57 protein-coding genes (2 of these 57 cut by a window edge) are annotated in these 55519 nt (G+C 72.4%); 37 read left to right on the forward strand and 20 right to left on the reverse strand.

The features are described 5' to 3' along the window. Positions 1–820, reverse strand: partial view of an aldo/keto reductase gene (locus ACY3FI_RS07485; RefSeq protein ID WP_462550157.1) — the 5' portion only. 152 nt of this gene lie to the left of the window's left edge; 820 of the gene's 972 nt are visible here — the first part of the coding sequence; its start codon is at positions 818–820; its stop codon lies beyond the left edge, outside the window. Between the two features lie 109 nt (positions 821–929). Here ACY3FI_RS07485 and ACY3FI_RS07490 point away from each other — a divergent pair, with 109 nt between their 5' ends. Further along, the gene (locus tag ACY3FI_RS07490; protein WP_462550158.1) at positions 930–1328 is read left to right on the forward strand and encodes a ChaB family protein; all 399 of its coding nucleotides are present in this window, start codon (positions 930–932) and stop codon (positions 1326–1328) included. An 81-nt stretch (positions 1329–1409) separates the two neighbouring features. After that, on the forward strand, positions 1410–2378 hold the full coding sequence (locus ACY3FI_RS07495; RefSeq protein ID WP_462550159.1) for a beta-ketoacyl-ACP synthase 3: 969 nt from the start codon (positions 1410–1412) through the stop codon (positions 2376–2378). Between the two features lie 159 nt (positions 2379–2537). On the opposite strand, the gene ACY3FI_RS07500 is transcribed toward ACY3FI_RS07495, so the two are convergent. Then, positions 2538–3482, reverse strand: coding sequence for a hypothetical protein (locus ACY3FI_RS07500; protein WP_462550160.1), 945 nt, complete (start codon positions 3480–3482; stop codon positions 2538–2540). A 39-nt stretch (positions 3483–3521) separates the two neighbouring features. Here ACY3FI_RS07500 and ACY3FI_RS07505 point away from each other — a divergent pair, with 39 nt between their 5' ends. Continuing rightward, a complete protein-coding gene (locus tag ACY3FI_RS07505) occupies positions 3522–4196 on the forward strand; it encodes a hypothetical protein (RefSeq protein ID WP_462550161.1) in 675 nt (224 codons plus the stop codon). 7 nt (positions 4197–4203) lie between these two features. Here the strand turns inward: ACY3FI_RS07505 and ACY3FI_RS07510 are convergent, their stop codons facing one another. The 5 genes from ACY3FI_RS07510 to ACY3FI_RS07530 are packed head-to-tail and all read right to left on the reverse strand — an operon-like array spanning position 4204 to position 7627. Further along, positions 4204–4374, reverse strand: a complete 171-nt coding sequence (locus tag ACY3FI_RS07510) for a hypothetical protein (protein WP_462550162.1) — start codon at positions 4372–4374, stop codon at positions 4204–4206. 59 nt (positions 4375–4433) lie between these two features. Further along, the gene (gene fliW / locus ACY3FI_RS07515) at positions 4434–4808 is read right to left on the reverse strand and encodes a flagellar assembly protein FliW (RefSeq protein ID WP_462550163.1); all 375 of its coding nucleotides are present in this window, start codon (positions 4806–4808) and stop codon (positions 4434–4436) included. Then, positions 4805–5686: a flagellar hook-associated protein FlgL gene (gene flgL / locus ACY3FI_RS07520; RefSeq protein WP_462550164.1), complete on the reverse strand. Its 882-nt coding sequence runs from the start codon at positions 5684–5686 to the stop codon at positions 4805–4807. The genes fliW and flgL overlap by 4 nt, the downstream gene beginning before the upstream one ends. Before the next feature lie 2 nt (positions 5687–5688). Next, on the reverse strand, positions 5689–7107 hold the full coding sequence (gene flgK / locus ACY3FI_RS07525) for a flagellar hook-associated protein FlgK (RefSeq protein WP_462550165.1): 1419 nt from the start codon (positions 7105–7107) through the stop codon (positions 5689–5691). A gap of 4 nt (positions 7108–7111) precedes the next feature. After that, positions 7112–7627, reverse strand: coding sequence for a flagellar protein FlgN (locus ACY3FI_RS07530; RefSeq protein ID WP_462550166.1), 516 nt, complete (start codon positions 7625–7627; stop codon positions 7112–7114). Between the two features lie 366 nt (positions 7628–7993). On the opposite strand from ACY3FI_RS07530, the gene ACY3FI_RS07535 reads away from it, so the two are divergent. The 17 genes from ACY3FI_RS07535 (at position 7994) to ACY3FI_RS07615 (ending at position 22732) form a co-directional block, all read left to right on the forward strand. Then, entirely contained in the window at positions 7994–8812 is an 819-nt protein-coding gene (locus ACY3FI_RS07535; protein WP_462550167.1) for a sigma-70 family RNA polymerase sigma factor, read from the forward strand. Positions 8813–8943: 131 nt separating this feature from the next. Then, a complete protein-coding gene (locus tag ACY3FI_RS07540) occupies positions 8944–9783 on the forward strand; it encodes a flagellin N-terminal helical domain-containing protein (RefSeq protein ID WP_462550168.1) in 840 nt (279 codons plus the stop codon). A 103-nt stretch (positions 9784–9886) separates the two neighbouring features. Then, positions 9887–11290: a flagellar filament capping protein FliD gene (gene fliD, locus ACY3FI_RS07545; protein WP_462550169.1), complete on the forward strand. Its 1404-nt coding sequence runs from the start codon at positions 9887–9889 to the stop codon at positions 11288–11290. A gap of 11 nt (positions 11291–11301) precedes the next feature. Next, positions 11302–11778 (forward strand): flagellar export chaperone FliS, encoded by a 477-nt coding sequence (gene fliS, locus ACY3FI_RS07550; RefSeq protein WP_462550170.1) that lies wholly within the window; start codon positions 11302–11304, stop codon positions 11776–11778. Further along, on the forward strand, positions 11768–12049 hold the full coding sequence (locus ACY3FI_RS07555) for a hypothetical protein (RefSeq protein ID WP_462550171.1): 282 nt from the start codon (positions 11768–11770) through the stop codon (positions 12047–12049). Before fliS ends, ACY3FI_RS07555 begins: the two co-directional genes overlap by 11 nt. Positions 12050–12343: 294 nt before the next feature. Continuing rightward, positions 12344–12688, forward strand: coding sequence for a flagellar basal body rod protein FlgB (locus ACY3FI_RS07560; protein WP_462550172.1), 345 nt, complete (start codon positions 12344–12346; stop codon positions 12686–12688). Beyond that, positions 12685–13080 carry a flagellar basal body rod protein FlgC gene (locus tag ACY3FI_RS07565; protein ID WP_096899330.1) on the forward strand — a complete coding sequence of 132 codons (396 nt, stop codon included), beginning with the start codon at positions 12685–12687 and terminating at the stop codon, positions 13078–13080. The genes ACY3FI_RS07560 and ACY3FI_RS07565 overlap by 4 nt, the downstream gene beginning before the upstream one ends. After that, positions 13080–13451, forward strand: coding sequence for a flagellar hook-basal body complex protein FliE (gene fliE / locus ACY3FI_RS07570; protein ID WP_462550173.1), 372 nt, complete (start codon positions 13080–13082; stop codon positions 13449–13451). Before ACY3FI_RS07565 ends, fliE begins: the two co-directional genes overlap by 1 nt. Further along, positions 13451–15121 (forward strand): flagellar basal-body MS-ring/collar protein FliF, encoded by a 1671-nt coding sequence (fliF, locus tag ACY3FI_RS07575; protein WP_462550174.1) that lies wholly within the window; start codon positions 13451–13453, stop codon positions 15119–15121. Before fliE ends, fliF begins: the two co-directional genes overlap by 1 nt. Beyond that, positions 15118–16176: a flagellar motor switch protein FliG gene (fliG, locus tag ACY3FI_RS07580; protein ID WP_462550175.1), complete on the forward strand. Its 1059-nt coding sequence runs from the start codon at positions 15118–15120 to the stop codon at positions 16174–16176. The genes fliF and fliG overlap by 4 nt, the downstream gene beginning before the upstream one ends. After that, entirely contained in the window at positions 16169–16816 is a 648-nt protein-coding gene (locus ACY3FI_RS07585; protein WP_462550176.1) for a FliH/SctL family protein, read from the forward strand. Before fliG ends, ACY3FI_RS07585 begins: the two co-directional genes overlap by 8 nt. Beyond that, positions 16813–18150: a FliI/YscN family ATPase gene (locus tag ACY3FI_RS07590; protein WP_462550177.1), complete on the forward strand. Its 1338-nt coding sequence runs from the start codon at positions 16813–16815 to the stop codon at positions 18148–18150. Before ACY3FI_RS07585 ends, ACY3FI_RS07590 begins: the two co-directional genes overlap by 4 nt. Further along, the gene (locus ACY3FI_RS07595; RefSeq protein WP_462550178.1) at positions 18150–18581 is read left to right on the forward strand and encodes a flagellar FliJ family protein; all 432 of its coding nucleotides are present in this window, start codon (positions 18150–18152) and stop codon (positions 18579–18581) included. The genes ACY3FI_RS07590 and ACY3FI_RS07595 overlap by 1 nt, the downstream gene beginning before the upstream one ends. Continuing rightward, a complete protein-coding gene (locus ACY3FI_RS07600; protein ID WP_462550179.1) occupies positions 18578–19321 on the forward strand; it encodes a C40 family peptidase in 744 nt (247 codons plus the stop codon). The genes ACY3FI_RS07595 and ACY3FI_RS07600 overlap by 4 nt, the downstream gene beginning before the upstream one ends. After that, positions 19318–21039 (forward strand): flagellar hook-length control protein FliK, encoded by a 1722-nt coding sequence (locus tag ACY3FI_RS07605; protein WP_462550180.1) that lies wholly within the window; start codon positions 19318–19320, stop codon positions 21037–21039. The genes ACY3FI_RS07600 and ACY3FI_RS07605 overlap by 4 nt, the downstream gene beginning before the upstream one ends. A gap of 27 nt (positions 21040–21066) precedes the next feature. Next, on the forward strand, positions 21067–21507 hold the full coding sequence (locus tag ACY3FI_RS07610) for a flagellar hook assembly protein FlgD (RefSeq protein ID WP_462550181.1): 441 nt from the start codon (positions 21067–21069) through the stop codon (positions 21505–21507). A 49-nt stretch (positions 21508–21556) separates the two neighbouring features. Continuing rightward, complete coding sequence (locus ACY3FI_RS07615; RefSeq protein WP_462550182.1) at positions 21557–22732, forward strand: flagellar hook protein FlgE; 1176 nt, start codon at positions 21557–21559, stop codon at positions 22730–22732. A gap of 72 nt (positions 22733–22804) precedes the next feature. On the opposite strand, the gene ACY3FI_RS07620 is transcribed toward ACY3FI_RS07615, so the two are convergent. Both ACY3FI_RS07620 and ACY3FI_RS07625 read right to left on the reverse strand, forming a co-directional pair. Beyond that, positions 22805–22942: a hypothetical protein gene (locus ACY3FI_RS07620; RefSeq protein WP_462550183.1), complete on the reverse strand. Its 138-nt coding sequence runs from the start codon at positions 22940–22942 to the stop codon at positions 22805–22807. A gap of 67 nt (positions 22943–23009) precedes the next feature. After that, complete coding sequence (locus tag ACY3FI_RS07625) at positions 23010–24038, reverse strand: helix-turn-helix transcriptional regulator (protein WP_462550184.1); 1029 nt, start codon at positions 24036–24038, stop codon at positions 23010–23012. A 147-nt stretch (positions 24039–24185) separates the two neighbouring features. On the opposite strand from ACY3FI_RS07625, the gene ACY3FI_RS07630 reads away from it, so the two are divergent. Continuing rightward, positions 24186–24920, forward strand: coding sequence for a GAF and ANTAR domain-containing protein (locus ACY3FI_RS07630; protein WP_462550185.1), 735 nt, complete (start codon positions 24186–24188; stop codon positions 24918–24920). Between the two features lie 60 nt (positions 24921–24980). Here the strand turns inward: ACY3FI_RS07630 and ACY3FI_RS07635 are convergent, their stop codons facing one another. The 3 genes from ACY3FI_RS07635 to ACY3FI_RS07645 are packed head-to-tail and all read right to left on the reverse strand — an operon-like array spanning position 24981 to position 28264. Further along, a complete protein-coding gene (locus ACY3FI_RS07635) occupies positions 24981–25925 on the reverse strand; it encodes an acetamidase/formamidase family protein (protein WP_462550186.1) in 945 nt (314 codons plus the stop codon). Then, positions 25922–27313: an APC family permease gene (locus tag ACY3FI_RS07640; RefSeq protein WP_462550187.1), complete on the reverse strand. Its 1392-nt coding sequence runs from the start codon at positions 27311–27313 to the stop codon at positions 25922–25924. Before ACY3FI_RS07640 ends, ACY3FI_RS07635 begins: the two co-directional genes overlap by 4 nt. A 48-nt stretch (positions 27314–27361) precedes the next feature. Beyond that, positions 27362–28264 carry a proline iminopeptidase-family hydrolase gene (locus ACY3FI_RS07645; RefSeq protein WP_462550188.1) on the reverse strand — a complete coding sequence of 301 codons (903 nt, stop codon included), beginning with the start codon at positions 28262–28264 and terminating at the stop codon, positions 27362–27364. A gap of 82 nt (positions 28265–28346) precedes the next feature. On the opposite strand from ACY3FI_RS07645, the gene ACY3FI_RS07650 reads away from it, so the two are divergent. Together ACY3FI_RS07650 and ACY3FI_RS07655 are read left to right on the forward strand one after the other, a co-directional pair. Further along, the gene (locus ACY3FI_RS07650; protein WP_462550189.1) at positions 28347–29081 is read left to right on the forward strand and encodes a FadR/GntR family transcriptional regulator; all 735 of its coding nucleotides are present in this window, start codon (positions 28347–28349) and stop codon (positions 29079–29081) included. Between the two features lie 10 nt (positions 29082–29091). Further along, complete coding sequence (locus tag ACY3FI_RS07655) at positions 29092–30474, forward strand: hypothetical protein (RefSeq protein WP_462550190.1); 1383 nt, start codon at positions 29092–29094, stop codon at positions 30472–30474. A gap of 51 nt (positions 30475–30525) precedes the next feature. Here ACY3FI_RS07655 and ACY3FI_RS07660 read toward each other — a convergent pair whose 3' ends face one another. The 3 genes from ACY3FI_RS07660 to ACY3FI_RS07670 all read right to left on the reverse strand — a co-directional run bounded on the left by ACY3FI_RS07660 (position 30526) and on the right by ACY3FI_RS07670 (position 34840). After that, a complete protein-coding gene (locus tag ACY3FI_RS07660; RefSeq protein WP_462550191.1) occupies positions 30526–32106 on the reverse strand; it encodes a Na+/H+ antiporter in 1581 nt (526 codons plus the stop codon). A 68-nt stretch (positions 32107–32174) separates the two neighbouring features. Then, positions 32175–33746, reverse strand: a complete 1572-nt coding sequence (locus ACY3FI_RS07665) for a helix-turn-helix domain-containing protein (RefSeq protein WP_462550192.1) — start codon at positions 33744–33746, stop codon at positions 32175–32177. A gap of 92 nt (positions 33747–33838) precedes the next feature. Beyond that, positions 33839–34840: a hypothetical protein gene (locus tag ACY3FI_RS07670; protein WP_462550193.1), complete on the reverse strand. Its 1002-nt coding sequence runs from the start codon at positions 34838–34840 to the stop codon at positions 33839–33841. 137 nt (positions 34841–34977) lie between these two features. Here ACY3FI_RS07670 and ACY3FI_RS07675 point away from each other — a divergent pair, with 137 nt between their 5' ends. From ACY3FI_RS07675 to csrA, 13 genes are all read left to right on the forward strand, one after another. Continuing rightward, entirely contained in the window at positions 34978–35274 is a 297-nt protein-coding gene (locus tag ACY3FI_RS07675; protein WP_462550194.1) for a flagellar FlbD family protein, read from the forward strand. Position 35275: 1 nt separating this feature from the next. After that, the gene (locus tag ACY3FI_RS07680) at positions 35276–36088 is read left to right on the forward strand and encodes a motility protein A (RefSeq protein ID WP_462550195.1); all 813 of its coding nucleotides are present in this window, start codon (positions 35276–35278) and stop codon (positions 36086–36088) included. A gap of 2 nt (positions 36089–36090) precedes the next feature. Beyond that, on the forward strand, positions 36091–37050 hold the full coding sequence (locus tag ACY3FI_RS07685) for an OmpA/MotB family protein (protein ID WP_462550196.1): 960 nt from the start codon (positions 36091–36093) through the stop codon (positions 37048–37050). A gap of 77 nt (positions 37051–37127) precedes the next feature. Further along, a complete protein-coding gene (locus tag ACY3FI_RS07690) occupies positions 37128–38006 on the forward strand; it encodes a flagellar motor switch protein FliM (RefSeq protein WP_462550197.1) in 879 nt (292 codons plus the stop codon). After that, entirely contained in the window at positions 38003–38713 is a 711-nt protein-coding gene (gene fliN / locus ACY3FI_RS07695; RefSeq protein WP_462550198.1) for a flagellar motor switch protein FliN, read from the forward strand. Before ACY3FI_RS07690 ends, fliN begins: the two co-directional genes overlap by 4 nt. An 8-nt stretch (positions 38714–38721) precedes the next feature. Then, complete coding sequence (locus ACY3FI_RS07700; RefSeq protein ID WP_462550199.1) at positions 38722–39279, forward strand: FliO/MopB family protein; 558 nt, start codon at positions 38722–38724, stop codon at positions 39277–39279. Continuing rightward, complete coding sequence (gene fliP / locus ACY3FI_RS07705) at positions 39276–40094, forward strand: flagellar type III secretion system pore protein FliP (RefSeq protein WP_462550200.1); 819 nt, start codon at positions 39276–39278, stop codon at positions 40092–40094. The genes ACY3FI_RS07700 and fliP overlap by 4 nt, the downstream gene beginning before the upstream one ends. A 15-nt stretch (positions 40095–40109) precedes the next feature. After that, positions 40110–40385 (forward strand): flagellar biosynthesis protein FliQ, encoded by a 276-nt coding sequence (gene fliQ, locus ACY3FI_RS07710; RefSeq protein ID WP_462550201.1) that lies wholly within the window; start codon positions 40110–40112, stop codon positions 40383–40385. Next, positions 40385–41161 carry a flagellar biosynthetic protein FliR gene (locus ACY3FI_RS07715; RefSeq protein WP_462550202.1) on the forward strand — a complete coding sequence of 259 codons (777 nt, stop codon included), beginning with the start codon at positions 40385–40387 and terminating at the stop codon, positions 41159–41161. Before fliQ ends, ACY3FI_RS07715 begins: the two co-directional genes overlap by 1 nt. Before the next feature lie 5 nt (positions 41162–41166). Next, positions 41167–42348, forward strand: coding sequence for an EscU/YscU/HrcU family type III secretion system export apparatus switch protein (locus tag ACY3FI_RS07720; RefSeq protein ID WP_462550203.1), 1182 nt, complete (start codon positions 41167–41169; stop codon positions 42346–42348). After that, a complete protein-coding gene (locus ACY3FI_RS07725; RefSeq protein ID WP_462550204.1) occupies positions 42345–44399 on the forward strand; it encodes a flagellar biosynthesis protein FlhA in 2055 nt (684 codons plus the stop codon). Before ACY3FI_RS07720 ends, ACY3FI_RS07725 begins: the two co-directional genes overlap by 4 nt. Then, positions 44374–45363, forward strand: coding sequence for a hypothetical protein (locus ACY3FI_RS07730; RefSeq protein ID WP_462550205.1), 990 nt, complete (start codon positions 44374–44376; stop codon positions 45361–45363). Before ACY3FI_RS07725 ends, ACY3FI_RS07730 begins: the two co-directional genes overlap by 26 nt. Positions 45364–45367: 4 nt before the next feature. Continuing rightward, positions 45368–45640 carry a carbon storage regulator CsrA gene (gene csrA, locus ACY3FI_RS07735; RefSeq protein ID WP_462550206.1) on the forward strand — a complete coding sequence of 91 codons (273 nt, stop codon included), beginning with the start codon at positions 45368–45370 and terminating at the stop codon, positions 45638–45640. Positions 45641–45851: 211 nt separating this feature from the next. Here the strand turns inward: csrA and ACY3FI_RS07740 are convergent, their stop codons facing one another. Continuing rightward, entirely contained in the window at positions 45852–47942 is a 2091-nt protein-coding gene (locus tag ACY3FI_RS07740) for an acyl-CoA dehydrogenase family protein (RefSeq protein WP_462550207.1), read from the reverse strand. Between the two features lie 215 nt (positions 47943–48157). Between ACY3FI_RS07740 and ACY3FI_RS07745 the strand changes: the two genes are divergently transcribed. Further along, positions 48158–49612 (forward strand): peptide MFS transporter, encoded by a 1455-nt coding sequence (locus tag ACY3FI_RS07745; RefSeq protein WP_462550208.1) that lies wholly within the window; start codon positions 48158–48160, stop codon positions 49610–49612. Positions 49613–49725: 113 nt separating this feature from the next. Here the strand turns inward: ACY3FI_RS07745 and ACY3FI_RS07750 are convergent, their stop codons facing one another. The 4 genes from ACY3FI_RS07750 to ACY3FI_RS07765 form a co-directional block, all read right to left on the reverse strand. Further along, positions 49726–50028: a hypothetical protein gene (locus tag ACY3FI_RS07750; RefSeq protein WP_462550209.1), complete on the reverse strand. Its 303-nt coding sequence runs from the start codon at positions 50026–50028 to the stop codon at positions 49726–49728. A gap of 168 nt (positions 50029–50196) precedes the next feature. Beyond that, positions 50197–53562 carry an ATP-binding protein gene (locus ACY3FI_RS07755; RefSeq protein ID WP_462550210.1) on the reverse strand — a complete coding sequence of 1122 codons (3366 nt, stop codon included), beginning with the start codon at positions 53560–53562 and terminating at the stop codon, positions 50197–50199. Beyond that, positions 53559–54395 carry a DUF4194 domain-containing protein gene (locus tag ACY3FI_RS07760; protein WP_462550211.1) on the reverse strand — a complete coding sequence of 279 codons (837 nt, stop codon included), beginning with the start codon at positions 54393–54395 and terminating at the stop codon, positions 53559–53561. Before ACY3FI_RS07760 ends, ACY3FI_RS07755 begins: the two co-directional genes overlap by 4 nt. Next, a protein-coding gene (locus ACY3FI_RS07765) for a DUF3375 domain-containing protein (protein ID WP_462550212.1) crosses the window boundary here: on the reverse strand, positions 54392–55519 show its 3' portion. 408 nt of this gene lie beyond the right edge of the window; only the last 1128 of its 1536 coding nucleotides appear in the window; the start codon falls outside the window, past its right edge; its stop codon occupies positions 54392–54394. The genes ACY3FI_RS07760 and ACY3FI_RS07765 overlap by 4 nt, the downstream gene beginning before the upstream one ends.

Below are 55519 nucleotides of genomic sequence, written 5' to 3' on the forward strand. Positions count from 1 at the left end.
CGGGCTGGTGCAGCAGCCATGCGAGGGCGAGCTCGCCCGGGGTGTGGCCGAGCTCCTTCGCGAACGACTCGTAGGCGGTGAGCTGGTCGCGGTGGTCCTCGACGTACTCGGCGCTCCGACCGGAGAGGCGGCGGGAGCCGTTCTCGGTCTTCTCGATCACGCCGCCGAGCAGCCCACCCTGCAACGGCGACCACGGGATGACGCCAAGGCCGTACTCGCGGGCGGCGGGCAGGACCTCGCGCTCGACGTCGCGCACCACCAGGTTGTAGATCGACTGCTCGCTGACCAGGCCGAGCGTGTTCCGGCGCGCAGCGGCCTCCTGCGCCTGGGCGATGTGCCAGCCGGCGAAGTTCGACGAGCCGACGTAGAGCACCTTGCCCTGCTGCACGGCGACGTCGATCGCCTGCCAGATCTCGTCCCACGGGGTCGCGCGGTCGATGTGGTGGAACTGGTACAGGTCGATGTGGTCCGTCTGCAGACGACGGAGGCTGGCGTCGAGCGACTGCCGGATGTTCAGCGCGCTGAGCTTGCCGCCGTTCGGCCAGTCGATCATCTCGCCGTAGACCTTCGTCGCGAGGACCGTCTTCTCGCGCCGCCCGCCGCCCTGCGCGAACCAGCGGCCGATGATCTCCTCGGTGGCGCCCTTGCCCACCGAACCGCCGTAGCCGTTCGCGGTGTCGAAGAAGTTCACGCCGAGCTCGTGGGCCCGGTCCATGATCGCGTGCGAGTCGTCCTCGCTGGTCTCCGGTCCGAAGTTCATGGTGCCGAGCACCGCTCGCGACACCGACAGCCCTGTCCGTCCGAGATGTGTGTAGTCCATGGGACCGGTCTACGCGGGAGGGGGTGTGCGAACCAGGCCCTGCGGGTACCGGTCATGGTGCTGGCGTAGAACGGGTCCGACGACGAACCCCCGACGGAAGGAATGCCTCATGCCCGCGAAGGACGAGATCCCGAGCACGCTGCAGCGGTCGCCGCAGCACGCGCAGGACGTGTACGCGGCGGCGCTCGACTCGGCGAACGAGACGTACGGGCCCGGGGAACGGGCGCACCGGACGGCGTTCGCGGCGGTCAAGCACGAGTACGAGAAGGTCGGGGACCACTGGGAGGAGAAGGAGTCCTCCGGACCGTCCGACTCCGGCGCCGCGGGGTCTCGTGGGTCGGGGAAGACCGAGGGTGGGGTCGATGCGAACGCCACGAAGGAGCACCTGCTCGAGGTCGCGCGGCGGCTCGACGTGCACGGCCGGTCGACGATGACGAAGGACGAACTCGTCGAGGCGATCCAGAAGGCCAACGACCGGGCGACCGCGGCGGCGCGGAAGTCCTCGTAGCCGAAGGGTGGCCGTGGCCGTGGCCGTCGCCGATGCCGTGGGCGGCATGTGTCGTCCACGTCCAGGAGTAGCGTGCCGTCCGTGAAGACCCCAGCACTGCGTGGCAGCCGGATCCTCGGGTTCGGCCACCACCAACCCGAACGCATCCTGACGAACGACGAGCTGTCGACGATGGTCGACACCGACGACGAGTGGATCCGCACCCGCACCGGCATCCAGACGCGCCGCATCGCCGGCCCCGAGGACTCCGTCGTGTCCATGGCCGTCGAGGCCGGACGGAACGCCATCGCCGACGCCGGCGTCGACCCCTCCGAGATCGGCCTGGTCATCGTCGCGTCCACCACGCACGTCGAACGCGCGCCGCACAGCGCCGGACGCGTCGTCGCTGCGCTCGGCCTCGGACCCGGCACGGCACCCATCGACATCAACACCGCGTGCAGCGGGTTCGAGTACGCGATGGCCCTCGCCGACCAGTCCGTCCGGACCGGCGCCGCTGACAAGGCGCTCGTGATCGGCTCGGAGGTGCTCTCGGGCATCGCCGACTGGACCGACCGGTCGACCTGCGTGCTCGTCGGCGACGGAGCCGGTGCCGCCGTCGTCGGCGCGTCCGACACGACCGAGATCGGTCCGGTGTCGTGGGGGAGCGTGCCGCACCTGCAGGAGGCGGTCCTGGTCACCCACGACCCGGAGACCTTCACGCAGCAGGGACGGTCGATCTACCGGTGGGCGATCACCGAAGCGGCGGACCACGCGCGAGCGGTCGTCGAGGCCGCGGGACTGTCGCTCGACGAGATCCAGGTCTTCGCGTTCCACCAGGCGAACCTGCGCATCATCGAGCCGCTCGTGACGGCGCTCGGCGGCGAGGAGAAGGTCGTCATCCGCGACGTCGTCGAATCGGGGAACACATCGGCCGCGAGTGTGCCGCTCGGGTTGTCGAAGGCGTGGCACCGGGGCGAGTTGCCCGAGGGGGTGCCGGCGCTGCTGTTCGGGTTCGGCGGCGGGTTCGCGCACGCGGGGCAGGTGGTGACGACGCCGGTGCGGGCACGGTGATCCGCGGGTCCGCGGGGTGCGTCGTTCCGTGGGTCGTGGGCACGGTGTCGTTCCGCGGGTCGTGGGCGCGGTGTGGGCCCGTGGACAGTGCTCAGGCCGTCGGCGTGGCGGACTGCTGGAGCGCGGACGGCCGTCGCAGCGCGAGGCCCCCCGCGTGGGTCAGGCCAGGCGGCCCGGCCCGTCCGTGCCCGCATCCGGGTCGTGCGGCGGGGTGTCGCTCCAGAGGTCCTCGTCGCGATCGGACTTCCGCCCCCACGGCAGGGCGCCGCGCTTCGCCGGAGCGGTCACCCGATCCGACTGCTTCGTCCGCTTCGACCGGCTCCCGCGGGAGCTCTTCACCGGCTCGAGCACGAGCGGGAAGTGCGTCGGCGGCAGCCCGAACCCGGTCCGGGACGCCTGGATGACCTTCCGCCCGAGGGCGTGATTCCCGAGGCCACCGACCGCGGCACCGATGCCGAACGGCAGGGCCCGGCCCATGATCGTCGTGCCCTGCCGTGCGGCGAAGCGCTTGATGAACTGGTCGCGGACCTGGCCGCCGAGGCCGCTGACGACCTGCTTCGGCAGCGAGGACGTCACCATCTCGCCCCAGAACGCCGACCGGACCTGTCCGCCGGCGAACTGCCCGGCGAGCTGGTTGATGAGCTGGGTGCCCGGGGTACCCAAGATCATCGCCATCACGAGCGTCCGAGCGCGCTCCGGGTCGTCGAGGGCGATGCCGTGCACCTCGGTCACGGACTGCGCGAACAGCGCCGTGGTCTCGAGGAAGCCCACCGTCTCGGCACCGCTGAGCCCGAGGGCCGCAGCCATGCCGACGCCGGGGATGACCGCACTCGCGCCGACGGCTGCACCGCCTGTCGTGACTGCGGTGAGGTACTGGCGCTCGAGGATCTGGATGATCTCGGCCGGGGAGGCCTTCGGGTGTCGGCGTCGGAGCGACTTGACGTGGGCGACGACGACCGGACGTTGGACCGCGATGACCCGGTCCAGCATCTTCACCCACCCAGGGGACTTCTCCGGCGTCTTCAGGTCCGCTCCGTCGAGTCGCACGGTGGTGGGGGCGGTCGGCAGCGGCACGATCGCCTGCTCCTTCTGCTGTCGGGCCATGCCGGAGAACCTACGCCCGGCGCATGGGAGCCTTGCTGGATGCATCCCGCACGCGCACTGGACGACGCCCGACGATCGGCCGGTTTCCGGACGGTCGACGAGGTGGCAGGCCTGCTGCCCGAGGTCCTGGTGTTCGATCCGACGTCAGTCCTGCTCGGCGACGGCGTGACGATCGAGGCGGGGGCGGTGCTGTTCCCCGGCACCACGCTCGAGACGCGCGACGGTGGGACGATCACCGTGCGTGCCGGAGCACGACTGGGGCCCGGCGCGGTGACGGTCGTCGCGGTCGCCGGACACGTCGAGGTCGGGAGGGACGCGACGCTCGGACCCGGCGCCGTCACCGTCGTCGCGACGGAGGCGGCGGTCACGATCGGCCGCACCGAGGTCGGACCGGGCCCGGTGACCGTCCTCGCCACGGGTGCGCCGGTCACGCTCGGCGACGACGCGCGGTTGTCGGGCGGCTGCTCGGTCGAGGGCCCGGCGGTGATCGGCGCCGGCGCGCAGGTGCTCGGGACCGTCACGGTCCGCGACGTCGTGCTCGCGGCGGGCGGTGGCCACGGCGAGCCCGACCCGGACCGACGGGGCGCGGTCGTCAAGGGCGCCGGCCGCGTGCACGGTGTCCGGCTCGGGGTCGGCGAGGTCCTCGTGGCGCGGACGGAAGTCTCGGCGCCGGAGCGGCAGCGCGCGCACCACCCGGACGCGCCGCAGACCTGACCCGCGTTCATCGGCACGGCACCCCCGCTCGGACGAGCTCCGCGCGGAGCCGATCGAGGTCCACGAGGTCCGCCCACGTCAACCGGACCACGGTCCGGACCTCGGGGAAGGAGCGGACGAAGTCCTCCCGCTGCTCCTCGCGCCAGTGCGCCTCGGCGGTGGTCAGCCCGTCGAGCATCGTCGGGTCCTCGGACGCCAGCGCGACCGGACCCGCCGGGCGGGCCGCCCGCGCTCTGGCTAGCGGCCGGCGGCGGCGAGCTCGGCGCGCAGCGGCAGGTCCTGGTCCTCGAGGATGAGCTGCGCCCCCGCGCCCGTGCGGGCGTTCACGACGATCGGCGCGAGCAGGTTCACGGTCGTGCCCGCGTCCCCGGGGTTCGCGACGACGAGCAGCATCGCGTCCGCGGCGGACACGAGGCCGAGCGCAGCGGCCTGCTCGTCGGTGAGCTCGGGCGCGTACGACGGCAGGTGCACGGCGGCGTCGAGCACGAACAGCCGGGCGTCGCCGCCGACGAGCGTGAACAGGCCGGTCGCGCCGTCGACGGGCGTCAGCGTGAAGACGGGGGCCGGGGCGAGGCCGAACGGCGGGAGGGCGAAGGTCAGGTCGATGCTCATCGGAGGTAGTCCATCAGGGTCGGCTGCAGGACCTTCGCGGTGACGGCGAGGGCTGCCTGGTACGAGGTCTGCTGCACCTGGAGGTCGAGCACGGCCTGCGCGAGGTCCTTGTCCTCGATGCCGGAGCGCCGGTTCTCGAGCGAGACGGTGGCGCTCTTCAGCGAGTTCTGGGCGGCGAGGGCGGCAGCGTGGCGGACGCCGACGTCCGCTTGCGCGCCCCGGACGGTGCTGAGCGCCGCGTCCACGTCGTTGATGCGGGGGTTCACGTTCGTCCCGTTCTGCAGGTCGCTGACGATGCTGTCGATCATGCCGAACACCGACGTCGCGCCGGAGCCGAAGACCTGGGTCCCCGCGGTGTCGACGCGGAGGGTCTCGCCGTCGCCGATCCGTCGCGTGACGGCGGTGCCGGCGGCCGCCCACCCGGTGGCCGGGTCGTGGGCGGCCGAGGCGGTCGAGGATCCCGCGAAGACCGAGCGCGTGCCGTAGGTGGTGTTCGCGCGGGCTTCGAGGTCGGTCTTCAGCGCCTGGAACTGCGTGACGAAGGCGTCGCGGTCAGTGTCGCTCATGGTGCCGGAGTTCGCGGCCTGCACGGTGAGGTCACGCACGCTGTTCAGCACCGAGTAGACGCTCGACAGCGCGCTGTCGGTCTGAGCGAGCCAGCCGACGGCGTCGTCCGCGTTGCGGGTGTACTGCGCGGTCGCGGCCTGCTCCTTGCGGACCTGCATGCTCGACGCGGTCCCGACCGGGTCGTCCGACGGGCGCTGGATCGCGGTGAGCGACGTCGCCTGCTCGGTGAGCTGGGCGACCTTCGCGGCCCCGGCCTGCAGCCGGGCCGAGGCGGCCGCCATCGACATCTGGGTGGTCACACGGGTGATCACGGTCAGCCCCTCCCGACGAGTCCGACGCGGTTGATGATGGTGTCGAGCATCTCGTCGACGGCGGTCAGGACGCGAGCGGCGCCCTGGTAGGCGTGCTGGTAGCTCAGCAGCGAGACGTTCTCCTCGTCGAGGTCGACGCCGGCGCCGGACTGCTGCTGCGTGCGCGCGTTGGTGAGCGCGAGTCCGGTCAGCGTCGCCTCCGACGTCGCCGTCCTGGAGGCGCTGCCCACCCCCGTCACGAACGTCGCCCAGGTGCGGTCGGGGCCGTCCACGGCCGCGCCGATCCGCGAGAGCGCGTCGGCGAACGAGTCGTCGAGCTGCCCCGCCGCGTTCCGCGTCGCCAGGCCGGTGCCGTCCGTCGGCACGACCGAGAGACCCTGTGCCGCCGGCACGCCGGCGGCGACCGTGAAGAAGGGTGCACCGGTCGCGCCGGTCGGCGTCGTGCCCTTCGCGTGCTCGGTGTTGACGACGGACGCCAGGCTGGTCGCGACGCGGTCGTAGGCCGCCGAGGCCTCGGCGAGGGCACCGCCCGTGCCGTTCGCCGTCGCGGGGGAGAGCAGGGAGAGCGCCCCGCCGATCGAACCGGAGAGGGAGATCGGGGTGGGGTCGCCGGAGGTCCAGGACACCGTGACCGCGGCGCCGTCGGCCAGGCGTGCACCGCCACCGAGCGCGACCGAACGCGCCTCGGTGCCCTGCACGAGCGGGTTCCCGCCGAGGAGCACGTCGACCGTGCCGTCGGCGTTCGCCCGGACCGTGCCGCCGGTGAGCGAGGCGATCTGCTCGGTGAGCTGGTCGCGCTGGTCGACGAGCTCGTTCGCGCCGCCGCCCGAAGCGATCGCGGTGCGGATGCGACCGTTCAGGTCGGCGACCCGGCTCGCGGCGTCGTTGAGCTGCGTGACCTGGGCCTCGGCCGTGCCGCGCGTCGCGGTCCACTGGGCGTCGACGGCCTGGGAGCCGCTGGCGAGGGTGCTGGCGACGGTGCCCGCGGCGGCGATGACGGAGCTGGCCGCACCCGGGTCGTCGGGGTGCGCAGCGAGCTGGCCCCACGCCGACCAGAACCCGTCGAGCTTCGTGGCGAGGCCGTTCGCCCCGGGTTCGTGCAGGCCGTCCTCCAGGGCACCGAGCGCGCTCGCGCGGGTGCCGGCGTAGGCCGAGGAGCCGGATGCGACCCGGACGCCGGCGTCGAGGGTGAGCGAGCCGAGCCGGGCGATGGCGTCGACCGAGACGCCCTGACCGGCGAGGGCGGCCGTGCCGCGCACGAAGCCGGCCTGCGCAGCCGGGACGGAGGACTGCGTGACGCGCTGGCGGGTGTACCCGGTGGTGTTCGCGTTCGCGATGTTCTGGCCGGTGACGTCGATGCCCGCGCGCGCGGCGGCGAGCCCGGAGTAGGCGGTGGCGAGGGAGCCGAAGGTGCTGACCACGGTGCTACAGGTTCCCCTCGAACAGGCGGGCGCCGTCGGTGCCCGCACCGGACGAGCCGGACGCGTCGTACGTCGAGGCGCCCGTGACGGTGCCGGCGAGGGTCTCCTCGGTCGCCTGCGCGGCGGTGCGGAGGAAGCGGTCGTTCTCGTCGCGCAGGGCGGCGATCCCGGTCGTCAGCTCGATCATCGCGGTCAGGTGGGCGGCGAGGATCTCGCCCCACGGACCGGAGGGGGCGGCGGCGACGACGTCACGCAGTGGTGCATCGGCGGAGACCCCCCACTCCTCGGCGACCTCGGCGCTCGACGCGGCCCGCTCGAGGCCGGTGCTGCGGAGGCGTTCGAGGACCTGCTCGACCTCGCGACTGGCGTGCGAGACCCAGCGGGAGCGCCCGGCGGCGAGCAGCAGCTGCTCCTCCTCGAGCTTGAAGGTGAGCAGCTCGAGCAGTTCGCGTTCGCGCCAGAGCACGGCAGACAGGTCGTTCACGCTCATCAGCTCCTCCCGGGTCGGTGTGTCGGTCATCCTGCGGACAGCCAGGTCTATCGGCGTTGGATCGCCGGACGTAAGCACGCGACGGGCCGGGCTGGCGAGGCGGCGGTGCGCCGCGCCTCCCGGCAGTCCCAGAGCGGGGGACAAGAACGACCGTTCCCAATCTCGTGTCCCCCCAAATGCCGACCGCTGGAACCCCGCCACACCCCCGCACTGGGGACGATCGGGGGAGTGTTCAGGACTCTGTCAGCCGATAGGTTCGATCTGCACCACGGGGGACACCCAGGTGCCCGCCCGGACGGATCCGGGTGGTTCTTCGGCGTACACACCGGCCAACCGAGGCCGGCGTCAGCCGTGCCCACGGACGGGTCAGGAACGTCAGATGACCAGGGGAACGACATGGACCGCAACGCACGCAACGCGATGATCGTGGAGCACCTGCCGCTCGTCGGCTACATCGTCGCGGACGTCCGGGCACGCGCCACGCACCTCGACCGGGACGAGCTGGCGGCCGTCGGCTCGCTCGCACTCGTGGCCGCCGCCGACGCGTTCGACCCCGACCTCGGCGTGCCGTTCGGTGCCTACGCCCGCACCCGGATCGCCGGTGCCCTCGCCGACGACATGCGCTCCGCCGACTGGGCGTCCCGCGGCACCCGGAAGCGCATCCGCGAGACCCTCGCCACGCAGGAGGCCCTCTCCGCGCGTCTCGGCCGGAGCGTCGGCGTGCAGGAGGTCGCGGACGCGATGGGCGTCGACCGCCAGACCGCCTCCGACGCGATGGCCGACGCGGCCCGCTCCGTCACCCCGATCGACGAGACCGTCCACGACGTGCTCGCCGCCGACGCCCCGCTGCCCGGCGAGGAGCTGTTGGAGGCCGAGAAGCGTCGGTACCTCCGCGCCGCCGTGGAGGCGCTGCCCGAGCGGATGCGACTCATCGTCGAGCAGGTCTACTTCGGTGACCGCACCGTCACCGACGTCGCCGTGGAGCTCGGCATCACGCACTCCGCCGTCTCGCAGCAGCGCTCCGAGGCGATGCGGCTGCTCCGCGACGGCCTCGCCGCGCACTACGGAGACGAGGGTGCGGCCGCTGCCGAACCGGCCTCGCGCACCACCGCCGCCCGCCGGAGCGCGTACCTGGCGCGGGTCGCCGCGAACGCCGCAGCCGGCGTGGCGCGCGCCGTGCAGGACGCCACGACCCCGGTGGTCGTCGCGAGCTGAGGCGTCGGCGGACACTCCTCGCGAAGTTTCTCCGCCGATCCACTAACGGCTCCGGTCGACCGGCCGAGAGTCATCCATGTCAGCCCACGGACGGGCAGACGCAGAGCCCAGACTTCACGGAGGAATTCACCATGGGTATGTCCATCAACACCAACCTCTCGGCACTCAACACGTACCGGAACCTCAACGCGACGCAGAACGACCTGTCGAAGTCCCTCGAGAAGCTCTCGAGCGGCCTCCGCATCAACCGTGCTGCCGACGATGCGGCCGGTCTGTCGATCTCCGAGGGGCTCAAGTCGCAGGTCGGTGGCCTCACGGTCGCCGCCCGCAACGCACAGGACGGCATCTCCGTCGTGCAGACCGCTGAAGGTGGCCTCACCGAGACCCACTCGATCCTCCAGCGCATGCGCGACCTGGCCGTCCAGGCCGGTAACGACTCGAACAACGCGGACTCGCGCACGGCGATCACCACCGAGGTCGGCGAGCTCACCAAGGAGCTCACCCGCATCTCGGCATCGACCAACTTCAACGGCATCAACCTGCTCGACGGCTCCGCCGGCACCGCGGGCGTGCTGCAGTTCCAGGTCGGCGCGAACGGTGACGCCGCGAGCCGCATCTCGGTCGACCTGTCGAAGTCCAACGTCGAGGACGTGGCGACCGCCGTCGGCGCGCTCACGTTCGACACCGCGGACAACGCGCAGGCCGCGATCACCGAGATCGACAAGCAGATCAAGTACGTCTCGTCTGCTCGTTCGAACATCGGTGCCATCCAGAACCGCTTCGACCACGCCATCAACGTGACGAACGTGGCCAAGGAGAACCTGACCGCGGCGAGCTCGCGCATCACCGACGTCGACATGGCGGAGGAGATGGTCAAGTACACGCGCGACAACATCCTCAGCCAGGCCGGCACCTCGATGCTCGCGCAGGCGAACCAGAGCACGCAGGGTGTGCTCTCGCTCCTCCGCTAGCACCGACTGACGCCGCCGTCCGGGATCGTTCAGGTCTCCCGGGCGGCGGCGTCGCCCTTCCCACGACCCCACGACCAGCACCACCGACGGCAGGGAGCCATCGATGTCCACGTCGTCCGTGTCCTCCGCGACCAGCCTCGCGATCGACGGTCTCGTCAGCGGCCTCAAGACGACCGACCTCATCAACTCCCTGATGTCGATCGAGCAGGTCCCGCAGACGCTGCTCAAGAACAAGCTCACCGACACGAACTCGTTCATCTCGTCACTGCAGACGATCAACGGGCTCGTGCAGTCGCTCGCCACCAAGGCGGCCGACGCCGCGAAGGCCACGTCGCTCGACGTCTTCGCCGGCACCTCGTCGTCCGCCGGCGTCACGGTCGCGACCGGCGCGACCGCGAGCACCGGGAGCGTCGCCTTCACCGTCGGCTCCACGGCCGCGGCGCACGTCGGGGTCACCGCGGCGAAGGCCACCTGGGCGGACGCGGCCGGACCGATCACGATCGTCGGCGCGGACGGCAAGCAGACCACCGTGACCCCCTCGTCCGGGTCGCTCGACGACGCCGTCTCCGCGATCAACAAGGCCGGCGCGGGCGTCAGCGCGACGAAGGTCGCCGCCGGCACCGCCGCCGACGGCAGCAAGCTCTACCGCCTGCAGTTCACCGCGGCGAAGACCGGCGCTGCCGGGGCCTTCGAGGTCTACCGGGGGACCGGGGCCGAGGTCACCGCGGGCACGGCGACGAACGTCCTCGGCGAGATCGGCGCCGCCGTCGTCACGCAGGGCCGCGACGCCAGCGTGACCCTCTGGGCCGGCACCGCCGCCGCGCAGACCGTCACGAGCGCCACGAACACCTTCGCCGACCTCCTGCCGGGTGTCTCCGTCACGGTGACGCAGACCACGACCGACCCCGTGACGGTGTCGGTCGCGCAGGACAGCACGAAGGCGCAGGCCGTCGCCTCGGGCCTGGTCGACGCGCTCAACGCCGTCACCAAGTACTACGGCTCGAACACCACGGTCACGAGCACCACCAGCGCGACGAGCGGCACCACGACGACGAACGCCGGGGTCCTGGTCGGGGACGCCACCACGCGGGACGCGGTGCAGCGGCTGACCAGCACGATGTCGCAGCCCGTGAACGGCAAGTCGCCGTCCTCGATCGGGATCGTCATCACGAAGGACGGCGACTTCACCTTCGACGCCGACGCGTTCCAGAAGGCCCTCGCCGCCGACCCGCAGGGGACGCAGGCGATCCTCTCCGGCGTCGCCACGAACGTCGGCGCGGCAGCCACCGCGGCGTCGGACAAGTACACCGGGTCGATCACGACCTCGGTCACGGGGCAGCAGTCGGTCGCGAAGGACCTCACGACGCAGATCGACAGCTGGACCGACCGCCTCACCACCCGACGTGCAACGCTGCAGCGCCAGTACTCCGCGCTCGAGACCAGCCTCAGCAAACTCCAGTCCCAGTCGAGCTGGCTCGCGAGCCAGCTCGCGTCGACCTCGAGCTGACGGGAACCACCGTGAACACCTTCGACCTGCAGGCCGCCGCCTTCCGCCAGGCCGCACAGCCCCGCACCGTCACCGACCAGCGGCGCGCGCAGTACACGAACGAGGCCGTCCTCTCCGCGACGCCCGCGCAGCTCGTCACGATGCTCTACGACCGGCTGCTGCTCGACCTGCACCGTGCCGAAGCCGCCCAGACGTCCGCCGACTGGGAAGCCGCGCGCGAGCAGCTCCTGCACGCACAGGCCATCGTCGGCGAGCTGTCCTCGACGCTGCGGATCGACGTCTGGGACGGCGGCGAGGGGCTGCTGGCGATCTACAACTACGCCTCGACCTCGCTCATCACGGCGAACGTGCACCGCGACGTGCAGGCGACGCGCGACTGCATCCGGATCCTCGAACCGCTCCGTCAGTCATGGCACGAGGCCGCCGCGGCGCTGCCGGCGACCACGGCGCAGCAGGGCGGCGCCGGGGGAGCACTCGGTGTCGCCTGAGGAGTCCCGGGACGCCTGGGAGGCGGTCCTGACCGCGCTGGAACAGGACACGGTCGACACGACCGGTGCGGCGTGGGTGGAGCCGACCGGACTCGGACCGGTGCCGCGCGAGCTGGTGGGGCGCGCCTCCCGGCTGGTGGCGGCACAGCGAGACCGGGCGGCCGCGCTCGAGGAGGAGCGTCGCGTGACGCTCGAGCACCTCGGTGCGCTGCGCGCGGTCGACGCGACACGTGAGCCGCGCGGCTCGGTGTACCTCGACGCCTCCGCGTAGCGGCCGAGCGGCGCGCCGCTGACCGTTCGGCCCTCCGGAGGGCCCGCCCGTCGCAACACGCGTGTACATGTTCCGACCCCGACTCCGCGACCGGGCCGGGGACCCGGGCCCGCGACCCGGCCCTGCGCGCTCGGCCCTGCGCGTCCGGCCCCCGTTCGGGGCGACGGCTAACGCGGGCCGACGGGCATCCGACAGCGCCCGGTGAGCACGGATCGCTCACCAGTTCGGCCATGGATCGGCCACCGCCATCGGCGACATCTCAACGACGTCGCACGACGAGGGGACGGGTCTCCCGTGTTCGATTCCGTGACGAGCGCCGCGCTGCAGAGCGCACTCGACGGGCTGTCCATGCGGCAGCGGGTCATCGCCGACAACGTCGCGAACATCAACACCCCCGGGTACCACGCCGAGAAGGTCCAGTTCGAGGACGCCCTCGCGAAGTCGATCGTCGACGGCAGCGGCCGGACCGCTCCCACGATCGCCCGGAGCCTCGAGCCGACGAACACGAACGGCAACAACGTCAACCTCGACGAGGAGACGCTGTCGAACGTGGACACCGTCCTGCGGTACCAGTTCGCCACGCAGGCGATGAACTCCGAGCTGACCAGCGTCCGTGCGGCGATGCGGACGAACTCGTGACGACCTTCGACGCGATCGGCATCGCGAGCACCGGCATGACCGTGCACCGGAAGTGGCTCGACGCCATCTCCGACAACATCGCCAACGTCAACACCGTCCGGTCGATGGACGACTCCGCGTTCCAGGCGCGCTACGTCGAGGTCCAGGAGGGCGCCGGCGTCTCCGGCGCCTACGTCAAGGGCGCCGCGTTCGGCAGCGCCGCCGGCCGCGTGACCTACGACCCGGACAACCCGCTCGCGAACGCGGAGGGCTACGTCCGCATGCCGGACATCGACCTCGGCACGCAGATGGCGGACCTCATCATGGCCCAGCGGGGCTACCAGGCGAACGCCGCCGTGGTGGACCGCGCCAAGACCGCCTACGAGGCGGCACTGCAGATCGGGAAGAACTGATGCCCATCGACGCCGTCAACGGTGTGACCACCAACGCGATGACCCGTGCCTTCTCGGGTGCCGCCGACGCCGCCTCCGGCGCGGGCGCGGTGACGAGCACCGACGGGCTGACCGGCGCGACCGGCGCAGGCGCAACGACCGGCACCGACGGCAGCGGCTTCGCCGCGAGCCTCGGCAACGCCGTCGACGGGCTGCAGTCGCTGCAGAGCGACTCGAAGACCCTCGCGCTCAAGGCCGTCACCGGCAACCTCGACGACATCCACGACGCCACGATCGCCGCCACCCGCGCGCAGGTCACGCTCGAGCTCGTCGCCGCCGTCCGCAACAAGGGCGTCGACGCCTTCAACGAGATCATGAGGATGCAGGCCTGATGCCCGTCGCCGTCAAGAACGTCCTCGGCCGCCTGGCCGACTACGTCAAGGGGTTCAGCGCCGCGCAGCGGACCATCGCGATCCTCGTCGTCGCCGCGCTCGTGCTCGGTGGCATCGCCCTCACGAGCTGGCTCGGCAAGGCGTCGTACGCGCCGCTGTTCACCGGCCTCGCCGCTGCGGACGCCTCGAGCGTGACCGACCAGCTCACCACCGACGGGGTGCCGTACCAGCTCACCGACGGCGGCGCGACGATCCTCGTGCCGCAGGGGTCGGTGTACTCCGAGCGTCTCAAGGCCGCGTCGAACGGTCTGCCGTCGTCCAACGAGGGCGGCTACTCGCTCCTCGACCAGATGGGCGTGACGAGCTCCGAGTTCCAGCAGAACGTCACCTACAAGCGCGCGATCGAGGGCGAGCTCGCCAAGACGATCAGCGCGATGGACGGCGTGCAGACCGCGACCGTGCAGCTCGCGATCCCGGAGAAGACCGTCTTCGTCGCCGAGGAGAAGGACCCGACCGCGTCGGTGTTCATCGCCACGAAGAACGGCGCGCAGCTCAGCACCGACCAGGTGCAGGCCATCGTGCACCTGACGAGCGCCGCGGTCGAGGGCATGCAGCCGACCGACGTCTCGGTCGTCGACCAGAAGGGCCAGACGCTCTCCGCCGTCGGCACCGGTGCGACCGGTTCCGGCGCGGACCAGGCCGCCGACTACGACGCCGCGACGAGCAAGAAGATCCAGGACCTGCTCGACACGACGCTCGGCGTCGGCAACGCGAGCGTCGTCGTCTCCGGGACGATGAACCAGAACTCCGGCACGCGCACCTCGGAGAGCTACACGACGCCGACGACCGGCCCGGTCGCGCTCAACGAGTCGAGCACCACCGAGCAGTACGGTTCCGGTTCGGGTGCCGGCGGCGCCGGGGCGACCGGTGTCCTCGGCCCGGACAACATCGCCGTGCCGAACGGCTCCGCGACCAGCGGCACCGGGAACGGCGGCTACACGAACGAGTCGGCGACGAAGAACAACGCCGTCGACCACACGACCGAGACCACGCAGATCCCGGCGGGCGCCCTCGACCGCCAGACGATCTCGGTCGCCCTGAACTCCAAGGCCACCGCGGTGCAGAACGCGAACCTGCAGAGCATCAACGACCTCGTGTCGGCGGCCGCGGGGGTCGACACGAACCGTGGCGACCAGGTGCGCGTCGCCATGATGGACTTCGACTCGAGCGCCGCCGACCGCGCGGCGAAGGCCCTCAAGGAGCAGCAGCAGGCCGACCAGCAGGAGGCGCTCTGGTCGACCATCCGCACGGCCGGCATCGTCGTCGCCGCCCTGCTGGCCCTGCTCGCGATCGTCTTCTTCCTGCTCCGCCGCAGCCGGAAGCAGGAGCGCGAAGCCGTGGACCTCGGCGAGCTCGACGCCTTCTCCGGCGAGACCTTCCAGCTCCCGCTCGCGGTCGACGGTGCGGACCGGAGCGCCCTCGACGGCGGGGACGCCCCGACCGTCGCGCTGCCCGCCATGCCGTACGACGACGCCCCGACGGAGGTGCTCACCACCGAGGAGGTCTCGGCCGAGCGCCGGCGCCAGGAGATCTCCGCCCTCGCCGAGCGGGACCCGAAGCGCACCGCCGAGCTCCTCCGTGGGCTCCTGGACGACCGGGCGTCGGTGTGAGCGCCCTGACGCCCGCGCCGGGCTCCGGCGGCACCGGGTCCGCATCCGACCGTCCGCTGACCGGAGCGCAGAAGGTCGCCCTCATCCTCATGCAGATGGAGACCGACCGCGCCGCCGAGGTGATGAAGCAGTTCACCGAGATGGAGGCGGAGGAGATCTCCGCCGAGATCGTCCGGATGCGCCGGGTCGAGGACACCGTCGTCGACCGCACCCTCACCGAGTTCCACCGGATGACGCTGAGCGGCCGCAGCCAGAAGCGCGGCGGCAAGGAGACCGCCCTCGGGCTCCTCGAGGCGTCGTTCGGCGCCGAGCGCGCCGCCGGCGTGATGGACCGCCTGGCCTCCAACCTCGCCGGGCAGTCGTTCGACTTCCTCGACGACGCGGAGCCCGGTCAGGTCGTCTCGCTCCTCGAGGGTGAGCTCCCGCAGACCATCGCCCTCGTGCTCGCGCACCTCAAGCCGGCGCAGGCCAGCGCCGTGCTCGCCGGGGTCGAGGAGCGTGCGCGCACCGACGTCGCCCAGGCCTTCGCCACGATGGGGACCGCCACGCCCGAGGCGGTCGGCATCGTCGCCGGGGTGCTCCGGCAGCGCGCCGGCGCCGTCGTCTCGCCGCGCGAGAGCATCGAGGTCGTCGGCGGTATCGCACCGCTCGTCGAGATCATCAACCGCTCCGACGTCGCCACCGAGAAGGCCGTCCTCGACGGTCTGGAGGCGCGTGACCCGGAACTCGCCGAGGACATCCGTTCGCGGATGCTCACCTTCGAGGACATCGTGAAGCTCGAGTCGCGCGACATCCAGCAGGTGCTCCGCGGTGTCGACTCCAAGCTCCTCGCGACCGCCATGAAGGGCGCTGCCGCCCCCGTCATCGAGACGATCCGCGCGAACGTGTCCGAGCGCAACCGCGAGCTCCTGGACGACGAGCTGCAGTCGATGGGCCCGGTCCGCGTCTCGCAGGTCGAGGAGGCGCGCGCCGAGGTGGTCCGTTCGGTCCGCGAGCTCGAGGCGCAGGGCGTCATCACCGTGCACCGCGCCGAGGAGGACGAGCTCGTTGACTGAGCAGACCGTCCAGCGCGTCGCGTTCCCGGTCATCGCCGGTGCCACCACGCGTGCACGCGACACCGCGGCCGACGTCCGCGGCCACGCCGCCGGCTACGCGGCCGGGCTGCGCGCCGCGCAGGCCGAGACGGACGCCCTCCGCGCCCGGCTCGAGGCGGAGCACGCCGCCGCGGTCGCGGCGCTCCGCGCGGACACCGTCCGTCGCATCGCCGTCGTCGACGCGGCGACGAACGCACTGCTCTCGCAGGTCGCACCGGTGCTGCGGGACGCCGAGGAGTCGGTGGTCGAGGCCGCGCTGGAACTCGCGGAGGCCGTCGTCGGGCACGTGATCCGTGCCTCCCGTGCGGACGCCGCGTCCGAGGTGGGCCAGGACGCTGGCCTGGAGGCGCGCCCCGCCACCGGCGCGGAGGCGACCGTCCGCCGGGCGCTCGCCTCGGTCGACCGCACGGTCGCGCTGGCGGTACGGCTCAGCCCCGCCGACGCGGCGCGGGTCGCCGACTGCGACCTCCCCGTGCCGGTGATCGCGGACCCGTCGCTGCGCGACGGCGACGCCGTCGTCGACCTGCCCGACGGGATGCTCGACGCCCGGATCGGTGCAGCCCTCGACCGGGCACGCGCCGCCCTGGGGGTCGCCTCGTGACCGCCACGCTGCTCCGCCCGCGCGCCCTCGACACCGCGCTCCGGCGCGCCGCCCCGGAGCGCGTCGGCGTCGTCACGAGCGCCGTCGGGCTCGGGCTGACCGTCGCCGGGCTCGACGCCCGGATCGGCGAGGTCGTCACGGTCGGCCACGAGGACGGGCCGCAGACCGCCGTCGAGGTCGTCGCGACCGATGCCGCCGGCGTGCGCTGCATGCCGCTCGGCCGGCTCACCGGCATCACCGCGGGCACACCGGCACGACCGACCGGCCAGCCGGTGACCGTGCCCACCGGCACCGGTCTCTTCGGGCGCGTGCTCGACGGGCTCGGTCGGCCGATCGACGGCCGCGGCCCGCTCGTCGCCGACGCCTGGGTGCCGCTCGACCACGAGACGCCGAACGCGATGGCGCGGACCCGGATCGACACGCCCCTGCAGCTCGGGGTGCGGGTGCTCGACACCCTGACCACCGTCGGCCGGGGGCAGCGCATGGGCCTGTTCGCCGGATCCGGCGTCGGCAAGTCCTCACTCCTGTCGATGATCGCCCGCGGCAGCGACGCCGCCGTGAACGTCATCGCGCTCGTCGGCGAACGCGGCCGCGAGGTGCGCGAGTTCCTCGAGGACGACCTCGGACCGGAGGGTCTCGCCCGCTCGATCGTCGTCGTCTCGACGTCCGACGAGCCGGCGCTGATGCGCCTCCGTGCCGCGTTCGTCGCCACCCGGATCGCGGAGTCCTTCCGCGACGCCGGGCAGGACGTCGTGTTGATGATGGACTCGCTCACCCGAGTCGCGATGGCGCAGCGTGAGATCGGCCTGTCGGTGGGGGAGCCGCCCGCGACCCGGGGTTACCCGCCGTCGACGTTCTCGGTGCTCGCCGGGCTGCTCGAACGCGCCGGCACGGACCGGGTCGGCAGCATCACCGGGATGTACACGGTGCTCGTCGACGGCGACGACCACAACGAGCCGATCGCCGACGCCGCGCGCAGCATCCTGGACGGGCACGTCGTGCTCGACCGGAAGCTGGCGGTCACGGGGCACTTCCCGTCCGTCGATGCCCTCGGTTCGGTGTCCCGTGTCGCCTCGAAGGTGACCACGTCCGCGCAAAGCGGAGCCGCCACGACCCTGCGGAGCGTGATGGCCGCCCGGAAGGCCGCGCAGGACCTGCTCGACGTCGGCGCGTACCAGCGCGGGTCGAACCCGCTCGTGGACGCCGCGGTCGACCACCAGGGTGCGATCGACGCGTTCCTCCGACAGGGCATGGACGAGCGTGCCACCGCGGCCGCGTCGTGGCAGGCACTCGAACGGCTCGCCGCCGTCCTCGCCCCCGGTGGGGCGCGCTGATGGCCCGCCGCTTCCCGCTCGCCGGGCTGCTCCGCCTCCGGCACACCGAGCAGGACCGGGCCGCCGCGGCCCTCGCCGCCGCGAACGAACGGCTCCGTGACGCCGCCGACGCGCGGATCGCCGCACGCCGCAGCCTCGCCGACACGGAGGACGCGCGTCCGATCGAGGACGCCGCCACCCTCAGCGCGGTCGCCGCGGCTCGGGCGGCCACGCGGGGGATGCTCGAGGAGCTCGACGCCGTCGTGCAGAACCGTCGCGCCGAGGCCGGGCAGGCGCAGCAGGAGCACACCGCCGCGCGCCGGGCCGCCCTCGGTCTCGAGAAGCTCGAGGCCCAGCACGTCGCGCAGGAGACCGCCCACGAGCTCCGCACCGAACAGAACGCCCTCGACGAGATCGCGGCCCGCAGCCGCACGGAAGGTGGTGCCCGATGAGCGTGGACGCCGTGCTCTCCCGGATCGCCGAGATCCGGACCCGCATCGACGCACTCCAGGCCGGCCCCGGGGCGACCGCCGCGGCGACCGACACCGCGGCGTCGTCGAGCGCGTTCGCGGACGCCCTCGCGACCGAGAGCACCGGCGCCGGGACCGGCACGTCGAGCGCCTCGTCGGCCCTCGCGGCCGCCCTCGGCGGGACCGGTGCGACCGACGCCACGACTGCGACGCCGAAGACCTCGGTCGACGCCGGGCGCGGGACCCTCGCCACCGGCAGCGGTGCGAGCGGGACGGACGTGGTGGCCGACGCGAAGAAGTACCTCGGCGTGCCCTACGTGTTCGGCGGCACCACCCGGAGCGGCATGGACTGCTCCGGCCTCGTGCAGACCGTGTTCAAGGACCTCGGCGTCACGATGCCGCGCGTCGTGCCGGACCAGGCGAAGATGGGCGTCGAGGTCGGCTCCCTGAAGGACGCGCAGCCCGGGGACCTCATCGTGCCGAAGGGCGAGCAGCACATCGTCATCTACGTCGGCGACGGCAAGGTGCTGCACGCCCCGCGTCCGGGCAAGGACGTCCGGATCGTCGACAACTGGTACCACGACTCCGACATCGCCACCATCCGCCGCATCGTCCCCGCGCAGGGGCAGACGGCCACGGCGTCCGCGTCGACGGCAGCGGGGGCGACCGACCTGCAGACCGCCGCGCTGCTCGCCGCCATGCAGAACGGGAGGGCAGCATGAGCACCTCGATCACCCAGCGCCTCGTCACTCCGGACACCTCGGTGTCGGCGGGGTCCTCGGCAGCGCGCGGCGCCGGCTCCGCGCAGTCGTTCGGGGCGGCCCTCGCAGCGGCGACCGACCGGCACGCAGCGGACCGTCCCGCCGCGACCGACCGGCGCCACGAGCGGCCGGCGTCGACCGACCGGCACGCGGACCGCGCCGCCACGTCCGACCGACGCGCGACCGGCCTCGGCACGCGCCCGGCAGGCCACGAGCAGCGCGGCGACGACCGGGACACGACGGTCGACCGGCGCACCGCGTCGGACCGGTCCGGCCGACCGCTCGATCACGCCGGACGGGCGGACGCCGACAGCACCACGACGGCCACGACGCCGGACGCTGCCGCCGACGCCGGGGACACGCCGACCCCGACGACGGTCGACGCCACGGTGACGCCGACCGACCCGTCCGTCTCCGCGATGCCTGCGCCCCTCGCACCCGCTCCGGCTCCCGGCCCCGTCGTCGAGCCGAGCGTCGTCGCGGCGAGCACGGTGCCGTCGACCGCCTCGGCCACGCCGGCCACGACGGCCGAGCGAGCCCCCCGGACGGAGGCGACGGCGGATCAGGCCGCCGTCCCCGGACCGGGCGCGCCCGTCGCGTCCGCCGTCGGGGCCGTCACGGCGGGTGTCGGCACGACCCCGCTCGGCGCCGCCGCCGACCGCACCGCCGTCACCGCACGACCGGTCGCGACGTCCCCGGACGCGGCCGTGCTCGCGACGCCCGCACCGACCCCGACGAGCACCGAGCCCGTGCGCTCGACCGCAGCTGCCGCCGGCACGACGGCACCGGTGCGCACAATGTCCGTGCCCGCGGCGTCGCTGGCCGCTGCGTCGGTCGCCGCAGCATCATCGGCTGCCGCTCCGACGTCCGCCACCGCGGCGATCGCGACACCGCACGCCGCGGACGCCACGACGACTGCGGCGGCAGCGACCGTGGCCACGGTCACCGCCTCCGCTCCTGCCTCCTCTGCGGCTGCATCGGCCACGCCCGCGCCCACGGGCGCCGCGACGCCGACCGCCACGACCTCCGCGGGGGAAGCGCCCGTCGTCGTCGCCGTGCCTGCCGCAGCGCTCGGCACGACGGGTGGTGCCGGTTCCCGGACCGGCCACGGGACGGACGGGAACGGTGCCGACCGGGGCGATCCGCGCCTCCAGACCGTCGCGGCACCGCGCGGTGGTGAGACCGCCTTCGTCGTCCCCACACCCGCGACGACCGCGGCGACCGCGCCGGCACCCACGTCCGGCGCCGCGACCGCGAACGCCCCCGCACCGCTCACCCAGCAGCTCGCACGCCCGCTCTTCACCCTCGCGCAGGCCGGCCCCGGTGACCACGTCGTGACCGTCCAGGTCACGCCCGACGCGCTCGGCCCGGTCACGGTCCGCGCACACGTGACGGCGTACGGCATGCACGTCGAGCTCTTCGCCGCCTCCGACGCGGGACGCGACGCGGTCCGTCAGGTCCTGCCGGAGCTGCGCCGCGACACCGCGGGCACCGGTCTGTCGACGACCCTCGACCTGTCCTCGCAGAACCACCCGGACACCCCGTCCGGGCAGCGGGACCGGCCCACCCCGGCGTTCGCCGGGCCCGGCCCCGGCCCGGAGGCGCGCCCCACCCCGCGCACGCCCGGCACCACCACCACGCCCACCGTCCGCACCGCCGGACTCGACGTCCTCGCCTGACGCGGACGGAAGAGAGAGGACCACACCATGCCCCTCGACGGCATCACCGGATCGGTGGACCAGGCCGCGCAGGCCGCCGCCCTCGCGCAGAACAGCGCGACCAAGAAGTCCCAGACGATGGACTCCGAGGTGTTCATGAAGCTGCTCGTCACGCAGCTGCGGAACCAGGACCCGTCCTCGCCGATGGACACCAACCAGATGATCAGCCAGCAGACGCAGCTCGCGATGATGGAGCAGGTCACGAACCAGACCACGACGGCGAACGAGAACTTCTCGCTGCAGATGCGGATCGCCGCCGCGAACCTCGTCGGGAAGCAGGTCAGCTACACCGACGCCACCTCGGGCAAACCCGTCACCGGGACCGCCTCCGCCGTGTCGTACGCCGACAGCGTCCCCACGGTCACGGTGAACGGGAAGGAGGTCGCACTCGACGTGATCTCCGGCATCACCACCACCGCCACCGCCTGACCCCCCCCTCCTTCTTCTTCACCGTTCTGCCTCCACGAAAGGACGCACCATGCTCCGCTCGCTCTACTCCGGCATCTCCGGCCTCCGCTCCCACCAGCAGATGCTCGACGTCACCGGCAACAACATCGCCAACGTCAACACCGTCGGCTTCAAGTCGTCCTCGACGGTCTTCCAGGACACCCTGTCGCAGATGACCCAGGGCGCCGGCGGACCGCAGACGGGCATCGGCGGCACGAACCCGGCGCAGATCGGCCTCGGCGTGCAGGTGGCCGGCGTCTCGACGAACTTCGCGCAGGGCTCGGCGCAGGCCACCGGCAAGGCGACCGACCTGATGATCTCGGGTGACGGCTTCTTCGTCACCCGCCTCGGCAACGACACCGTCTACTCGCGGGCCGGCGCGTTCGACTTCGACGCGAACGGCCGACTCGTCACGGCCGACGGAAAGATCGTGCAGGGCTACCCGGCCGCGAACGGCGTCGTGAACGAGGGCGGGCAGCTCTCCGACATCGTGCTGCCGATCGACGCCGCGGCCCCGGCCGTGCAGACCACCACGGCCGGCGTGACGGGCAACCTGCCATCCGAGACCGCGGTCGGCGGCACGCGGGTCCGCGAGGCGACCGTGTACGACGCCGCCGGTGCGAAGCACACCCTGTCGCTCACCTACACCCGCACCGCTGCCGGGTGGTCCGTCGCCGGCACCGACGGGCAGGGCGGCTCGGGCACGAGCACCCTCGCCTTCGGCGCCGACGGCAAGCTCACCGCGGGCGGCTCGATGAACGTCAACGGCATCGCCGTCGACATGACACAGCTCACCGGCTTCGCGTCGCTCGACACCGCGTCGATCGCGAAGCAGAACGGCAGCGCGGCCGGCTCGCTCCAGGGCTACTCGATCTCGAAGGACGGCACGGTCGTCGGCACGTTCTCGAACGGCGCCTCGTTGGCCGTCGGCCGGATCGCCCTCGCGACCTTCGCCAACCCGGCAGGCCTCGAGAAGACCGGGGCCTCGGGCTACCGTGCCACCGCGAACTCCGGCCAGGCCAGCGTCGGCGCCCCGGGGGACCCCGGCGTGGGGCAGCTCGCCTCGGGCACGCTCGAGATGTCGAACGTCGACCTGTCGCAGGAGTTCACGAACCTCATCGTGGCGCAGCGCGGGTTCCAGGCGAACGCGCGCATCATCACCACGAGCGACGAGGTGCTGCAGGAGCTCACGAACCTGAAGCGCTGATCCCGTCCACCAGGACGACTCAGGGGCCGTTCCCGCATCGCGCGGGGACGGCCCCTGCGCGGTCCGGCACGGTCAGGGTCGCTGGTCGCGCCCCGATCGCTCGATCGGCGCGTCCGCTCCCCACCGCTCCATGGACGCCACGAAGTCGTCGAGGAACTCCTGCAGGTCGAGTGATCCGTCCCACTGCTGCTCCTCGCTGGTCCCACCCATGCCCGGAACTGTACGAACGGGACCCCGCGCGCGGGCGGCATGTGCGGGAAGCGGCCAGCCGCTCGGTTCAGCGGCGCAGGGTGTCGCGCGGGTACTCGCCGAACGCCCGGTAGTAGGCCGCGGAGAACCGCCCGAGGTGCGCGAAGCCCCAGCGGCGCGCGACGTCCTGCACCGTCGTGGTCGAGGGCTCGGCGCGACGGAGCACCTCGCGGACGTGGCAGAGGCGGACCTGCTGCAGGTAGGTCATCGGCGTGATGCCGAGGTCGCGGACGAACCCCTCCTGCACCGAGCGCACGCTGAGGCCACCTGCACGGGCGATGTCGGAAACCGTGAGTGGTTCCGCCGCGTGTTCGTGCACGTACTCGACGGCGGCGCGGACCCGGGCGCGGCGCGGGGTGAGCAATGACGCCGGCATCGTCGCGACGGTCGGCGGGTAGAGGTCGAGGAAGGCGGACGCCGCCGAGCGGGTGAGCGTCTGCCAGAGCAGCGTGCCGACCCCGCCGCGTAGCTCACCGGCGAGCATCCCCATCTGTGCGCGCCAGCGGGCCAGGGCTGCCGGGTCGAGGCGACGCAGGTGGTCGAGCCCGAGGTCGGACGTCGGCAGGGTGTGGAACCGTTCCTCCGCGACCTCGTGCACGAGGTCGCGGGACAGGTGCACGAGCCGCTGGTCGTAGTCGCGGTACTCGAACACGAACTCGCGCGCGCTCGGGAAGAGCATCGGGACGCCGACGGCGAGCGGGACCCGGTCGCGGCGGACGTCCGGGACCGCCTGTCCCTCGGTGATCCACTGCAGGACGTAGTCGTCGGTGTGCGGGATCGCCCCGCGGATGGAGCCGGTGATCCGGGATCGGCGGAGGGTGATCCGATCGTCCCCGAGCGCGGTGTACCGGTAGGTGAAGGGCTGGTCCGTCGGCCGGGCCGCCCAGTCCTTGCCGTCGTACAGGCCACCGATCTCATGGACGACGGCAGCCGGCTCCGTGCCGCGTGCCTCGATACGGACCGCGCTGCGCTGCTCGGTCCCGGCCTCCGCAGGCACCGCGTCGACATCCGGCGCAGCTGCGTCGCGCGTCAGCACCGCGCGCTGGTCGTCGGTCATGGCCCACCCTCGTTCCGGAGACAGCTCGGTCACCGGTGTCCGGGGTCTCGGGGCACCGTCGTCAGGGTACCGCAGTGGCCTGCTCCGGGCGCTCCGGCAGTGTGGCGGGCGGACGGGTAGCGTCCACGGGGACCGGAGGGAGTGCGCGTGGTGCAGGATCGCGAAGCGGGGCTGATCGATGCGTTCGTCCGTGCGGCGGGCGCGGTGGTCGACGACTACGACGTCGTGCAGTCACTGCAAGGACTGATCGACGACGTTGTCGACCTCTTCGACGTCGACGCTGCGAACATCATGCTCGCCGCTGACGACGCCCTCGAGGTCGCGGTGGCCACCAGCGACGGGGCGCTGTCCTGCGCTCGCGCGCAGCTGCGCCTCGCCGAAGGACCGTGCATCGATGCCTCACGCTCCGGCGAGGTCGTGGCAGGAGCGGACCCCGACGCGATCCGTCGGCAGTGGGAACGGTTCGCGCCGTTCGCGGCGGAGGCGGGGTACACGTCCGTCCTGTCCGTGCCGATGCGGAGCCGGGGCCTGGTCATCGGGTCGCTCAACGTCTTCCGCGGTCCGGCCGGTGCGTTGCCGGCCGCGGACGTCGCTGCACTGCAGGGGCTCTCCGACGTCGCCACCATCACGATCCTGCAGCAGCGCAGCGCCGATCACGCGGCCCGCACGCAGGCGCAGCTGCAGCGGGCGCTCGACAGTCGGATCGCGATCGAGCAGGCCAAGGGCTTCATCGCGAACACGCACGGCGTCGACCTGGACACCGCGTTCGCGCTGCTCCGCGGGCACGCGCGTGCGCACAACATGCTGCTGCGCGAGGCCGCGCAGCACGTCACGGACCGCAGTCTCGTCATCCCGGCGGCCGACGCTCCGGACCGACGCTGACGACGGACTGGAGGCGCGGTGCCAGCTGGCACCGCGCCTCCAGACGGCACGTGGTCCCGCTCAGACCGGTGCTGCGGACAGCACCGCCTTCGGGACCCGGTGCAGGGTCACGGCGCCGACCGCCGCGAACGGGTGCAGCGGGTCCGGGTCGCCCGAGCCGGTCGGGCCGCCGAGCTTCGAGTCACCGACCGCGCTGAGGACGGCGTAGGCGTCCTCGGCCGTGAAACCGTGCTCGTCCACGAGGAACGCGAAGGCGTCCTCGTAGCCGCGGCGGACGCTCTCCTGCACGGGATCGCCGAGGCCGACGAAGAGCCACTCGTCGGCCGTCTCGATGCGCGGCGCCCGGAGCTCCGGACCGCCGCGCACCAGGTCGACGGACACGACCGCGGTGCCCTGCGCCTCGATCGCGACGAAGGAGGACTCGCCCTCGGCCATGATCGCGTGGACGTCGCCGATCGACAGCAGCGCGCCGGGGACCCGGACCGGCAGGTACACGGTCGAACCCGGGCGGGCCTCGGTCACGTCCATGTTCCCGCCCTCGGCGTACGCCGGCATGATCGTCGAGTTCGAACCCGCGGCCGGTGCGACGCCGATGCAGCCGATCATCGGACGCACGGGGAACGCGTGCCGGTCGGTGACCCGCACGACGCCGTCCTCGATGGGGCAGCGCCGCGCGAACACACCCTCGGGCATGACGTGCTGCAGCGCCCCGGAACCCGGGAGTGACACGGACCAGCCGTGCGTCGTGAGCTGGATGTCGTGGATCGTGACCGCGAGGGTGTCGCCGGGCTCGGCGCCCTCCACGTACACCGGGCCGGTGACCGGGTTGATCGGCGCCTGGAGCTGCGCGAGGTCGTGGTGCCGGTCGAGTTCGGCGTAGACGGCGTCCGTCGTCTCGAAGCCGATCGTCTCCCCGGTGCCGGGGCGGACGCGGAGGACGGGCTCGCGGTCGGGGGAGAAGCCCGGGACGCCGAGGGTGTTCGGCAGGAAGTGGTCGGGGGTCATGCGTGGTCTCCTTCCGAGCCGACCGCGGTGGATCGGCCCGTCGCACGGTAGTAGAGGAACACGCCGGCGCCCACGATCAGCCAGACGATGCCGCCGACCTTCGCCTCGACGGCGGCGTTGAGCAGCACGTACCCGATGATCAGGAACCCGATGAGCGGCACGACGAGGTGGAGCAGCCAGTTCCGGGACTTCCCCTTGAGCACGTGGTGCACGAACACCGAGACGTGCAGGAGCATGAAGCCGAACAGGGCGCCGAAGTTGACCAGGGACGAGATCGTGTCGATCTGCCCGACGAAGAACAGCACGAGGATCGCGGACAGCACCGAGACGACGATGATCGCGTTCTGCGGGACCTGGCGACCGTTGAGCCTGTGCAGGAACGCCGGGAGCTGGCGGTCACGGCTCATCGAGAACAGCAGTCGGCTGGTCGCGGCCTGCGCGGCCATCGCGTTCGCGATGCCGACCGCGAGGACGTTGACCGCGAAGAAGGCGGTCGCCCACCCGCTCGACGACGCCTGCTCGACGATCGAGAAGAAGGCGTTGCCGGCCTCGCTGTCCGAGAACGAGTCGCGACCCGCGGCCAGGGCGGATGCGAGCCAGGTCTGCAGGACGAAGAGGAACGCGACGATGACGAGTGCGAGGATCATCGCGAGCCCCGCGCCGCCGCGTCGGCCGGTGGACTCCTCGGACAGCGTCGAGATGCCGTCGAACCCGAGGAAGCTCAGCACCGCGATGGACAGCGCCGATGCGATGAGCGGCGCGGACACCTTCGACGGGTCCCAGACCTGGTCGGTGCTGAACGAGGCGCCGGGGACGGTGCCGCCGGTCAGGGCGACGATCGCGATGACGACGAAGATCGCCACGAACACGAGCTCGATGAGCAGGAAGACCCGGTTCGCGAGCTTGAGCGACGAGACGCCGAGGAGGTTGATGACGGTGTTGATCGCGACGAACACGAGCGCCCACAGCCAGCGCGGGGTGCCCGGGAAGATGCCGACCATGCTCTCCGCGGCGAACACGTAGAGCAGCGTCGGGACGAGCAGGTAGTCGAGCAGGATCGCCCAGCCCGCGAAGAAGCCGGCGGTCGGGTGGATGCCGCGCCCGACGTAGGAGAAGACACTGCCGGCGAGGGGGATGGACTTCGCCATCTGCGCGTAGGCGACCGCGGTGAAGATCATCGCGACGAGGCCGACGACGTACACGAGTGGGACCATCCCGCTCGAGGCGTTGTAGACGGTGCCGAAGATGGCCCAGGGGGCGATCGGCACCATGAAGACGAGCCCGTACACGAGCAGGTCGGTGGTGGAGACGGAGCGCTTGAGCTCCTGCTTGTAGCCGTAGGCCTCGAGCTGCTGCTGTGCGGAGAGCTCGCTGTGCTGCTGCGACATGGGGTTCCGTTCCGGGAGACGGGGCTGGACAGGGATGGTGGGGCGGGGTCAGTCGTCGTGTGCGGCGAGGAAGCCCGCGACGACGCGGCGGAACTCCTCGGGCTGTTCGAGGTGCGAACAGTGGCTCGCGCCCGGGAAGACGTGCTGGCGGACGTCGGCGATGCGCTCGACGAAGGGCTGCCAGGTGGCGGGGGTCGCCTCGTCGTGCTCACCGGCGACGACGAGCGTCGGGACGGTCACGCGGTCGAGGCGCTCGACGATCGTCCAGTCCCGCATGGTGCCGATGACGTGGAACTCGTTCGGCCCGTTCATGGTGTGGTAGACCGTCGGCTCGGCCTCCATCTGCTCCTCGGAGTCGACGAAGTCCGCGGGCATCGGGACGACGCGGCAGACGTGGCGCTCGTAGAACACCTGGGTGGCCGCGAGGTACTCGGGGTCGTCGACCGTGCCGGCCTCCTCGTGCCGGGTGAGCGCGTCCTGCACGTCCTGCGGCAGCTGCGCGCGGAGTTCGGCGGCGCCGTCCACCCAGAGCTGCATCGAGGCCGGGGAGTTGCAGATGGCGAGGGAGCGGAGGTGCTCGGGCTGCCGCACCGCGATCTCGGCGCCGAGCATGCCGCCCCAGGACTGGCCGAGGACGTGGTGGTCGCCGAGGCCGAGGTGCGCGACGAGTGCGGCGTACTCGTCGACGAAGAGCTCGGGCGTCCAGGTGTCGACGGGTGCGTCCGGACGGTGACTGCTCCGGCCGCAGCCGAACTGGTCGTGGTGCACGACCGTGCGGCCGGTCTCGTCGGCGAGGGCCGCGAGGTTCCGGAGGTAGTCGTGCGCCATGCCGGGCCCGCCGTGCAGGACGACGAGCGGCAGTGCGCCGGGGGTCGGGGTGTCCGGTTCGGTGGTCCGGAACCAGGTGTGGCCGTCGCGGAACGGCATCGTTCCTTCGGTGATGCGGGACATGGAGGAAGCATGGACCGGGCAATGGTTCGCTGCAAGACCATTACGTGTCCTTTAACGTGGACGAAACGAACGGGGGCCCGCGGTGGCGGAACGCACGACCGAGAGCCGGGTCGACGAGGTCGAGGACCGGCTCGTGACCGCGGTCGCCGTGGGGGAGTACCTGCCCGGTTCGCGGCTGCCTCCGGAGCGTGAGCTCGCCGGACTCCTCGGCGTCGCCCGGGTCACGGTCCGCGGCGCGCTGGCACGGCTCGTCGACCGCGGGCTGCTCGAGACCCGTCGCGGCCGTGGCGGCGGCACCTTCGTCCGGACCCAGTGGCCTGGTTCGTCCTCGGACGCCGTCGGGCGGACGCTGCTCGCCCGGTGGGCCGGCATCCGCGACACCGCCGACGCGATCGCGCTCCTGCACGGTGCCCTCGCGACCGCCGCCGCGGAGCGGATCGACGGCGGGCAGGCCGCTGCGCTCCGGGAGCGGCTCGACGCGTTCCGGATCGCCGCGTCCGGGTTCGCCAAGCAACAGGCCGACGCGGTCCTGCACCGCACGATCATCGACGCCGCGGGGAACGAGGTCCTCGCCGCGACGCTCGCCGGGCTCGAGGCGCAGGTGTCGATCGCCGCTCCGGCGCACCTCTGGGGCACCGCCGAGGGCATGGCGGCCATGGAGGCCCGGGCGCTCCGTGAGCACGAGGACCTCGTCACCGCGGTGTGCGAGGGGCGTGCGCTCGACGCCGGCACGATCGCCCGCCGACACGTCGGCATCGACCTCGAGCTGCTCGAACAGGCGATGCGCCGCGCGGGTCAGGTGCCGACGACCGACTAGCGTCAGCACCGTGCAGCCCGGAGCCGACCCCCTCGTCCCGCTCGACGTCGTCCCGGTGGGTGAGCACGTGGTCGTCCCGGACGTGTTCCGCCCCGTGGCGGCCGTCGTCCGCAGACGCGGCGGGCGCGGCGCCGTGCGGTGGCTCACCTGGCCAGACGCGCTGCTGCCGGAGCGGGCGATCGAGGAGGCGACGGCCTGGCCGACCCCGACGGGCGTCTGGGTCGTGTACAGCTCCGACGGGATCGACGACGAGACCCGGACGGCGGTCTTCGTCGCGCCGGACGGGGTCGGTGCCTCGGTCGACCTCGGGGACCGACTGCCGATCGGGGCGGACGCGACCGGGCTCTGGGTGGGTGACCCGCGGGACGCCTCGGTCTGGACACAACCGTTCGGCGGCGACGAGCCGTACGTGGAGCCCGACGTCGACGAGGAGTCGCTGGGCTGGGCGGACGCGGGCCCGTTCTGGCCGGACCCCGCGACGTGGACGGAGCCGGGTGCCGACGAGGACGAGGACGAGGACGAGGACGAGGACGAGGTCGGCGACGGCGGTCCGTACACCGCCTGGGGCGGTGCGGACGGCGAGTGGACCATCGGCTTCGCCGACGACGCCGACCCCGACGCGTGGCAGCCCGACGACGGCGAGGCCCCGGAACCCCTCCCGCCGGTCCCGACCGCGCCGACCGACGTCGAGCGGATCGCGCCCGACGGCACGCGCACGACCATCCACGTCGACCACCTCGTCGATCGCGTGGTGCTCGACGGCGACCGCCTGACCCTCCGCTTCCACCGCACCGGCCCGCGCAGTGATCCGCATGCGGAGCCCTTCTCCGGCGCCGTGTACGGACCGGAGACGGTGACGATCGACGTCGCCGCTGGCCTGCCGGAGACCGTCTCCACGGAGGAACTCGTCGCCAGCCCCGCAGACCCGGAGGACGACGACGCCTGGGAGCGCGAGGTCCTGGAGCGCGAGGGACGTCGGGCGCGCTGGTTCGACCGGCTCGACCTGACGGGGGTCCCCGGTGCCGACTGGCCCCGCCACGACCCCGGCGCGGCCGTCATCGCGAGGCACGTCGCCCGGCTCCGGTCGCAGTTCGTCGGCCTCGACCGGCCGCTGCTCTGGTGGTCGGCGGACGGCGGTGGGCCGATGCGCCGTCGGAGCGACCTCCGGAACGTCGAGGTCGCCGTCGAGGGCGCCTGGCCGGAGACCGAGGTCGTGGTGTCGTTCGAGCACACCGCGGTGCCGTTCCTCCGGCTCCGTCGCCGGTACCGGGTGTTCGACGAGACCGGGCGCCCGCGCGACTGGGGACTCGCGACGGCGCACCTCGAGGAGGACGTCGACAGCGGCCACATCCCACCGCGCAGCGCCGCCGTCGACGGCGTCCTCGACATCTGATCGACGCCGCGGCACGGCGTGGCCCGGCCCGGACCCGGCCACGGGGCGGGGTCAGGCCGGCGTCGATCCCTCGAGCCGCGCCTCCTCGGCGTCGTAGCCGGCGCGCACCTGCCGCAGCACCAGGTCGTCGATCTCGTCGGCGTCCCGCATCCGGAGCAGCGTCGCCGCCTTGTGCCGGACGAGCGCCAGCTCCAGCGCCACCGCGCTGTCGTGCCGCTGCAGGGCCGGGTGGTCCTCGTCCTCCTCGGCGCGGGCCTCGATGACGTCCAGGTGCGCCTCGTAGTCCTTCCGGATGCGCTCGACCGTCGCACGGTCGGCGCCGGCGGCGCGGGCGAGGCGGGGGAGCGCGGCGAGTGCCTCCTCGACCGCGGTGCGCTCGGCGTTCCGGCGCTCCTCGCCGACGGACTCGTCCTCGGGGAGGGCGGCCCGGCGGAGGACGGCGGGGAGCACGAGCGCCTGCCCGACGATGGTCACGACGACCACGCCCGCGGTGACGAACACGATGAGGTCGCGGTCGGGGAAGGCGTCGCCGGACTCGAGCATCCGCGGGACGGCGACGGCCATCGCCAGGGACACCGCCCCGCGGAACCCGGCGAAGCCGCTGACCAGTCGGTCGCGTCGACCCTCGCGGGGTTCGCTCCCGAGGCGTCGGGTGACCAGCCAGACGGTGCCGCCGATCGACCCCTCGAACGCGAACCGCACGAGCACGAGCACGACCGAGACGGCGAGCACGATGCCGATGCCGCGGACGATCTCGCTGCTGTCCAGCGCGCGGGCCGCGACCATCGCCTCGATGCCGACCAGCACGAACAGGGCGCCGTTGAGCAGGTAGGTGAGGAACGACCAGAAGGCCCGTACCTGCTGCCGGGTCTCGGCGCGGTCGAGCTTCGGCGCCACCTGGCTCACCACGATGCCGGCGGCGACGACCGCGAGCACGCCCGAGGCGCCGATCGCCTCGGCACCGAGGAACGCGGCGAACGGCACGAGCAGCGTGATCATGTTCTCGAGCACCACCGTGTCGACGCGCCGCAGCGCCACGGTGCCGAGCCATGCCGCGAGCAGTCCGGCCGCGACGCCGCCGACGTAGGACAGCACGAGCATGCCGGAGACGTTCCAGAAGGTGAGCTCCTGCGCGCCGGTCGTGACCGCGACCGCGATGCCGTAGACCACGAGGGTCGTGCCGTCGTTCACCAGGCTCTCGGCGCGGAGCACCGTCACGTTCCGCCGTGGCAGCATCTTCGTGAGCACGCCGACGGCCGTCGCGTCCGTCGGGGCCACCGCCGCACCGAGCACCCACGCCGGGCCCCACGGGAGCCCGAGCAGGTGCAGGAGCACCGCGACGACGCCGGCCGTCACGACCACGAGCACCGTGCCCATGAGCACGATGCCGCGCAGGTTCTTCCGGATCTCGCGGAGCGACGTGGTCAGGCTCTCCCAGTAGAGCAGCGCCGGCAGGAAGAGCAGGAGCACCGCGTCGGCGGGCAGCTGCACGCGGGAGAACTGCGGGACGAACGCGAGCAGGGCGCCGATCGCGAGCAGGAGCACCGGCGGCGCGATGCGGAGGCGGTCGGCCAGCCCCGCGGTCAGGGCGATCGCGAGGCCGAGCACGACCACCAGTTCAGGTCCGAGCACGAGGGTCCTTCCGTGGGGTCGACGCTCCAGTCAACCCGGCGTCCGCTGGGCCCCCTGGCGGGTTCGGGTCAGTCGTGGAACGTCTCGATGGAGGCACCGAGTGAGTTCAGGCGCTCCTGGAGCTGCTCGTACCCGCGGGCGATGATGCCCACGTTGCGCAGGACGCTCTCGCCCTTGGCCGCGAGCATCGCCAGCAGGATGACCACCGCGGGGCGCAGGGCCGGCGGGCAGCTGACCTCGGCACCGGAGAAGTGCGTCGGGCCGGTGACGTCGAGTCGGTGCGGGTCGCGCAGGGTGACGCTCGCGCCGAGACGGGTCAGGTCGAGCAGGTGGATCGCGCGGCCCTCGTAGACCCAGTCGTGCACGAGCGTCGTGCCCTCGGCCATCGCGGCGATCACCACGAAGAACGGCAGGTTGTCGATGTTCAGCCCGGGGAACGGCATCGCGTGGATCTTGTCGATCGGCGCGTGCAGCTCGGACGGGTGCACCGTGATGTCGACCAGACGGGTCCGACCGTTCGCCGCGGCGTACTCCTCGGACACGTCGAAGCGCAGGCCCATCTCGGCCAGGGTCGCGAGCTCGATCTCGAGGAACTCGATCGGCGCACGCGTGACCGTCAGCGTCGACGACGTCACGATGCCGGCGGTCAGCAGGCTCATCGCCTCCACCGGGTCCTCGCTCGGCCAGTAGTCGACGACCTCGTCGATGCGGCTCTTGCCGGTGATGCGGAGCGTCGTCGTGCCGATGCCCTCGATCGTCACGCCGAGCAGCTCGAGGAAGAAGCAGAGGTCCTGCACCATGTAGTTGGGGCTGGCGTTGCGGATGACCGTCTCACCGTCGCGCGCGGCGGCGGCGAGGATCGCGTTCTCCGTCACGGTGTCGCCCCGCTCGGTGAGGACGACGGACTTCGTCGGCACCGCGGTGTTCGCGACGTCGACCTCGTACCAGCCGGAGGTGGCCTCGACGTCGACGCCGAAGGGGCGGAGCGCGATGAGGTGCGGCTCGACCGTGCGGGTGCCGAGGTCGCAGCCGCCCGCGTAGGGGAGTCGGAAGGAGCCGTACCGGCCGCTGAGCGGGCCGAGGAACATCAGGACGCTGCGGGTCCGGCGGGCGGCGTCGGCGTCGATCGCGTCGAGGCGGAGGTCCGACGGCGCGACGATCTCGAGCACCTCGCCGTCCTCCGACCACGTGACCGTCGCGCCGAGGCTGCGCAGCACGTCGATGATCCGGTCGACCTCGACGATGCGCGCCACCTTGTGCAGCCGCGTGACGCCGCGGTTGAGCAGCGACGCGCAGAGCAGCGCGACGGCGGCGTTCTTGCTGGAGTTGACCGCGATCGAGCCGCTGAGCTTCCGCCCGCCCTGCACGCGGAGGTGCGAACGTTGCGGAGCGCCGCCACCGATCGACACGATCTGCTGGTCGAGCGCGTCGCTGATCCGGGTGAGCATCTCGAGCGACAGGTTCTGGCCGCCCTGCTCGATGCGGTTGATGGCGCTCTGACTCGTGCCGACCCGCTCGGCGAGCTGGGCCTGCGTCATGCTGCGTCCCTTGCGGGCGCCCCGGATGAGGGCGCCGACCTCGCGGAGGGGAGCTGGTGTGGCCGAAGTGGCCGGCGTGGCGACGGTGGTGGTGTCGGTCATGTCCGGCACGCTAACACGCTCATGAGATAAAACGGGTGACAATCGCGCCGTAACTCTCAGGAACGGATCGGGAATACCCCATCCGTGAGAAGTCAGCCGCCGGTCCGGTGCCAGGGGCCGGGATTCTGCGGGCGACGCCACCGCTCCGGCGCACCCTCGTGCGGGGCCGGGTCGGTCAGCCAGCAGGCGGTGTCCGGCGACCACCCGGCGACGACGCTCGCACGGTCGGCGTCCACCGGCACCGCGACGCCGGACGTGCGGAGCCACCCGGCCACGGTGAGGTGCACGACGTCGTACTCGGTGGCGACCCCTGACCAGTCCGGCACGACCCAGTCGCCGACGCGGTCCGTCGCCACCGACCAGTCGTACTGCCGCGAGGTCCGCCCGACGGGGAGCGGCCACCGGCGGCACAGCTCGGCCCAGTCCTGGCGCGTGTCGATCGTGTGGACACGGGGTCGGCGTCCGGTCGTCACCGGGCGGACGGTTGCGTCCTGCCAGCCGAACGAGTCCTCGACGGCCCAGAGGGCGAGCGGTCCCAGACCGGGCAGGGGTGCACCCGTGGTGGTCGTGCAGGGCCACGGCACACTCGTCCACCAGGACCCACTGACCGGTCCGCGGGTGCCCTCCCGCTGCTCGCCCCGTACGCCGTCCGCCCAGGTCCGCAGGACGTCGACCGCGGCGGGGCGCTCGCCCTCGACCCGCGACCAGTGCTCTGTCTCGATCGCCCAGCGGTCCGGCATCGGCGCGAAGAGCGCCCGCACCGCCGTGGCGGCGAGGACCCGTTCCGCCAGGCGTCCGAGCGCACCGCCCAGTGCCGGGTGTGCCAAGAGCACCTCTTCGTCGTGGGGCGGCTGCCACCACAGTGCGCTCTCGGCGGTCTCCTCGAGGGCGACGACGACCTGTTCGGCGCTCGGGTCGTCGACGGACGCGGCGTCGAGCGCCCGCGCGAGGTCGTCGGGATCGACGCCGGGTTCCGCCACGAGGGCACCGACCGCGTCTGCGACCCAGGAGGAGCCCGGGGACGTCACGAGCACGAGTTCCAACAGGAAGCGACGACCGCGCGGGCCCTCGAGCAGGTCCGCCGCGGTGATCACCCTGCGAACCTAGCGCTCCCACCGGGTCCGCACTAACGGGGACGCGCCCCGGACCGATAGTCCTCGGTGCAGGCCCACGGACGGGCCGCATCCCGCCCCACGGACGGCGGCGGGACGATCGAGAACCAGGACGGGCCATGATCGTCGTCACACGACTCAACGGCAGCGGATTCGCTGTCAACCCGGACCTCGTGGAGCGCATCCAGGAGACGCCGGACACGACCCTCATCATGGTCGACGGCGCGAAGTACATCGTGCGGGAGTCCATGGCCGAGGTCATCGACCTGATCGCCGCGTACCGCGCGCGGATCGTCGGCATGGCCTACGGCACCGACACGGGCAGCGCGAACCAGACCGGTCCGCAGCCCACCCTCGCCCCCGTCGCGCCGCTGCACGCCGCGCAGCACGGCCGGCTGCAGGACGGGGGGCGCTGACGTGGACATCGCAACGATCGTCGGCATCCTGCTCGCCTTCGGCGCCCTCTTCGGCATGGTGCAGATGGAGCACGTCGAACTCGGCGGCCTGTTCCTGCCGGCACCCATGATCCTCGTGTTCGGCGCCACCATCGGCTGTGGCATCGCGAGCACCACGCTGAAGGACGCCCTCGCTGCGTTCAAGGCGGTCCCGAAGGCCTTCACGGGCAAGGTCACGCCGCCGCAGGCCGTGATCGACGACGTGGTCGGCCTCGCCGAGACCGCCCGCGCCAACGGTCTGCTCGCGCTCGAGCAGGAGGCCGACAAGCACGACGACCCGTTCATGAAGAAGGCGCTGCAGAACATCGCCGACGGCACCGACGGCGACGAGCTCCGGATCCTGCTCGAGGACGAGATCGAGTCGAACGCGGCCCCGCAGCGGAGCGCCAGCGCGTTCTTCATGGGGCTCGGCGGCTTCGCACCGACGGTCGGCATCATCGGCACGGTCGTCTCGCTGACCCACGTCCTCGCGAACCTCGGCAAGCCGGACGAACTCGGTCCGCTCATCGCGAGCGCCTTCGTCGCGACGCTCTGGGGTCTGCTCACCGCCAACTTCCTCTGGCTGCCGATCGGCGGCAAGCTCCGCAAGCTCGCCCAGCTCGAGGCCGACCGGCAGACGCTCCTGATGGAGGGGCTGCTCGCCGTGCAGGCCGGCAGCCAGCCGCGCCTGCTGGGCGAACGCCTCACCGCGATGGTGCCGCCCGCCGCCCGGGGCGACAAGGGCAAGGCGAAGCCCACGAAGGCCGACGCCGACGACCAGCAGCTGGCGGCCTGACGATGAGCGCGAACCCCCGTGGCCGCGGTCGCGGTCGGGCGAAGAAGGGCCACGACGAGGCCGAGCACCCCGACGAGCGCTGGATGGCGTCGTACATGGACATGATCACGGTGCTCATGTGCATGTTCCTGGTGCTCTTCGCCATGTCGACGGTCGACCAGCAGAAGTACATCCAGCTGAAGCAGTCGCTCGCGACGGGCTTCGGCGAGGTGAAGTCGCAGAAGATCGACACCGCGTCCGGCACCGTCGTCACGAAGGACCAGGTCAAGGACGGCTCCGGCTACTCCACCGACAAGTCGCAGGCGGACCACTCGAGCGCGTCGAGCGGTCACGACGGCAGCGACGCCGAGGTCGCCGGCTCGACCTCGGCGAGTGCCGACCCGACGAACCCGGCCGTGCCGGCGACGGCGTCGAAGGCCGACGTCGCCGCCGCGAAGCGCGAGCTGGACGACCTGCAGGCGATCGAGAGCGCGATCAGGACGAACCTCGACAAGGCCGGACAGACCTCGAACGTGCAGTTCACCGTCGACGCCCGCGGGCTCACGGTCCGGCTGATCGGCAGCGAGACGTACTTCCGGACGAACAGCGCGGACCTGTCCGGCCAGGCGAAGCGGATCATGGACGCGATCGCCCCGGTCCTCAAGACCAGCGGGCACGACGTCAGCGTCGAGGGGCACGCCGACCAGCGGAACTCGACCGCGCCGTACGCCACGAACTGGGAGCTGAGCGCCGCCCGCGCGACCGGGGTGCTCCGCGACCTGGTGGAGCGCGGCGGGATGCCGTCGGCGCACGTGCAGAGCGTCGGCTTCGGGTCGAGCCGCCCGCTCGCGAAGGGGGTGAGCGACGCCGACAACACGCTGAACCGCCGGGTCGACATCGTGGTGCTGTCGAACCAGGACCAGGACGTCAGCGCCCTCATGCCCGCGCTCGCGAAGGCGCAGGACGGAGCGCGCCAGGGGTAGACCGACCACAGCCACCGCCGCCCCAGAAGGGGGCACAGCACTGACGGTGGGGGCACAGGGGACCGATAGCGCCACCCGTGACCGAGACCCTGCCCGCGCCCGAGGTGTACGACTTCGCGCGCCCGTCGACGCTCGCCCGCGAGCACGCCCGGGTCCTCGAGCTCGCCTTCGAGACCTTCGCGCGGCAGTGGGGCACGCAGCTCACCGCGAAGGTCCGTGCCGTCAGCCAGGTCACCTCCGAGCAGGTGCAGATGACGACGTACGACGAGTACGCCGCGTCGCTGCCCGCCCTCACCGGCATGGTCCTGCTGCCGATCGCCGGCGTCAACGCGAAGGGCGTGCTGCAGGTGCCGCTCGACGCCGCGCTGACCTGGGTGTCGCACGCGCTCGGCGCCCCCAAGCCGCTGCCCGCGCCGGAGCGCACCTTCACGCCCATCGAGCAGGCCCTCGTCCGCAAGATCGTCGAGGACGCCCTCGACGACCTCCGCTACTCGTTCGGCGGCCTGCTGGCGCACGACATCGGCGTCGGCGGCTTCCAGTTCAACAGCCAGTTCGCCCAGGCCGCGCAGAAGGGCGACCTGATGATCGTCGCCTCGTTCACGATCCGCGTCGGCGACCGCGTCTCGCCCGGCACGCTCGCGCTCCCGGCCGAGGCCGTGCTGCCCCAGCTCGGCGAGTCCGCCGAGACCGTGTCCGCCGCCGACGCGCAGGCGCTCCTCGACGCCCAGCTCGCCGGCGTCCCGGTCGGCGTCAGCCTGCGCTTCGCGCCCGCCACCGTGCTGCCGTCCCAGGTGCTGCGCCTCGCCGTCGGCGACGTGCTGCCCCTGCCGCACCCGCAGCACCGCCCCCTCACCATCGCGGTCGACGGCGAACCCGTCGGCACCGCCGCCGTCGGCGCGAACGGCTCGCGCCTCGCCGGCATCGTCGTCACCACCACCTCGGAGCAGCCCGCATGACCACGACCACCCTCCACACGCAGGCCGCGGAGGCACTCGCGGCGCAGCTCCCCACAGCGGCTCCGCTGAGCGCCGTCGCCCAGCCGGGAGGCGCGACCCCCGTCGCGCTGCAGGCCGCCGGTGACGCCGTGGTCGCCTCCTTCGTCGGGGGCCTCTCCGCCGACCTGGTCCTGGTCCTGACGGACCTCGACGCGGTCGCCGCCGCGGGCGGCACCGACCACGGCCTGGTCGACGTCACCGACGTGCTCCGCCCGTCGCTCGAGGCAGCGGCCGCCGTGCTCGGCGTCGGCGTCTTCGGGGACGCCCGCCGTGAGTCCGCGTCGACGCTCCTCGCCGACCCGGAGACGGTCGTCTTCGAGCTCACCGCCGGCGGCGTCCCCGGCGGCTGGTTCGCGCTCCGCGTCCGCGAGAACGGGACCGTGTCGGCTCCCGCCGTCACCCCCGCGGTGCACCTGCCGGCTGGCAACCTCGGCCGGATCAACAACGTCGAGATGACCCTGACGGTCGAGATCGGCCGCACCCGGATGTCCGTCCGCGACGTCCTCGGCATGGAGCCGGGCGCCGTCGTCGAACTCGACCGGAGCGCCGGTGCCCCCGCCGACGTGCTGCTCAACGGCCGGCTCATCGCGCACGGCGAGGTCGTCGTGGTGGACCAGGACTACGCGGTCCGCATCACGAAGATCCTCGACGTCGCCGAGAGCGTCTGAGCCCGACGGTGGACACGCTCCTCATCGCCCTCCGCGTCGCGCTCTCGCTCGGCGTCGTGCTCGCCCTCATGTGGGTGCTGCACCGCCGTGTCGCGAAGAGCGGCCTCGGCGGTGGGAAGGCACGCGGCCGTCGCTCGGCGTCCGTCGAGGTCGTCGGCCGCCAGGGCATCGGCGGCAAGGCGAGCGTCGTCGTCGTCGACGTCGAGGGGGAGCGGCTCGTGCTCGGCGTCTCGGAGCACGGTGTGTCCCTGCTCACGAGCGGGCAGGCGCCCGCGCCCGAGCTGACCATCGTGACCGGCCCCGTGCCGCTGCCCGCGCGTCCGACACCGTCGGCGGACGCGTTCCGTCGGGAACTGGACCTGCAGCAGGACGCGGCCCCGCGCCTCCAGACCGCCGCATCCGACGCGGTCGACACGACCGTCGCGGAGCCGCTGCCGATGCGCCCGCGCAACCGCCGTCCGCAGCGCACGGCGCTGCCCACCGCGCAGCAGCTGCAGGGCTCGATCCTGTCCGCCGACACCTGGCACCAGGCCGCCGCGGCGCTCCGGAACCGGCGGGCCGGGTGACCGCGGCGCGCACCGGACGCATCCTCGCCCTCCTGCTCCTGGGGGTGACGGTCGTGGCCGGCTTCCTCATGCTCACCGCGACCGGTGCCCACGCCGCCGGCGTCGTCCAGCCGACCGCCCCCGCGACCCCGACGGCGCCCTCGACCGGCGACTTCAGCGTCAGCGTGAACGGCCCGGACGGCACGCCGTCGTCGGCGGTCGTGACGCTCATCGGCATCACCCTGCTCAGCGTCGCCCCGGCACTCATGCTCATGATGACGTCGTTCACGAAGATCTTCGTGGTCCTCGCGATGACCCGGAACGCGCTCGCGCTGCAGTCGATCCCGCCGAACCAGGTGCTCGCCGGTCTGGCGCTGTTCCTGTCGCTGTTCGTCATGGCACCGGTCCTCGGGCACATCAACGACGACGCCCTGCAGCCGTACCTCGCCGGGCACATCGACTTCACCCAGGCGGTCGACATCGGCACGAAGCCGCTGCGGACGTTCATGCTGCACCAGACGCGCGAGGAGGACGTCGCGCTCATCACCCGGGCGGCCGGTCAGGCGAACCCGAAGTCGATGGCCGACGTGCCGATGACGACGGTGATCCCGGCGTTCGTGATCTCCGAGCTCCGCAGCGCGTTCATCATCGGGTTCGTCATCTTCATCCCGTTCCTCGTCATCGACCTCGTCGTCTCGGCGGCGCTCATGTCGATGGGCATGATGATGCTCCCGCCGGTGATGATCTCGCTGCCCTTCAAGATCCTGCTGTTCGTCCTCGTGGACGGCTGGGGGCTCATCATCAAGTCGCTCATCGAGAGCTACCACGTTGTCTAGCGCGGGGGGTCCGGCATGAACCAGCAGGCGGTCATCGACCTCGTGCTCCAGGCGCTCATGGTGTCCGCGAAGCTCGCCGCACCGGTCCTCGTGACCTCGCTCGTCGTCGGCTTCGCGATCTCGCTGTTCCAGTCGGTGACGCAGATCCAGGAGGTCACGCTCTCCTTCGTGCCGAAGGCCGTGGCCGTCGCGATCGCCCTCGTCGTCTGCGGCAACTGGATGATCTCGGAGATGGTCGGCTTCACGCACGCGGCCTTCGACATGATCCCGAAGCTCCTCGGGAGCGGTTGATGGACCTCGCGATCGACGCCGACCGGCTCGAGGCGACCATGCTCGCCGGGGTCCGGCTCGTCGCGTTCTTCGTCATCGCCCCGCCGTTCTCGTACAAGGCGTTCCCGCCGATGGTGAAGGTGATCCTCGGCATCGGTCTGGCGATCGGCGTCGCGCCCGGCGTCGCGGTCGGGTACACGTCGCTCGACACCGGCGCGTTCCTGCTCGCCCTGCTCACCCAGCTCGTGGTGGGGCTCGCCCTCGGCTTCCTCGTGTACCTGGTCTTCGCGGCCGTGCAGTCCGCGGGCGCGCTCGTCGACCTGTTCGGCGGCTTCACGCTCGCACAGGCCTACGACCCGCAGTCGCAGGTGAACGGCGCGCAGTTCACCCGGCTGTTCCAGATGGCGTCGCTCGCGCTCCTGTTCGCCTCCGGCGGCTACCAGCTCATCGTGGCCGGACTCGTCCGCTCGTTCGACGCGGTGCCCCTCGTCGGCGCCGACGGGGCGCCGGGCACGTTCGCGCTCGGCGGCTTCGCCTCGGTGCTCGTCGCGGCCGCGTCGCAGATGTTCCTCGCCGCGCTGCAGATCGCCGGTCCACTCGTCGTCGTGCTGTTCCTCGCCGACGTCGGGCTCGGCCTGCTGACCCGCGTCGCCCCCGCGCTGAACGCCTTCCAGATGGGCTTCCCGATCAAGATCGGCCTGACGGTGATCTTCGCCGGCGCGCTCTTCATGGCCCTGCCGTCGGTCGTGTCCTCCCTCACCGGGGACGCCGTCCAGGCCATCACGGGACGGGGGTGACCCGCGTGTCCGACAGTGGAGAGCGGTCCGAGAAGGCCACCCAGAAGCGGATGAAGGAGGTCCACGAGAAGGGTCAGATCGGCCGTTCGCAGGACCTCGGGGCGTGGGTCGGCATCGCCGTCGCCGCGCTCGTCATGCCGTCCGCCGTCGGGTCGGCCGCAGCAGCGGGGGAGCACCAGCTCCGTGCCGTGCAGCGGGTCGTCGCCGACCCCTCGATCCCGACCATGAACGCCGTCTTCCACGAGGCGCTCGGATCCCTCGGCGCGACCCTCGGTCCGATGCTCGGGCTCGTCGCCGTGGCCGTGCTCGCCGCCGCCGTCGCACAGGGCGGCATCCACTTCCGGAAGATGGCCCCGCAGCCGGACCACTTCGATCCCGTGGCCGGTCTGAAGCGCGTGTTCGGCACCCAGGCGATGTGGAACGGCCTGAAGGCACTGCTGAAGACCGCCGTCGTCGGCCTGGTGCTCTGGTTCGCGGTGCAGGCGCTCGTCCCCGTGCTCATGACCAGCGGTTCGCTCCCGCTGTCCGCGGTGCTCGACGCTGCCGCCGCGGGTACCGGCACCCTGCTCCGTGCCGCGATCGTCGCCGGGCTGCTGCTCGCCGCGCTCGACGTGTTCGTCGTGATCCGCCGCAACCGCAAGCGGACCATGATGACCAAGCGCGAGGTCAAGGACGAGGCCAAGCACAGCGAGGGCGACCCGCTCGTGAAGTCGCAGCGCCGGTCCCGCCAGCTCGCGATGAGCCGGAACCGCATGGTGCAGGCCATCGGCACCGCAGACGTGGTGATGACGAACCCGACGCACTACGCCGTCGCGCTGAAGTACGAACCGGGCAGGTCCGCGCCGAAGGTCGTCGCGAAGGGCGCCGGTCCGGTCGCCACGATGATCCGCGCACGTGCCGAGGAGGAACGGGTGCCGATCGTGCAGGACGTCCCGCTCACCCGTGCCCTGCACGCCGCCTGCGAGCTCGGGCAGGAGGTGCCCGTCGACCTCTACACGCCGGTGGCCCGCGTCCTGTCCTTCGTCATGGCGCTCAAGGCCAGGGGCGCGGCGGCCGGCACGCACGCACCGCCCAGGCCGACCACCCCCGACGAGGTCGCCAGCGTCCTCGACCCGGCAACGCTCACCGGGGACCTCCGCCCCCGCAGACTCCGCAAGCCCAGCCCCATGGAAGAGGTGCCCGCATGAACCGCAAGGACCTGCCGAAGCTCGTCGTCCCGGTCTTCATCGTCGGCATCATCCTGCTGCTGATCCTGCCGGTGCCGTCGTTCCTGCTCGACCTGCTCATCATCTGCAACATCCTGCTGGCGCTCGTGATCCTGCTCACGACGCTGTTCGTGAAGAAGCCGCTCGACTTCTCGGTGTTCCCGTCGCTGCTGCTCGTCGCGACGCTGTTCCGCCTCGGCCTCAACGTCGCGTCGACCCGGCTGGTGCTCGGCGAGGGGTTCGCCGGCGACGTCATCCAGGCGTTCGGCCACGTCGCGGTCTCCGGCTCGGTGATCATCGGCGCGGTGATCTTCCTCATCCTGGTGGTCATCCAGTTCGTCGTCGTGACGAAGGGCGCCGAGCGTGTCGCCGAGGTCGGGGCCCGCTTCACCCTCGACGCGATGCCCGGCAAGCAGATGGCGATCGACGCGGACCTCAACGCCGGCCTCATCACCGACGCGCAGGCGAAGGAGCGCCGGGCCGCGGTGTCCGCCGAGGCCGACTTCTACGGTGCGATGGACGGCGCGTCGAAGTTCGTCAAGGGCGACGCCATCGCCGGCATCCTCATCATCGTCATCAACCTGGTCGGCGGCATCGCGATCGGCATGCTGCAGAACGGGCTGTCGATCACGGACGCCCTGGCGAAGTACGGCATCCTGACGATCGGTGACGGCCTCGTCACGCAGATCCCGGCGCTCCTCATGGCCGTCTCGACGGGCATGATCGTGACCCGCTCGGGTGCGGAGACCGAGATCGGTGCCTCGGCGACCACCCAGCTCACGCAGTCCCGGAACGCGCTCGGCATCGCGGGCACGGCGGCGATCGCGATGGGCTTCATCCCCGGCATGCCGATCGTGCCGTTCCTGCTCATCGGCGCGACGCTCCTCGTGATCGCGTGGCGACTCGGCCAGCAGGCCAAGCGCGAGGCGGCCGAGGCGGCGCAGCAGGAGGCGCTCGGCGCCGCGGCGCCGTCGTCGGACACCACCGAGGACCTGCTCGAGCAGATGCGCGTGCACGCGCTCGAGATCCTCCTGGCCCCCGACCTCGTCGACATGGTCTCCGGCGCGTCCGACGACCTGCTCGGCCGGGTCCGGGCGCTCCGCCGCAAGGTGGCCGTCGACCTGGGCATCGTGGTGCCCCCGGTCCGGACCCGCGACAGCATCGAGCTGCCGCCGTCGACCTACGCGATCCGCATCGCCGGCGTCGAGGCCGGTCGGGGCACCGCCCCCGCGCGCAGCGTCCTCGCGCTCGGCGACCAGCTCGACGGGCTCCCCGGCACGACCACCGTGGAACCCGTCTTCGGCCTCGCCGGCAAGTGGGTGCCGGCGGAGCTCCGACACGCGGCCGAGATGACCGGTGCGACCGTGATCGACCGGGTCTCCGTGCTCGTCACGCACCTCCAGGCGATCATCGGTGACAACGCCGGACGACTCCTCACCCGCGAGGACGTCAAGGTCCTCACCGAGGGCGTCAAGCAGGTCAACCCCGCGGCCGTCGAGGAGCTCGTGCCCGGCATGCTGTCCCTCGGCGAGGTGCAGCGCGTGCTGCAGGGGCTGCTCGCCGAGCGCGTGCCGATCAACGACCTCGGCCGGATCTGCGAGGCGCTGACGCTCCGCGCGAAGGTCTCCACCGACCCCGAGGGCCTCGTCGAGGCGGCACGGGCGTCGCTCGGTCCGGCGCTGCCAGCCCGGTACGCCGACGCCGGCACGCTCCGGGTGATCATGATCGACCCGCTGCTCGAGCAGTCCATGCTCGAGGGCCTGCGCCCGTCGGAGCAGGGTACGCAGATCGTCCTCGACGCCCACCGCATCGAGCAGGTGCTCGGGTCGCTCCGGGACGCCGTCCGGAGCGTCGAGGACCAGGGCCTGTCGGCCGTGCTCGTCTGCGCGCCGCAGCTCCGTCCCGCGGTGCACCGCATGGTGTCGGCCCAGTCGAACGGCCTGCCGGTGCTCTCCTACCAGGAGGCGACCGCCGCGGGCTCCGCCATCGAGACCGTGGGAGTGGTCCGTGCCGCCGACCCGATTGCAGCGTAGCGGCGCCACGCTCGAGGAGCTCCGCGCCGCGGTCCGCGCCGAGTTCGGCCCGGGCGCGCGCCTCGTCGCAGCGGAGCGCGTCACCACCCCGGGCATCGGTGGGCTGTTCCGCCGCGCCCACGTCGAGGGCACCGTCGAGGTCCCCGCGCCCGACGACCAGGTCGTCGCCCGCGTCGCGATCGCCGACGGTCCGGTGCAGCGCATCGGGATCGCCGCGCTCCTGGCGGACGCGGACGCCGCGGAGGCCCGCATCGCCGGCCGCGACGGCACCGCGTCCACCCGGGCGGACACGTTCGCCTCGGTCCTCAACGGCTTCGTCGCCGACGGGATCGCGCGGCCTGCAGCACCGGCCGTCGCGGAGGACGTGCCGCCCGCGGCCCCTGCGCCTGCTGCGACGTCGGTGCCGGGTGCAGCGGACGACCTGGTCGGGGCGCTCGACGCGGTCGGTCCGCTCGAGACCGTCGGTCCGGTCGTCGCGGACCACCGGCCGGGAGGCGCGGTGCACCTGCTCGACGCCGCCCCGGGTCGCGATGCGGTCACCCCGACGGCACCCCGACGGCCCGCCCCGCCGGTCCGGTCCGCCGACGGGGACCTCGTGCTGCTCGTCGGCCGTGCTGGCGACGTCGACGCGGCCGCGGGCGTGTTCGCCGTGCGGCACGCGCTCCGGCAGACCGACGCCGCCGACCGGCGCACCGGGATCCTGGCGCGGGCCGAGGGGGTCCGCGACGGGCACGCCGTCCTCGCGGTCGCGGCATGGGACGACGCCGCCGCGATCGAGGGCCTCGCAGCGGACCAGGTGTGGCTCGTCGTCGACGCCGGCCGGAAGACCGAGGACGCGGCGGCGATGCTCGCGGCCGTCCGCGAGCGCGCGCCCGTCGGCGGGATCGTGTCGATCGGGGAGCGCGAGACCGCCACGCCGGAGTCCGTCCACCTGCTGGGCCTGCCCGTGGTGTCGCTAGGCTGAGCGGGTGCTGGTACTCACGCGGAAGGTCGGCGAGCGCATCCTCGTCGGTGACGACATCGTCATCACGGTCCTCGACGCCCGCGGGGACGGCGTGCGGATCGGCATCGACGCACCGCGCGGGGTGAAGATCCAGCGCGAGGAGGTCGTTCGCGCCGTGGCCGAGGCGAACGCCGAGGCGGCCGCTGCCGCCGGCGCCGCCGCCGCCGGGGGAGACGACGCCGAGGCGCGCCTCCGTGCCGCACTCGGCGACCTCGGGCGCCCCACCGACCAGGCCTAGTCCCGCGCTCCGCGCTCCCGCGCTCCGCGCTCCCGCGCGTGCGCTGACGCTTCGGGCGTACCTGACGTCTCCGGGCGTACCTGGCCTGTTCGCTCCACCGAGTACGCCCGGACACACGTGCCATCGCGCGCGTTCTGGGAAGGAACGGGTGCCGGACGCGGACGACGCGCCCCGTTCCTCCAGGGCGCGTCGTCCGCAGCGAGGTGCGTCGCTACGGTCGGGGCTTCTTCTCCTGCTCGGGGAGGCGACCCGCGGCGGCCTCGGCCGCGAACCAGGCACGAGCCTCGTCCTGCCGGGCCTGCTCCTCGCCGAGCGCGATCGGCGCGCGGACGTGCCCCGGCTCGTAGCCGAAGGACTCGAGGAGCTGCGGCACGATCGGACGGACGCGCGCCACCAGGCGGTCGATGTACGCCGAGACCGCTCGGGCCCGCTGCGCCGAGAGCCGACCGTGCACGAGGTGCCAGTCGAGGTGCTGCTCGAGCAGCCCGAGGGCGAACAGGTCGCGCAGCCAGACGAGCGCACGGCGGGTGTCGCCCTGCGGCACCTCGTCGATGGCGTCGGTGAAGGCGTCCCACTGCATGAGCTCGGCGTGGGCCTTCGCGGCCTCGATGAGCTCGTGCTGCGAGCGGTTCAGGAGCAGTGCCGCGCGGGCACGGTCCTTGCCGGCGGTCGCCAGGCGCATCCCGATCTCGGTCACCATCGTGTCGACGCGTCCGGCGAGGAGCTCGCGCTGCGTGCGCGGGTCCTGCAGGTCGGTGACGCTCGCCGCGAGGGAGCCTCGGTCGGCGACGGTCTGCCCGAGGCGCCGGAGGCCGGACGCGTCGGCGAGCTTGGTCGCGGCCTGCGCGGCGACGAACCGCGCGGTGGACGCCGCGTCCTTCGGTGCCTTCGCACGGAAGTCGGTGAGCAGGCGCTTGCCGACGAGCTGGAGCAGGACGGTGTTGTCGCCCTCGAAGGTCACGTAGACGTCGAGGTCGGCGCGCAGGCCGGTGAGACGGTTCTCGGCGAGGAAGCCCGCACCGCCGCACGCCTCGCGGCACTCCTGCAACGTCTCGAGCGCCGACCAGGTCGACATCGACTTGAACGCCGCCGCCTGGGTCTCGAGGTCCTCGCGACGCTCCGGGGTGTCCTGGCGTCCGCTGAACACGTCGTCGAAGGTCCGGAGCAGCTTCTCGTGTGCGAAGGACTGCGCGAAGACGGTCGCCAGGCGGGGGATGAGCCGTCGCTGGTGGCGGCCGTAGTCGAGCAGGACGCCCTCGGTGCCGTCGCCGGTCGGGAACTGCCGCCGCTGCGCCGCGTACGTCAGCGCGATCTGCAGACCGATCTTCTGCGCGACGACCGCGGCGCCGTCGAGCGACACCCGGCCCTGCACGAGCGTGCCGAGCATCGTGAAGAACCGTCGGCCGGGGGAGGCGATCGGGGAGGAGTACGTGCCGTCCTCGGCGACGTCGCCGTAGCGGTTGAGCAGGTTCGTGCGCGGGATCCGGACGTGGTCGAATTGCAGCCGTCCGTTGTCGATGCCGTTCAGGCCGCCCTTCACGCCGTCGTCCTCGCCGCCGACGCCGGGCAGGAAGGCACCGTCCGCGTCGCGGAGCGGCACGTAGAACGCGTGCACCCCGTGGTCGACGCCCTGTGTGACCAGTTTCGCGAAGACGACCGCGGCCTTGCCGTGCAGCGCCGCGTTGCCGATGTAGTCCTTCCACGCACCACGGAACGGTGTGTGGACGACGAACTCCTGCGTCTCCGGGTCGTAGGTCGCGCTCGTGGCGATGCTCTGCACGTCCGAGCCGTGACCCGTCTCGGTCATCGCGAAGCAGCCCGGGACGTCGAAGGCGATGATGCCGGGCAGGAACTCGCGGTGGTTCCGCTCGGTCCCGAGGTGGTGCACCGCGGAGGCGAACAGCCCCCACTGCACGCCGGCCTTGATCTGCATCGACGGGTCGGCGGTGACGAGTTCCTCGAACGCCGCGAGGTTGCCGCCGTGGTTGTCCTGCCCGCCGAACTCGACCGGGTACGGGCGCTGGATCGCACCGGCGTCGACGAGCACCTGGAGCTGGTCGAGCGTGCGGGCGCGGTGGTCGGCGAGCGACTGCCCCTCGATCTTGTGCATCGCGGGGTCGAGCGCGAGCTGCCGCGACAGGCGGCGGTCCTCGGCCCAGCGGCCGAGCAGGTGCTCGCCGAGGAGCGTCGTGTCGATGCGCACGTCGGTGTCCGTGCCGCCCGTCGGGGTGCCCGCTGCCGGGTCGCCGTGGGCATCGGCCTTCGGCGTCTCGCTGCTGTGCACGGGTGCGGTGTCGACCATGTCCGGGGTCCTCCTGAACTGCGATGTCCGGTGTTGCATCCCCCACCGTACGGCGCTGCCCCGAGCACTGGCGTGGATGCCGTCCGCGCGGCACAACGGTGCCCCGGGTCCGGCGGTTCCCCGTGGTGGGAACCCTCCAAAGCACCACGGTCAGGATTGCTGAGCACCCTGCAACGATTGGGCCCGTCCAGTGGTCGGCGGGCAGACTTGCGGCCATGTCAGGCACCACCGCACCACCACGCAAGCGCACCTTCTTCGGGCAGCCCTTCGAGCTGTCCACACCCTTCGCGGTGGAACTCTGGGAGCGGTTCTCGTTCTACGGGATGCAGGGCATCGTCCTCATCTACATGTACTACACGCTCTCGCAGGGCGGCCTGGGGATCGACAAGGGCATCGCGAGCGGGATCATGGGCGCCTACGGCGGCGCCGTCTACCTCTTCACCATCATCGGCGCGTGGATCGCCGACCGGCTGCTCGGCGCCGACCGCACGCTCTTCGGCAGCGCGATCGTCGTCATGCTCGGCCACGTCGCACTCGCGGTCCTGCCCGGGGTCACCGGCGTCGGGGTCGGTCTCGTGCTCATCGCACTCGGCTCCGGTGGGCTCAAGGCCACTGCGACCACCATCGTCGGCGGGCTCTACAGCCGCGACGACCCGCGCCGCGACGCCGGCTTCTCGCTGTACTACCTCGGCGTCAACCTCGGCGCTTTCTTCGGCCCGCTGCTCACCGGCGTGCTGCAGAGCGCGCTCGGCTTCCACTACGGCTTCGGGCTCGCCGCCGTCGGCATGGCAGCCGGCCTGGTGCAGTACGCCATCCGTCGTCGGCACCTGCCCGACCAGGTCCGGCACGTCACGAACCCCGTCGACCGTCGTCGGCTGCCGCTCGTCGGCGGGCTCGTCGCCGTCGTGCTCGTGGTGGTCGTCGTCGCCGTCACGACCGGGCTGCTGAACGTCGGCAACCTGCCCACCGTCGTCGTCGCCGTCGTCGTGCTCGCCACGATCGGCTACTTCGTCGTCATCCTGTCGAGCGGTCTCACCCGTGACGAGCGGTCGCGGGTCTTCGCCTTCATCCCGCTGTTCATCGGCAGTGCGGTGTTCTGGTCGCTGTACCAGCAGCAGTTCACCGTCGTCACCGTGTACTCCGACGAGCGGCTCAACCGGTCCCTCTTCGGCTGGGACATGCCGGTCTCCTGGGTCCAGTCGATCAACCCGGTCTTCATCATCGTGCTGTCCGGCGTGTTCGCCGCCGTCTGGACGAAGCTCGGCGACCGCCAGCCGTCCACCCCGACGAAGTTCGCCCTCGGCACCGGCATCATGGGCCTTGCGTTCCTGCTCTTCCTGCCGTTCACCGGCACCGGACGCAACGGCACGCCGCTGCTCGCCCTCGTCGGGATCCTGCTCGTGTTCACGATCGCCGAGCTCCTGCTCTCGCCCGTCGGGCAGTCCGTCGCGACGAAGCTCGCACCGCCGAAGTTCCAGACGCAGATGGTCGCGCTGTTCTTCCTGTCCGTCTCGCTCGGCACCGCCGTCACCGGGGTGCTCTCGCGTTCCTACGACCCGACGGACGAAGCGCCGTACTTCACCGTGCTCGGACTCGTCGCGGTCGTCGTCGGCGTCGTCCTGCTCCTCTGCGCGAAGCCCGTCCTGCGGCTCATGCGCGGCATCCGGTAGCCTGGCGACATGCTCGAACTCATCGCAGGAATCATCATCGGCGTCGGCGTGCTCGGCGGCGTCGGGCTCTGCATGGCGGTCGCCGCCATGATGAAGAGCGGTTCCGAGGAGTACTAGGAGCCTGCCGGCTCGACCGGCACCAACTGACGACTGAGGACGGTCGCGCGCTCGAACGGGCCGCGGCCGTCCTCCGTGTACACGGGGTCGTCGAACGCGACCGTCCACGAGAGCGGCTCGCCCACGCCCGGGTAGCCGACGAGCTGGTTGCCACCGGGAGCCACGATCACGCCGATCGGTTCGCCGGCCGAGCGTTCGCCGCCGCGATCGGTCGCGACGACCTGCACGAGGGCGCCGATGCCGAGGCCGGGGCGGGCGTCGTCGGGTTGCGGGCGGGGGGAGCGGCGGCGTCCGAACACGTGCTCACCGTAGCTGAGCGGCACGTCGTGCGACGAGGAGGCGCACCGGCGGCGTCGAGGCTTCCCGAGCGGGCACGACACGCCGCGCGCGCTGCGCCGTGCGGGCAGAGGACGTCGCCGTGAGCCGCCGAGCGTGACGGAGATCGCCCGCTCGGCGGCGGCGCAGTGTCAGGCGCGGGCGATCTCGGTGATCGAGGAGTGGCCCGTCTCGGGGTGCTTCCGCATGGACAGCAGTCGCTCCATCGAGGGTTCCAGGGCCGTCACCTTGTCGAGCGGCGCACTCACCACGAGCTGGAACCCGAGCCGGAGCCACGCGGTCACGGCACGCCCGGCGAACTCCGAGTCCGCCTTGATGAACGCCTCGTCGAGGAACACCGGGGCGAACCGCGGCCGGGGCCGGGTCTCGTCGCCGAGCTGGTAGCGCAGCGCCGCGCCGACGATGAACGCCACGAGCTCCTGCGTCTCGCCGCCGGACTTGTCCCCGAGGGACGAGTAGACGCCGAGGTCGTTGCCGTCGACGTCGTACCGCACGGCCGTGATCTCCATGTGCCGCCGGACGTCGAGCACGGCGTCGCGCTTGGTCGTGCGACCGCGGGGTGCGTCGGCCTCGGGGCGGATGACGTCCATGAAGCGGCGGAGCCGACGGAACCGGGTCTCGAGCACGTCGTCGGTCAGCTCGGTGTCGACCGAGGCCGACAGCGCGCGGAGCTCTCGCCGGAACGCCGAGACGTCCTCGCGGGTGACGCGGCGGATCTGGATCTTCAGCCGGTCGCGGTTCGCGCCGAAGGGCAGCTCACGCAGGATCTCGTTGACCGGTTCGAGGCGCTCCTCGATCTCGATCACCGCGCGGTCGAAGGCGCCGGCGAGCGGGACGAGGTCCTCGCCGCTCCACTGCGACAGCCGCCGACGCCACTCGGCTCGTCGGGCGTGCAACCCGGTCGCGACGATCTGGTCGAGGATGGCGCGGTAGTCCGGGTACGACGCGACGCCGGTGCCGAGGTTCGGGTCGTGCCACGCGTCCTGGTACCGCTGGAACGTCAGGGTGAGCGCGTTCGAGGCCGATGCCGCACCGTCGAGCGCCTGGGACAGCCGTTCCTCGAGCCGACGTCGCAGTCGTCGCGTGGCGTCGTCGAAGCCGTCGATGCCGTCGGGAGCGCCGACCTCGTCGAAGGTCTCGGCGAGCAGGCGCGACTGCTCGTCGTCGGGCAGGGACTCCGGGGTGTCGTCGAAGCGCGCCAGGATCTCCGCCGCGGCGTCCTGACCGTCGACGAGCACCGCGTGGCGCTCTTCGAGCCGGGTGACCGACAGCCGGGCGGCGGCACGCCGGTCGGCGGCCTCGTCGAGTGCGGTCCGGAGGCGGGCGACCGCGGCGCGGAGCGTCCGGAGGCCGTCGTCGGCGGCGAGCAGCGCCTGCCGCTCCTCCTCGAGCTGCGCGAGGGAGCGCTCGAGGCCCGTGACGTCGATCGCGTCCCACGTCACGTCGACCACGTGCTGGTGGGCGGTGCGGAGGACGTCGAGCGCGGCGAGGTCCTGGGCGACGTCGGTCCGACGGGCCTCCAGCGTCGCGAGGTCCTGCGCGATCGCGGCGAGCTCCTGCTCCACCGCGGCCACCCGCGCCTCGTTGGTGAAGCCGATGACGTTCGACTGCCGTCGGTCGCCGTGTGCGCCACGTCGACCGTCGCGGAGCTGTCCGGCCACCGTCACCCGACGACCGCCGCCGCCGAGTTCGTCGGCGGACGCGACACAGCGGGCGTCGATCCGGTCGGACTCGATCCGCTCGCGCACCCACGTGCTGAACGGTGACGCCTTGATGGCGAGCTTGCCGGAGACCATCGCCGGGTCGCCGTCGAGGTCGAGGTGCGGCCCGGTCGGGACGCCCTCGAACTGGATGCGGACGGGCAGGCGGAGCTCGTCGATCGCGGCGCTGAACGCGGCGAGCCGGTCCTCGTCGACGAGCAGCGTGCGTGCGACGGGTGCGAGCACGGACTCGATCGCTGGTCGCCAGCGGTCCTCGCCGGGCAGCACGTCGAGCAGCTCGGCGACGAAGGGCAGGTCGTCCGGGTCGATGCCAGCCGCACGGGCCATCGCGAGACGCGCCTCGTGCATCGGCAGCGGCATCGCGCCCTGCCGGTGTTCCAGCGACTGCCGCTCCTGCCGCAGGGTCCGCTCGCGGTCGAGGAGCGGGTACTCCTCGCGGGTCAGTGCGTCGCGACGCTCGTCGAGCTCGGTCCGTGACGCGGCGTACGCGCCGAGGAACTCGTGCGAGGTGCGCTGGGCGGCGGTGAACGCCTGCTCGGAGGACACCGCGAGCCCGAGCGGGGCGGTGCGCTCGTCGAACACCGTCCGGGTGCGGACGACCGCGTCGCGCTCCCGCGTCCGACGGTCGATGCGGTCCTCGAGCTGGGCGAGTGCGTTGCCGCCCTGGTCGCGGAGCCGCGCCTCGGCGTCGCGCAGCTCGATCTCGACCGCGGCGTGGCGGGCCTCGGCGGCGGCGACCTCACCGCGCGCGGCGGTCCGCTCGCGGCCGTTCCGTTCCACCTCGGCGTCGAGCAACGCCCGCTTGCGCGAGGCCGTCCAGTGCGCGAACGGCGAGACCTCGGCTCCGGTCGCGATCCCGTCGAGTGCCTCGGCCGCGGCGCGGGCGCGGGAGATCTCGAGGTGCAGCTCGGTGATGGGGGTGAGGATGCGGACCTTGCGCTCCTCGGTGTCCATCGCCTCGTAGGCGTCGTCGAGGGCCGCGAAGTGCGCGAGCGCCCGGTCCGCCGCCTCGTACGTGCCGGGGGTCTCGAGCACGAGGGACTTGTACAGCGCGTCGACGGTCGGCAGGTGCTGCCCGGCCTGGATGCGCGCGAGCAGCCGCATCGCCCGGTTGCCGCCGCCCGAGTCGCCGATCCCGAGCCGGGTCTGCAGCGTGTAGGCGAGTTCCTGGTAGGTGTCGCGGATGACGAGCCCGGGCACGCGTCCGGTCAGCTCGAGGTGGTGGAACCGCGTCGGTACGAACTCCTCGAGCCGGCGCAGATCGAACGTGTCGTCGACCGTCGCCATGGTCATCTGGATGTCGCCGACGCCCCGCGCGCGCTTCGGCACGATGTACGCGCGCAGCACCGTGAACCGGCGCTCGTCGTCGTTGCGGAAGGTCACCGCGGCGGCGCCCCAGGTCGCCTGGTCGTCGCCGCGCAGGTTGACGTCGCGCAGCCCGCCGGTGTCCGGGTCGCGCCGGGTGTCGACCTTGCCGCGCAGGTACGTGAGGAGGTTGCGCTGGTCGGCGCTCCGGGCCCGCCCCGTGGTCGCGTCGTTCGAGGCGCCGTTGAACGGCACGTCGGACGGCATCATCACCGCGAGGTAGGCGTCCATGAGGGTGGATTTGCCCGTGCCGGAGGCGCCGGAGATGAGGGTCGCCGTGCCGGAGAGCTCGACCTGGCGGTGGCCGTGGAAACCGCCCCAGTTCACGACCTGCATCGACTCCGCGCGCCACTGCGCGACGGTGTCGAAGAGCGCGGGGATGACGGATGAGTCGATCGCGGTGTCGGTCATGCTTCCGTCTCGCCTTCGTCGTCGGTGTCGGTCTCGTCGGCCGGGAGGCGCGGATCGCCGGCGTCGTCCGCGTCACCCGATCCCGGGGCCGCGTCCACCGACGCGCCGTCCTCCGGTCGGACGGTCGCGTCGTCGGACGCCCCGTCCTCCGATCGGAGGATGCCCTTCGTCTGCAGCCAGCGGTCGAGTTCGCGCAGGCGGTCGAGCGGCAGGAGCACCTCGACGACGCTCGCCACGCGGAAGCGGTCCGGGTCCGAGGTCTTCAGGAGGATGCGGGCGGTCACGAGCCGCTCGATCGCCTTCGTCACGCGGCCCTCGTCGCGCGTCCGGTCGGTGGACGTCGCCGGACGGAAACCGGCCACGTGTCCGAGGATCTCGCTCCGGTCGACGACGACCTGGTCCGGACCCGGTCGGGTGTCCGCGCGCAGGCGCATCCGGAGGTAGACGAGGACGATCGTCTCCTCGCGCGTGTACGGGACGTCACGGAGCAGCGTCGGGAAGGTACGGCGCTGGCTCTCCGACCGGGCCTGGCGCTTCCAGGCGACCTCGCGGTCGCGGTCCACATGCAGTTCGAGGAACACGTCGTTGAGTCGCGAGCGGAGCTGGTGCTCGGCGTCGAGCACGGCCCGCCACTCGTCGGCGTGCGTGCGGGCGCTGACGTACGGGCTGCGCAGCAGCGCCACCAGGGCGCGGCGCTGGCGGTCGTCGAGACGGCCCTCGTCGCCCTCGAAGAGGGCGAAGCTGCTCTCGTCGCGCTCGTCGTCCTGCGCGACGGCGGTGGGGTCGTCGTAGGGGACCGGCTCGTCGACCGGTGCCGGCGTCGTGTCGCTCACCGCGCCTCCTGTGCGTGTTCGTCGTTGGTCGTGTCGGGGGAGGACGGCTCGTCGGTGAGCACGGCCGTCGGCATGTGGAAGGTGACCGCGCTGCCGTCGGGCCGCACGGTGCGGTGCGCCGCCGTGGCCGCGGCGGACTCGAAGTCCTCGTGGCCGGTCAGCAGGTGCGCCAGGCCGAAGAGCTCGACCGGTCGTCGCTGCTCGTCCGGGAGGTCGTGGAAGGCGTCGACGCTCGACGCCTGCTCGCCGGTGCGCACCGCGGCGCCGAGGACCGCCCGGAGCTCGGCGAGCAGGGGACCGCCGTGTCGGCGGAGCGTGTCGACGTCGAGCTCCTCGAAGACGTCGTCGTCCGGTTCCTCGATGGGCGGCGGCACCGACTCGGCATCGGGGTCGTAGAAGCGCTCGCGGAACGTGCCGACGTCGGCCGTCGCGGGCAGGAGACCGATCGGCAGCCGGTCGCGCGCGGAGCCGCGGTCCATCCAGGTGGCGAGCCCGCGGTTGACCGATCGGAGGACCCCGTCGAGCTCACGGTCCCGCACGACGTCGTGCGCGACGATCTGGTCGCGCAGCGTCGCGGTGAGTTGTCGTCGTTGCGCGAGGACGTCCTCGATGCCCTGTCGGAGGATGCTGACCGTGTTCCGGAAGGCCCGCCGCTCGCCCGCGCCGAGCGAGTCCGCGAACGGGTGCGCCAGGATCGTCGCGATGTCGTCGCGGAGGCGCAGGAGCAGCGCGTCGTCGCGGAGCAGCTCGAAGGCACCCTCGAACGCCCGCCCCTCGGGGGTCGCCTGCATGAGGTCGTCCGTCCGGGCGAGGTAGTCGTCGAGGATCTCGCCGATCGGGCGGACCTCCTGCCGGAAGTCCTCGACGATCGAGCGGTGCATCGTCGCCACCGCTTCCTCGACGCGCTTGAAGTCGCTCGGCAGCTGCCGGATGAGGTCGGAGATGTTCGTGTAGCCGTCGCGCATCCGCGCGTCGTCGACCGTCGCGACGTCGCCGGCCTCCAGCCGGTCCCGCTCGGCCTGCAGCTCGGCGATCTGCGCGTCGATGCGGCGGACCTGCACCTCCGGGTCGGGTTCGGCGCGGGCAGCCCACCGGTGCACGGCGTCGACGATCATCGCGAGGCG

This window comes from Curtobacterium sp. RM9 (assembly GCF_054956955.1).

Excerpts from the sequence above, each read along its gene's own strand:
- ACY3FI_RS07490 (WP_462550158.1), top strand. The coding sequence starts at position 930 with ATGCCCGCGAAGGACGAGATCCCGAGCACGCTGCAGCGGTCGCCGCAG.
- ACY3FI_RS07500 (WP_462550160.1), bottom strand. The coding sequence starts at position 3,482 with ATGGCCCGACAGCAGAAGGAGCAGGCGATCGTGCCGCTGCCGACCGCC.
- ACY3FI_RS07505 (WP_462550161.1), top strand. The coding sequence starts at position 3,522 with ATGCATCCCGCACGCGCACTGGACGACGCCCGACGATCGGCCGGTTTC.
- ACY3FI_RS07510 (WP_462550162.1), bottom strand. The coding sequence starts at position 4,374 with ATGCTCGACGGGCTGACCACCGCCGAGGCGCACTGGCGCGAGGAGCAG.
- fliW (WP_462550163.1), bottom strand. The coding sequence starts at position 4,808 with ATGAGCATCGACCTGACCTTCGCCCTCCCGCCGTTCGGCCTCGCCCCG.
- ACY3FI_RS07530 (WP_462550166.1), bottom strand. The coding sequence starts at position 7,627 with ATGACCGACACACCGACCCGGGAGGAGCTGATGAGCGTGAACGACCTG.
- ACY3FI_RS07535 (WP_462550167.1), top strand. The coding sequence starts at position 7,994 with ATGGACCGCAACGCACGCAACGCGATGATCGTGGAGCACCTGCCGCTC.
- ACY3FI_RS07540 (WP_462550168.1), top strand. The coding sequence starts at position 8,944 with ATGGGTATGTCCATCAACACCAACCTCTCGGCACTCAACACGTACCGG.
- fliD (WP_462550169.1), top strand. The coding sequence starts at position 9,887 with ATGTCCACGTCGTCCGTGTCCTCCGCGACCAGCCTCGCGATCGACGGT.
- fliE (WP_462550173.1), top strand. The coding sequence starts at position 13,080 with ATGCCCATCGACGCCGTCAACGGTGTGACCACCAACGCGATGACCCGT.
- fliF (WP_462550174.1), top strand. The coding sequence starts at position 13,451 with ATGCCCGTCGCCGTCAAGAACGTCCTCGGCCGCCTGGCCGACTACGTC.
- ACY3FI_RS07595 (WP_462550178.1), top strand. The coding sequence starts at position 18,150 with ATGGCCCGCCGCTTCCCGCTCGCCGGGCTGCTCCGCCTCCGGCACACC.
- ACY3FI_RS07600 (WP_462550179.1), top strand. The coding sequence starts at position 18,578 with ATGAGCGTGGACGCCGTGCTCTCCCGGATCGCCGAGATCCGGACCCGC.
- ACY3FI_RS07605 (WP_462550180.1), top strand. The coding sequence starts at position 19,318 with ATGAGCACCTCGATCACCCAGCGCCTCGTCACTCCGGACACCTCGGTG.
- ACY3FI_RS07610 (WP_462550181.1), top strand. The coding sequence starts at position 21,067 with ATGCCCCTCGACGGCATCACCGGATCGGTGGACCAGGCCGCGCAGGCC.
- ACY3FI_RS07615 (WP_462550182.1), top strand. The coding sequence starts at position 21,557 with ATGCTCCGCTCGCTCTACTCCGGCATCTCCGGCCTCCGCTCCCACCAG.
- ACY3FI_RS07620 (WP_462550183.1), bottom strand. The coding sequence starts at position 22,942 with ATGGGTGGGACCAGCGAGGAGCAGCAGTGGGACGGATCACTCGACCTG.
- ACY3FI_RS07625 (WP_462550184.1), bottom strand. The coding sequence starts at position 24,038 with ATGACCGACGACCAGCGCGCGGTGCTGACGCGCGACGCAGCTGCGCCG.
- ACY3FI_RS07635 (WP_462550186.1), bottom strand. The coding sequence starts at position 25,925 with ATGACCCCCGACCACTTCCTGCCGAACACCCTCGGCGTCCCGGGCTTC.
- ACY3FI_RS07640 (WP_462550187.1), bottom strand. The coding sequence starts at position 27,313 with ATGTCGCAGCAGCACAGCGAGCTCTCCGCACAGCAGCAGCTCGAGGCC.
- ACY3FI_RS07645 (WP_462550188.1), bottom strand. The coding sequence starts at position 28,264 with ATGTCCCGCATCACCGAAGGAACGATGCCGTTCCGCGACGGCCACACC.
- ACY3FI_RS07665 (WP_462550192.1), bottom strand. The coding sequence starts at position 33,746 with ATGACCGACACCACCACCGTCGCCACGCCGGCCACTTCGGCCACACCA.
- ACY3FI_RS07675 (WP_462550194.1), top strand. The coding sequence starts at position 34,978 with ATGATCGTCGTCACACGACTCAACGGCAGCGGATTCGCTGTCAACCCG.
- ACY3FI_RS07685 (WP_462550196.1), top strand. The coding sequence starts at position 36,091 with ATGAGCGCGAACCCCCGTGGCCGCGGTCGCGGTCGGGCGAAGAAGGGC.
- fliN (WP_462550198.1), top strand. The coding sequence starts at position 38,003 with ATGACCACGACCACCCTCCACACGCAGGCCGCGGAGGCACTCGCGGCG.
- fliQ (WP_462550201.1), top strand. The coding sequence starts at position 40,110 with ATGAACCAGCAGGCGGTCATCGACCTCGTGCTCCAGGCGCTCATGGTG.
- ACY3FI_RS07715 (WP_462550202.1), top strand. The coding sequence starts at position 40,385 with ATGGACCTCGCGATCGACGCCGACCGGCTCGAGGCGACCATGCTCGCC.
- ACY3FI_RS07725 (WP_462550204.1), top strand. The coding sequence starts at position 42,345 with ATGAACCGCAAGGACCTGCCGAAGCTCGTCGTCCCGGTCTTCATCGTC.
- ACY3FI_RS07740 (WP_462550207.1), bottom strand. The coding sequence starts at position 47,942 with ATGGTCGACACCGCACCCGTGCACAGCAGCGAGACGCCGAAGGCCGAT.
- ACY3FI_RS07745 (WP_462550208.1), top strand. The coding sequence starts at position 48,158 with ATGTCAGGCACCACCGCACCACCACGCAAGCGCACCTTCTTCGGGCAG.
- ACY3FI_RS07755 (WP_462550210.1), bottom strand. The coding sequence starts at position 53,562 with ATGACCGACACCGCGATCGACTCATCCGTCATCCCCGCGCTCTTCGAC.